The following is a 56,960-nucleotide window of genomic DNA, read 5'->3' as shown; positions in this document are numbered from 1 at the left end:
GCGCAGCAGCCCCAAAACATAGTCCCGGAGCTGCCTGGCATACTGCGACGCTCCTATTGGGGCTGCTGCGCAGCCCAACGCGGGGCAAGCCCGCTCGCCACAGTTACAGTGTTCCTCCTTAACTGACTGGCATTACCCCTGGAGGCGCCTTTTTTGCAAACCGGTGCGGCTTAAAGCGGCTTGTCGTTCTGTGCCTTGAGCAGATCGCGGATCTCGCCCAGCAGCACTTCTTCCTTGGTCGGCGTCGGCGGCAGGCTCGGTGCCTTGGCCTCTTCGCGCTTGAGACGGTTGATCACCTTCACGCCCATGAAGATTGCAAATGCCACGATCAGGAAGTCGACGACGCTCTGGATGAACTTGCCATACGCCAGCACCACGGCCGGTGCATCGCCCTGGGCGGCCTTGAGCGTGATCGCCAGATCACCGAAGTCCACACCGCCGATCAACAGACCGAGCGGCGGCATCACCACGTCGCCTACAAATGAGGAAACAATTTTGCCGAAGGCGGCGCCGATGATGATACCGACGGCCATGTCGACCACATTACCTTTGACCGCGAAGGCCTTGAACTCACTGATCACGCCCATAGGTTATTCCTTGTTACAGATGAGAAGGGTGGTGCCAAGTGTAAGTCAGTCGATGCGGGCTTGCGCGACACAACTGTTAACACTGTTGGTTTTTATCGACACATTAAAACGCAAATAGTTTGCAAAGTGCCACCAATCGCGCGCGAAATACCCGGAAATTCAGTGGGTTACCACACTCATTTATTAATCGGCCTGGTATGAGTTTTCTATTTATCTTCTGACTCTCGGGTCACTAGCCTCTGGCAAGCACAACTGAATGTGCATCAAAAAAACCAGAGGAAACCTTGATGAAAAATCCAACCCGCCGCGGGCCGGTGCTGGCGCGACACGCGCTGCTCCTGGCCACCGCCAGCCTGCTTTCCCTGTCTGTACACGCCGCCAACCTCACCCGCGACAACGGTGCCACGGTTGGCGATAACCAGAACTCGCAAACCGCCGGTGCCACCGGCCCGGTGCTGCTGCAAGACGTACAGCTGATTCAGAAACTGCAACGCTTCGACCGCGAGCGTATCCCGGAGCGTGTGGTGCACGCGCGCGGCACCGGCGCCCACGGCACCTTCACCGTGACCGATGGCCTCAGCGACCTCACCAAGGCCAAAGTATTCGCCGCCGGCGAGACCACTCCGGTGTTCGTGCGCTTCTCCGCCGTGGTGCATGGCAACCATTCCCCGGAAACCCTGCGTGACCCACGCGGCTTCGCCACCAAGTTCTATACCGCTGACGGTAACTGGGACTTGGTGGGCAATAACTTCCCGACGTTCTTTATTCGCGACGCCATCAAGTTCCCTGACATGGTGCACGCGTTCAAACCTGATCCGCGAACTAACCTGGACGACGATTCGCGCCGGTTCGACTTCTTCTCCCATGTTCCCGAGTCGACCCGCACGCTCACCGAGTTGTATTCCGACGCCGGCACACCCGCCAGTTACCGGGAAATGGATGGCAATGGCGTACACGCCTACAAGTTGATTAACGCCAAGGGCGAAGTGCATTACGTCAAGTTCCACTGGAAGAGCCTGCAAGGCATCAAGAATTTGGACCCCAAACAAGTGGTGCAAGTACAGGGGCGCGATTACAGCCACATGACTAACGACTTGGTCACCCATATCAACAAGGGCGACTTCCCGAAATGGGACTTGTATGTGCAAGTGCTCAAGCCTGAAGACTTGGCCAAGTTCGACTTCGATCCACTGGACGCCACCAAGATCTGGCCGAATGTGCCCGAGCGCAAAGTGGGGCAGATGGTCCTCAACCGTAATCCGGCCAACGTTTTCCAAGAGACCGAACAAGTCGCCATGGCGCCGGCCAACCTGGTGCCGGGCATCGAGCCGTCTGAAGACCGCCTGCTGCAAGGCCGTGTGTTCTCCTACGCCGACACCCAGATGTACCGCCTGGGCGCCAATGCCCTGCAGCTGCCGATCAACGCCCCGCGCGTGACCGTCAACAACGGCAATCAGGACGGCGCGATGAACAGCGGCAAGACCAGCAGCGGTGTGAACTATCAGCCAAGCCGCCTGGAACCGCGTGAAGAGCCACAAGCCGCGCGCTACAGCCAGTTGCCGCTGTCCGGCAGCACCCAGCAGGCGAAAATCCAGCGCGAGCAGAACTTCAAGCAGGCCGGTGATCTGTACCGTTCGTACAGTCAGAAAGAGCGTCAGGACCTGATTGAAAACTTCGGCGGCTCCCTGGCCACCACCGATGACGAGAGCAAGCACATCATTCTCTCGTTCCTCTATAAGGCCGATCCGGAATACGGCACCGGCGTGGCCAAGGTCGCCAAGGGCGATCTGGCCCGCGTGAAGGCGCTGGCCGACAAACTGACCGACTGACCCGTTGGTTCCGATCGGCGTCCACGCGGGCGCCGATCCCTTGGCAGGAGAACTCCCATGCGTATTTCCATTGGCTTGCTGATCGCCATGCTGGCCTTCACGGCTCGGGCCGAATCCGCCGACCCGGTCGCGCTCAAGGCGCAACTGCAGGACTATTACTTCGACGCCGCCCGCCGTGGCGACCTCGACATGCTCAATACATTCATTGAGTCCGGCTACAGCCTGAACACCCAGGACGACAAGGGCTACACCGCCCTGATCCTCGCCGCCTACCATGGCCAGGCGCCCTTTGTGGAGCGCTTGCTGGACGCCGGTGCCGACGCCTGCGTGCAGGATAAACGCGGTAACACCGCCCTGATGGGCGCGATCTTCAAGGGTGAGCTGAAAATTGCCCAGCGCCTGCTGGCCACCGACTGCAACCCCGACCAGCGCAACGGTGCCGGGCAGACCGCCGCCATGTACGCCGGGCTGTTCAAGCGCATCGAACTGCTGGATGAGCTGAAGGCCAAGGGCGCCGACCTCAACGCCGAAGACCCGGTGGGTAACAGTGCCTCGCGATTGGCCAGCGGTGAAATCCGGACCCCGGCGTCGCGCTGAGCTATCATCGCGGTTTTTCAGTTGGAGGTTCTCGAATGGCAAAGGCCAAGCGCATGTACGGCTGCACGGAGTGCGGCGCGACCTTTCCCAAGTGGGCCGGCCAGTGCGGCGAATGCGGCGCGTGGAACACCCTGACGGAAACCATGATCGAGAGCGGCGGTGCGGCTGCGCCCACCGGCCGCGCCGGCTGGACCGGGCAACAGGCGCAGATCAAAACCCTGGCTGAAGTCAGCGTCGAAGAGATTCCGCGATTTTCCACGGCCTCCGGTGAACTGGACCGGGTGCTGGGCGGCGGCCTGGTGGATGGCTCGGTGGTGCTGATCGGCGGCGACCCGGGCATCGGCAAGTCGACCATTCTGTTGCAGACCTTGTGCAGCATTGCCAGCCGCATGCCGGCGCTGTACGTCACCGGTGAAGAATCCCAGCAACAAGTGGCCATGCGCGCCCGTCGCCTGGGCCTGCCCCAGGACCAGTTGCGGGTGATGACCGAAACCTGCATCGAAAGCATCATTGCCACGGCTCGTGTGGAAAAGCCCAAAGTCATGGTGATCGACTCGATCCAGACGATTTTTACCGAGCAATTGCAATCGGCGCCGGGCGGCGTGTCCCAGGTACGCGAGAGCGCGGCGCTGCTGGTGCGTTATGCCAAGCAGAGCGGCACGGCGATTTTCCTGGTCGGCCACGTCACCAAAGAGGGTGCGTTGGCGGGGCCTCGCGTGCTGGAGCATATGGTCGACACTGTGCTGTATTTCGAGGGCGAGTCCGACGGACGCCTGCGTTTGCTGCGGGCGGTAAAGAACCGTTTCGGTGCGGTCAACGAACTGGGTGTCTTCGCCATGACCGACCGAGGGTTGAAGGAAGTTTCCAACCCTTCGGCGATTTTCCTGACCCGCGCCCAGGAGGAAGTCCCCGGCAGCGTGGTCATGGCCACGTGGGAAGGTACCCGGCCGATGCTGGTGGAGGTCCAGGCGCTGGTGGATGACAGCCATCTGGCCAATCCGCGTCGGGTGACGCTGGGGCTGGATCAGAACCGCCTGGCCATGCTGCTCGCGGTGCTGCATCGCCATGGCGGCATTCCGACCCACGACCAGGACGTATTTCTCAATGTGGTCGGCGGGGTCAAGGTGCTGGAAACTGCGTCCGACCTGGCCTTGATGGCGGCGGTGATGTCCAGCCTGCGCAACCGGCCATTACCTCATGACCTGTTGGTGTTCGGTGAAGTCGGCCTGTCCGGCGAAGTGCGCCCGGTGCCGAGCGGTCAGGAACGACTCAAGGAAGCCGCCAAGCACGGCTTCAAGCGCGCGATCGTGCCTAAGGGCAACGCGCCGAAGGAAGCGCCGGCGGGGCTGCAGGTCATTGCGGTGACGCGGCTGGAGCAGGCGCTCGATGCACTTTTCGAATAACAAGGGAACCACCCGATGCAACGATCGAACGACTGGGCGGTAGTCGCCCTGCTTGTCGCCCTGACGGGCGCGCCCGCCATGGCCGCGGCTGCCGAGCTGCCGGCCGGTTACCGCCTGGCGCAGACGCTGGCAACCGAAGAGGGCAACCAGCTGCAGATCCTGGAAGACCAGCGCATCAGCGCGCAGATGCATAAGGACAATTGGGGCAGTGGGCTGGATGAGGACTCGTTCGACGAGCCCGGCGATCTGGTCGACAACCCGCTGCTTGAGGCTCAAGTACGCCTGGTGTCGGCCGCCGATAAAGTGGTTGCGCAGCAGGACCTTGGCTACCCGCTGGCCGAGGTCGGTAAAGCCCCGCTCAAGGGTTTACCCGAGCCGGTGTATTTCCTGAGCATCGATGAGACCGCGCCGATGGGCTCCTACAGCGGCCCTGCCACTCAATTGCTGCTGCCGGCCAAACAGCAACTCACACCGCTGAGCTACACCGGCGCGGACGGCAAGCCTCAGCCGCTGACCCTGGCCCACACGGGGAAGGCCGACTGGCAGGTGGCGACGCCGGCCAGTGGCGGGCCGGATGAACTGTTGCAGGTATCGTCCTTTATGGACGGCGACGGCGAGGACGATTTCACCACGCGCTACCAGACGTATCGCTATGTCGACGGGCGATGGCAAGTCACGTCGAGTCAGAAAAAGGGCTACTGGGACATGGAAAACGAATTTCCCGGCCGCGAGGCGTTTCCCTGAGCCTATAGCGCCAGCAAGGCGCCCAACTCTCGCTCAAGTTCATCTTGATCGCCGAGGTTCAATTCGATCAGCCGTCGCAGGTGGCTGATCGAATCCAGGTCGATTTCTTTGCACACAAAGCCCAGTTGGCCGTGATCGTCATGGGTCAGCCTGACCTGCATCTTGATATGCGCTTTGGGATCCAGGCGGATATCCACCTCGAACGGCAGGTCTTTATTGCCCTTCCAATGTTCGGGCCGCTTTACTGCCAGGCCCTTGAGCGACAGATCCACTAAGGTTACTGGCCATTGCTGCTCGTTTTGGCGAAGTTCGGTTTTCGCATCCAGGGCGATCCGGCGGAAACAGCGGCGGTCGGACGGGTGATCGGTCATGGTGAAACCCTCTGAGGATGGATGGAGTGTAGCCCTGCGCCATCATTGGGCGATTTTTTCTGCTTTTTTCAGCGCTGCAGGGCTCTAGACCAATGGAGGGGGGTGGTCTTTGAGGCCAACAGCGCTAAACTCAGAGTGGCTGTCCTTTCTGTCCACCCTGGCTGGAATATAAAAATGAAAAATAATAATAGCCTGCTACGCCACTTACCCTGGCTGGTGCTGGCAATCGTAGGAGCGTGCGCCCTGGGCGTAGTGGCCTTGCGCCGCGGCGAGGCGATCAACGCCTTGTGGATTGTGGTGGCCGCAGTAGCCATTTACCTGGTTGCTTACCGTTACTACAGTCTGTTCATCGCTAACAACGTGATGCAGCTCGACCCACGGCGGGCCACCCCCGCAGTGCTCAACAATGACGGTCTGGACTATGTGCCGACCAATAAACACATCCTGTTCGGTCACCACTTTGCCGCAATTGCCGGCGCAGGCCCGCTGGTCGGCCCGGTGCTGGCAGCGCAGATGGGCTATCTGCCCGGCACACTCTGGCTGATCGCCGGCGTGGTGCTGGCCGGTGCGGTGCAGGACTTTATGGTGCTGTTCCTGTCCACCCGTCGCAACGGCCGTTCCCTGGGGGATATGGTGCGCGAAGAGATGGGGCGCATTCCGGGGACCATCGCGCTGTTCGGCTGCTTCCTGATCATGATCATCATCCTCGCGGTGCTGGCGCTGATCGTGGTCAAGGCCCTGGCCGAGAGCCCATGGGGCATCTTCACGGTGATGGCGACCATCCCGATCGCGATGTTCATGGGCATTTACATGCGCTACATCCGCCCGGGCCGCATCGGCGAGATTTCCATCATCGGCGTACTGTTGCTGCTCGGCTCGATCTGGCTGGGCGGGCAGATTGCCGCCGATCCGGTGTGGGCCAAGGCGTTCAGCTTCACCGGCGTGCAAATCACCTGGATGCTGATCGGCTACGGTTTCGTGGCGGCGGTATTGCCGGTGTGGCTGATCCTGGCGCCGCGCGACTACCTGTCCACCTTCCTCAAGATCGGCACCATCATCGCCCTGGCGATCGGTATCCTGGTCACCATGCCCGAGCTGAAAATGCCGGCGCTGACCCAGTTCATCGATGGCACCGGCCCGGTGTGGAAAGGCGGGCTGTTCCCGTTCCTGTTCATCACCATCGCCTGTGGCGCGGTCTCGGGGTTCCACGCGCTGATTTCGTCGGGCACCACGCCCAAGCTGCTGGATAACGAAACCAACGCCCGCTACATCGGTTACGGCGGCATGTTGATGGAGTCCTTCGTGGCCATCATGGCGATGGTCGCGGCCTCGGTGATCGAGCCCGGTGTGTACTTCGCCATGAACAGCCCGGCCGCCGTGGTTGGCGGTGACGTAATGGCCGTGGCACAGACCGTCAGCAGCTGGGGTTTTGCAATCACCCCGGAAGCGCTGCAGGCGGTGGCCCATGACATCGGCGAAACCACCATCCTGGCGCGTGCCGGCGGTGCGCCGACATTGGCAGTCGGTATCGCGCAGATCCTGCACAGTGTGCTGCCGGGTGAAAACACCATGGCGTTCTGGTACCACTTTGCGATCCTGTTTGAAGCCTTGTTCATCTTGACCGCTGTCGACGCCGGTACCCGTGCCGGTCGCTTCATGCTGCAGGACCTGCTGGGCTCGTTCGTGCCGGCGCTCAAGCGTACCGAGTCGTGGACCGCCAACCTGATCGCGACCGCCGGTTGTGTAGCGATGTGGGGTTACCTGCTGTATCAAGGCGTGATCGACCCACTGGGCGGTATCAACACGTTGTGGCCGCTGTTCGGCATCTCCAACCAGATGCTGGCCGGTATCGCGCTGATGCTCGCCACCGTTGTGCTGATAAAGATGAAGCGCCAGCGCTACATCTGGGTAACGATGCTGCCGGCCGTATGGCTGCTGATCTGCACCACCACCGCAGGCTTCATCAAGCTGTTCGACGCCAACCCGGCAATCGGCTTCCTGTCGCTGGCCAAGAAGTACAGCGATGCCCTGGCCGGTGGCCAGATCCTCGCGCCGGCCAAGAGCATCGACCAGATGCAGCACGTGATCTGGAACGCCTACACCAACGCGACACTGACGGCGTTGTTCCTGTTCGTGGTATTCAGCATCCTGTTCTATGCGCTCAAGGTCGGCGTCGCCGCCTGGGGCAACAAAGAACGTACGGATAAAGAAGCCCCGTTCCAGGCCATTCCGGACGCATGATCGAGGATTGCAGCCATGTTCAATGACATCAGTCGCCTGGGTAAATACCTCGGTCAGGCCGCACGCCTGATGGTCGGCATGCCCGACTACGACACCTACGTCGAGCATATGCAAACCAAGCACCCGGACAAGCCGGTGATGGACTACAAGGCGTTCTTTCGCGAACGCCAGGAAGCCCGATACGGCGGCAAGGGTGGGCCCAAGTGCTGCTGACCCGTTAGTTCGGGCTGGCGATGACCCACTGTGGGAGGGGGGTTGCCCCCGATAGCGGTGTCTCAGTGACACATAAGTGCCTGACACACTGCTATCGGGGGCAAGCCCTCTCCCACATTTGTTTTGTGTTTCTTCAGTTAATAAGGAGAACTGTTTGTCCTCTCCCATTCCAGTGACCGTCCTCAGTGGCTTTCTCGGCGCCGGCAAGACCACCTTGCTGCGCCACCTGCTCAAAGCCGAGCACGGCCTTAAAATCGCCGTGATCGAAAACGAATTCAGTGACGCCGGTATCGATACTCAGCTGTTGGGCGCCGAGCCGGTGCAGGTCATGACCCTGTCCAACGGCTGCGTGTGCTGCACTATCCACACCGACCTGACCAAGGCCCTTTACCTGCTGCTGGAACGCCTGGACAGCGGTGAGATTGCTTTCGACCGCCTGGTGATCGAGTGCACCGGCCTGGCCGACCCGGCGCCGGTGGCCCAGACATTTTTCATCGACGAGGAATTGCGCGAGCGCTACATCCTCGACGGCATCATCACCCTGGTGGACGCAGCCCACGCCGAGCACCACCTGACCCAGACCATCGCCCAGGCGCAGATTGGCTTTGCCGACCGCTTGTTGGTGAGCAAGCGTGATCTGGTGGACGCCACCACATTCGACGCTCTCAGCGAACGCCTGACGCGTATCAACCGTCGCGCGCCGATCCACGTCGTCGAGCACGGCAAGATAGATTTGGCTCAGTTGCTCGATGTCCGTGGTTTCAACCTCAATGCCGGCATGAGCCTGCGTCCGGTGAGCCAGGCGCCGTCCATCGACCGTATCTCCAGCCTGGTGCTGCGCACCGACCAGCCGCTGGACATCGACCGCCTCAGTGAATTTATGAACGAACTGCTGGAAGACCACGGCAAGCAATTGCTGCGCTACAAAGGCGTGCTGAATATTGCCGGGGAGGAGCGGCGCATGGTGTTCCAGGGTGTGCTGAAGCTCTATGGTTTCGACTGGGACACGCAGTGGGGCGAGGGTGAGGCTCGGGAGAGTGTGATCGTGTTTATTGCCGATGAATTGCCGGAAGACAAGATCCGCGAAGGCTTTGCCAAGGTCTACCAACCCTGAAGACCATGTGGCAGGGGGCTTGAGCGCATTTCACATTGAAATCTGGCATAAAAAAGCCCGGCTCTAGAGCCGGGCTTCTTATTCAAGCAACTGCAATCAAGCGCCGTATACCGGCAGCTTCTTGCAGATGGCCTTGACCTTCTCACGTACCGCGTCGATCACGGCTTCGTTGTTCAGGTCAGCCAGGATGTCGCAGATCCAGCCGGCGAGTTCCTTGCACTCTGCTTCCTTGAAGCCGCGAGTGGTCACAGCCGGGGTGCCGAAACGCAGGCCGGAAGTGACGAACGGCGAGCGTGGGTCGTTCGGTACCGAGTTTTTGTTCACGGTGATGAAGGCTTTGCCCAGGGCAGCGTCCGCATCTTTACCGGAGATGTCCTGCTTGATCAGCGACAGCAGGAACAGGTGGTTTTCAGTACCGCCGGACACCACGTCAAAGCCACGCTCGATGAACACACCGGCCATGGCCTTGGCGTTCTTCACCACTTGTTGCTGGTAGGTCTTGAACTCAGGCTGCAGGGCTTCCTTGAAGCAGATCGCTTTAGCGGCGATCACGTGCTCCAGCGGGCCACCCTGGGCACCAGGGAAGACGGCGGAGTTCAGCTTCTTCTCGATCTCGGCGTTGGCGCGCGCCAGGATCAGGCCGCCACGTGGACCGCGCAGGGTTTTGTGGGTGGTGGTGGTGACCACGTCAGCGAATGGCACCGGGTTCGGGTAGACGCCGGCGGCGACCAGACCGGCCACGTGGGCCATGTCGACGAACAGGTAGGCACCGACTTTGTCGGCGATGGCGCGAAAACGCGGGAAGTCCAGGATCTGCGAGTAGGCAGAGAAACCGGCCACGATCATTTTCGGCTTGTGCTCAACGGCCAGGCGCTCGACTTCGTCGTAGTCGATCAGGCCATTGGCATCGATACCGTATTGAACGGCGTTGTACAGCTTGCCGGAGGAGGACACGCTGGCGCCGTGGGTCAGGTGACCGCCGTGGGCCAGGCTCATGCCCAGAATGGTGTCGCCGCCTTGCAGCAGGGCCAGGTACACGGCGCTGTTGGCCTGGGAACCGGCGTGCGGCTGGACGTTGGCGTAATCGGCGCCGAACAGTTCCTTGGCACGGTCGATGGCCAGTTGTTCAACCACGTCGACGTACTCGCAACCACCGTAGTAGCGCTTGCCCGGGTAGCCTTCGGCGTACTTGTTGGTGAGTACAGAGCCTTGAGCCTCCATCACCGCAGGGCTGGTGTAGTTTTCCGAAGCGATCAGCTCAATGTGCTCTTCCTGGCGCACGGCTTCTTGCTCCATGGCGGCGAAGAGATCGGCGTCGTACTTGGCAATAGTCAAATCACGGCTGAACATGGCGGTCCTCAAGGATCGGGGGCAGAAAAGGAGGGCATTCTAACCCAGGCGCTTGTCAGAAGGGATATGAAACATAGTCATGGCGATGAAGCGCCAGCTTCAAGTTGCAAGCCACAAGCTAGGAGTAAAAGCAGTTCGTTTCTTCTTGCCGCTTATAGCTTGAAGCTTGCCGCTGCCCTCTTCATGTTCGATTGATTGGAGCTGTTGGTCCCAATCAATCGAACATGAAGAGGGCATCATTGCTGAACTGCGCCTCGAAACGATTCGCCGGCATCGGCCGCCCGAACAGGTAGCCCTGGACCTCGTCGCAACCATGTTCGCGCAGGAAGTCCAGTTGCTCATGGGTTTCCACGCCCTCGGCGATCACCGCCAGGTTCAGGCTGTGGGCCATGGCGATAATCGCGCGGGCGATCTGCGCGTCCTGTTCGCCGGAGGGCAGGCCGTCGACGAAGGTGCGGTCGATCTTCAGCACATCGATGGGGAATTGCTTGAGGTAGTTGAGCGACGAGTAACCGGTGCCGAAGTCGTCCACCGCAATGCTCAAGCCCAGGTTTTTCAGGCTGTCGAGGATGTGCATGGCTTCGTTGACTTCACGCATCAGGATACTTTCCGTCAGCTCCAGTTCCAGACACGCCGGCGGCAGGCCGGTGTCCTTCAGAATGTTGGCGATGCGCGTGCCCAACTGGCCGTCGGAAAACTGCCGCGCGGAGATGTTCACCGAGACTTTCGGCACGCGCACTTTGTTCTGATGCCAGGTCTTGAGCTGGCGGCAGGCCTCGCTGATGACCCAATCGCCTACGTCCACCACCAGGCCCAGCTCTTCCAGTACCGGGATGAAATCGCCTGGGGGCACCAGCCCGCGCCGTGGGTGGCGCCAGCGCAGCAGGGCTTCGGCGCCGGTCAGGCGTTTGCCGTCGCCGCTGAACTGCGGTTGGTAATAGAGCACGAATTCGTTCTGGTCGAGGGCGTGGCGCAGGTCGCTTTCCAGTTCCAGGCGTTCCAGGGCGCTGGCGTTCATGTCGGCCTGGTAGAACTGGAAGTTGTTCTTGCCGCGCTCCTTGGCGTGATACATCGCCGTGTCGGCGTTTTTCATCAGTTGGCTCAGCTCATTGCCATCCTGCGGGCTCAGGGCGATACCGATACTGGCGGTCACAAAGAACTCGCGGCCTTCCAGCACGAACGGCTTCACCAGGCTCGCAAGGATTTGCTCGGCCACATGAATGGCGCGGTTGAGCGCCAGTTCACGATTGACCCGCGGTTGCAGCAACAAGGTGAATTCGTCGCCGCCCATGCGCGCTACGGTGTCGTCTTCGGCCACGCAGCCGAGCAGGCGGGTTGCCATTTCCTTGAGCATGCGGTCGCCGGCGGCGTGGCCCAGGGAGTCGTTGATCGGTTTGAAGCGGTCGAGGTCGAGGAACATCAGCACCACCCACGACTTCTGCCGTTCGGCCGCCTGCAACGCGGTGTGCAGGCGGTCCTGGAACAATGTGCGGTTGGGCAGGTGAGTCAGGGCGTCGTAATAGGCCAGGCGGTGGATGCGCTGCTCGCTGGCCTTGCGCTCGCTGATGTCGCTGAAGAAACACACATAGCTGGCCAGGTCGCCTTCGTCGTCGAACACTGCGGTAATGCCGACCCAGGCCGGGTAATGCTCGCCGTTGCGGCGCTTGAGCCACACCTCGCCTTCCCAGGTGCTGTGCTGGTGCAATTGCTTGAGAACGTAGCGCAGGTGGGCTTCCTGCTGCTCGTCGACGGTCAGCATGTTCGGCAACTGGTCCAGTACATCCGCCACTTCATAGCCACTGACGCGGCTGAACGCCTCGTTGGCCTGCACGATATAGCCGGCCGGGTCGGTGATCAGGATCGCCGATGTGGAGTGCTCGAATACCGTGGCCGCCATGCGCAGGTCTTTTTCCGCGCGGCGTTGCTGGCTGATGTCGCGGCCCACGCCGAGGATGCCCTCGAAGGTGCCGTGCTCGTCCCATACCAGCACCACGCGCAGTTCGATCGGCACTTTGCGGCCATCGGCGCGCAGGCAGTCGAACAGAAACAGCTGGGTCTGCACCTGATCGCGCAGTTTGCTCAGGGCCGCCTGGTCGCCCAGCGCGCGACTGACCTGTTCCACCAGGCTGTAGATGCCGGCCAATTGCTGCGGGTTGGCGATGATCGATTGCCAACCGTTCTTGAACACCCAGTCCACGTCATAGCCCAGCACCGCATTGACCGATGGGCTGATGTAGTTGAGCGCCAGCTGGCTGTCGGTGGAGCAGATCACGTCGCTGATGCTTTCGGCGAGCATGCGGTAGCGCTGCTCGCTGTCGCGCAGCGATTCGCTGGCTTCGATCTGGTCGGTAATGTCCTTGGCCACGCCGATGATGCGCGTGACTTGCGAGCTCTTGTCCCGGGCCAGGGCCTGTTCACGGATATCGAAGCGTCGCCACTGGTTGTTGCGATGGCGAAAGCGCAACTGACAGTGCAGCTGGGTCGCGTAGCCCGCCTGGCGTTGCTGCTGGCGCAGCTCGTGGTAGTGCTCGGCATCTTCGGGGTGGAGCAGGATCTCCCAGAAGTACTCGCCCATTTGCTGCAGTTCGGCGCGGTTATAGCCGAGCGTGTGGCCCAGGTGATGGTTGCTGAAAATCATGCGTTGGCTGATCACGTCCTGCACATACAGGTGGTCGGGCACCGTACGGACCACGTCCGACCAGAAGCTTTCGCGCTCCACCAGCGACAGCTCGATCAGCTTGCGGCTGGTGATATCGCTGATGCTGAGGATCACCGCCTTGAAATCGTCCTGCTGCTCCGGCAAGCGCATGACCAGCCACAGGTACTGTTCGTTGCCGGCCACGTCCTTGAGCTGGATTTCCAGCTCCAACTGGTCCTGCTGAGTCAGGACCGCCTCAAGCACCTGATAGCCGATAGAGGTAGCGTTGTCCGGGCAATCGCTGATCAGGCGCTGCCAGGCCTCTTCGCACGAGCCTACGTTCAGCAGGCGCACCGCCACCTGGTTGATTTCAGTGATGCGCAGTTCGCTGAGCACTAGCCGGCACTGCGCCGGGTCGGCCAGTCGCCAGGCCTGCAGTTGCTCGCGGGTCTGCAGGCGAGCCTTATCGAAAAAGGCATTGAGCCCCGACAGGTCCAGCACGCACAGGGCCACGCCGGTGCCTTCGAAAATATCCTGATAACGGCGCCGGCCCTCATGCACTTGGCGCTGACGGCGGCGCATGTTCAGCAGGACAATCACCGGGATCAGCGAGAACGCCAGCCCCAACAGGCATTTACCGATAAACGCCGGCAGCAGTTCTTCGAGCACGGCGGTGCGGTCGAACAGGCCGCGCAGTTGCCAGTCGCTTTTGCTCAGGGGAGTGATCAGTACGGTTTTGTTCAATTCGTCCGGGGTCAGGGCACCGGCCCATTGGGCCGGCATGCCGGTGTCGCGGCTGATCACGCGGTGGTTGAGGCGATTCTCGATGGCCCACGTCGGGCGCTGGCCCTGATTGTCCTGGGGAGTCAGGTTGGCCAGGTACTCGGGCGCCAGGCGTAGCGCCCAGTAGACCCGCGAGCCGCCGCTGGGCTGGTGGAGCAGCAAATAGATGAGGGAACCGTCGTCGTTGTTGCTCAGGTAATACGCCTGGCCGTGGCTGCGCTCTACCAGCTCGTCGAGCCAGGCGCTGTCCTGGCTGTCCGTGGCACTGTCGCTGATCATCGCGCCGCTGGGAGCCAGCAGGGCGACGCTGCGCAATTCCGGCAGGGAACGCTGCAGTGTGCGCATCAAGGCCTGTTGCTGTTCGCTGTCGCGGGGCGCCTCGACCATCGGCAGCAGGTTGAGCGCGATCTTGGCGCTCAGGGCCATGTTCAGGCTGATTTGTTCGGCCAGGTCGGCGCTGTAGTCGATGGTGTATTGCTGTTGGTTTTTCTGGTTTTGCTGCAGTTGATCCAGCAGTTGCCAGAACAATAAAGCGAGCAGCAGCAGGACGAGCGTCGCCAATGCGCCTTTGAGAGGACCGTGCAGGGGCGCTCCTGGCGCTAGATGAGCGGCGCGCAAAGGAGTTGGCGGCGTGACTTTGGACAAGCTGTAATCCTGCGGTTTGGCTGGACTGGCGCGCGACGTGCACTATAAGCCGGACGCCCGGAGGGCGGCTAGCATGCCTTGACTTGTGGCAAAGTGCCAGTCCCGCCCGACTGAACGTGGCCGCGAGCGGCCGCGTCAGTCGTCCGTTTCAATCGACTTGTTGTCCTGCCTGAGCATGTTCGATCAAGTAGGGGTTACGTAGCTTTGTGAGCGGCAAATGCCGTTCACAGGGATACGTCATGAATAGTTTTCTGCACACTTCAAGCCAAGATGAAAATGATCATGCACGGTTCGAAATAATTAGAAGAAGCGAGCAGGGTGCACCAGAAACAGTAGCTTATATCCGCGACATTTATCAGCGCCGTTACGGGGCCGATATGACGCCCGCTTCCGACTGGCTGGTGGCACGTCGCAACCTGGCCAGTGGTGCGTTGTCGAGCGGCGCCCTGATCATGCTCGCCGCCCTGGGCTGGGTAGCCGGCGCGACGGTGTGCGGCAAGCGTCTGGCGCGGGTGGATTCCGAGAAGACTGACTGGGGTAGGCATGCATTACGATGGAACACACTATTCAGCGCTGGTCATTGAAAGGCAGTTGAGCAGGATTGACGACGAGGGCGAGCCCCACAGGCACCCCGTCGGTCAATTCGTGTTGGTAAAAAAGGCATGCTCCACGGCCACACGGAGGACCAGCGCTGGTTGCTCAAGCCTGGCATGGCCGTATGGATTGCGCCGCAGACCCTGCACGCCGGCATGGTGCACAGCCAGGTCGACCTTATCGTGCTGTACCTGGGCTTCGATTAATCCAAGGATTTCCCACCACCCTTAAACTGATTGAAGCCTGCGCGCTGATCGTTTCGCTGTGCGACCGACTGGCCGAGGAGGCCGTTCGGCCCACCGGCAGCGCGGCAGATCCATCGCGGGGTACTGGGCCAGGCGCTGTGCACCTCGGCGATCCTGCTGGTGATGCTTTTGCACAGTACGCTGGACCTGAACGTGCTGGCCATCAGGTTGTTCTGATGCCGGCTGTGTGACACCGGTCGGCGTTCTGCATCTGTGCACAGGTTCATCTTGACGTAGAATACCGGCCTTTGTTTACACAGTTCATCAGAGGGCTCCATTTTGGCTCAATACGTCTTCACCATGCATCGGCTGGGCAAAGTCGTCCCACCGAAGCGGGAAATCCTGAAAAACATTTCGTTGTCCTTCTTCCCCGGCGCCAAGATCGGCGTGCTCGGCCTCAACGGTTCGGGTAAATCCACCCTGCTGAAAATCATGGCCGGCGTCGACACCGAATTCGAAGGCGAAGCGCGCCCGATGCCGGAGCTGAACATCGGTTACCTGCCGCAGGAGCCGATTCTGGATCCGACCAAGACCGTGCGCGAAGTGGTCGAAGAGGCCGTCAGCGTGATCAAAGACGCCCAGGCGCGCCTGGACGAGGTGTACGCCGCCTACGCCGAACCGGATGCCGACTTCGACAAGCTCGCCGCCGAACAGGCCAAGCTTGAGGCCATCCTGCAGGCCGGCGACGGTCACAACCTGGAGCGCCAGCTGGAAGTTGCCGCCGATGCGCTGCGCCTGCCGGCGTGGGACGCCAAGGTCGAGCACCTCTCCGGTGGTGAAAAGCGTCGTGTGGCCCTGTGCCGCCTGCTGCTGTCGGCCCCCGACATGTTGTTGCTCGACGAACCGACCAACCACTTGGACGCCGATTCCGTCGCCTGGCTGGAACATTTCCTTCACGATTTCCCGGGCACCGTGGTTGCGATCACGCACGACCGTTACTTCCTCGACAACGTGGCCGGCTGGATCCTCGAACTCGACCGTGGCGCCGGTATCCCTTACGAGGGTAACTACTCCGGTTGGCTGGAAGCCAAGTCCGACCGTCTGGCGGCCGAGTCCAAGCAGCAATCGGCTCACGAAAAAGCCATGAAGGAAGAACTGGAATGGGTGCGCAAAGGCGCCAAGGCCCGTCAGTCCAAATCCAAGGCGCGTCTGCAACGCTTTGAAGAAATGCAGTCGCAGGAATTCCAGAAGCGCAGCGAAACCAACGAGATCTACATCCCGGCCGGTCCGCGCCTGGGTGACAAGGTCATCGAATTCAAGAACGTAACTAAGGGCTACGGCGACCGCGTGTTGATCGACAACCTGTCGTTCTCCATGCCAAAAGGCGCGATCGTCGGCGTAATTGGTGGTAACGGTGCGGGTAAATCCACGCTGTTCCGCATGCTGATGGGCAAGGAAACTCCGGATTCGGGCAGCATTGAAATCGGTGAAACCGTGCAGCTGGCCTGTGTTGACCAGAGCCGTGAGGACCTGGACGGCAGCAAGACCGTGTTCCAGCAGATTTCCGACGGTTCCGACCAGATCCGCATCGGTAACTATGAAATCCCGTCGCGCACCTATGTCGGCCGTTTCAACTTCAAGGGCGGCGACCAGCAGAAGTTCGTCAAGGACCTGTCCGGTGGTGAGCGCGGCCGCTTGCACCTGGCCCTGACCCTGAAAGAGGGCGGCAACGTGCTGCTGCTCGACGAACCGTCCAACGACCTCGACGTCGAAACCCTGCGTTCCCTGGAAGAAGCCCTGCTGGACTTCCCTGGCGCCGCCATTGTGATCTCTCACGACCGGTGGTTCCTTGACCGCGTCGCGACGCACATCCTGGCATACGAAGATGACTCCCAAGCGGTGTTCTTCGAAGGCAACTACACCGAGTACGAAGCCGATCGCAAGAAGCGCCTGGGCGATGCTGCTGCCCAGCCGCACCGCGTACGCCACAAAAAACTGGCCTGATTCGGGCCGGGTTGAAAAAAGCGGTGCCCTCGGGCACCGTTTTTTTTGCACATTTTCCCTGCCCCACATCATTCAACTGTGGGAGGGGGCTCGCCCCCGATAGCGCTTCCTCTGACAGTGCACACCCCAGCTTGGCAATCCCTCTTTAAGTGCATAAAACGCCCATTTCCCTGATTTATTTATATCCATTGCACCATTTAAATTCACAAAGGCGACATTTTGCCCTGTCGCGGTGCGACATGAATTGTTAAAGTCCGGCCCAATCTCATTTTAAAAACAATCAATTTGCCGAGACTCTTCATGATCGAATCCGTCGAATCCTTCCTCGCTCGCCTTAAGAAACGTGACCCCGACCAGCCGGAATTTCACCAGGCAGTAGAAGAAGTCCTGCGCAGCCTGTGGCCGTTTCTTGAAGCCAATCCGCACTATCTGACCTCTGGCATCCTGGAGCGCATGTGCGAGCCCGAGCGTGCGATTACGTTCAGGGTTTCGTGGGTGGATGACCAGGGCAAGGTCCAGGTCAATCGCGGATTCCGCATCCAGATGAACAGCGCGATCGGCCCGTACAAAGGCGGCCTGCGCTTCCATCCGTCGGTCAACCTGGGGGTTTTGAAATTCCTCGCCTTTGAACAGACCTTCAAGAATTCCCTGACCTCGCTGCCCATGGGCGGTGGCAAGGGTGGTTCGGACTTCGATCCCAAGGGCAAGAGCGACGCAGAAGTGATGCGGTTCTGCCAGGCGTTCATGAGCGAGCTGTACCGGCATATCGGTGCGGATGTCGACGTGCCGGCCGGTGATATCGGCGTGGGTGCCCGTGAGATCGGCTTCCTGTTCGGCCAGTACAAACGGCTGAGCAATCAGTTCACCTCGGTGTTCACCGGCAAGGGTATGGCCTACGGCGGTAGCCTGATCCGCCCGGAAGCCACCGGTTTTGGCTGTGTGTACTTTGCCGAAGAGATGCTCAAGCGCGACGGCCTGCGCGTGGAAGGCAAGCGCGTCGCGGTATCCGGGTCCGGCAATGTGGCGCAATACGCGGCGCGTAAGGTCATGGACCTGGGCGGCAAGGTGATTTCCTTGTCTGACTCCGAAGGCACCCTGTACGCCGAGAGTGGCCTGACCGAAGAACAATGGTCGGCGCTGCTGGAACTGAAAAACGTGCAACGCGGCCGTATCAGCGAACTGGCCGAGCGCTTTGGCCTGGAGTTCCGCAAAGGGCAAACGCCGTGGGCGCTGGCCTGCGACATCGCCTTGCCCTGCGCCACCCAGAACGAGCTGGACGCCGACGCCGCCCGCACGTTGTTGGGCAATGGCTGCATCTGCGTGGCTGAAGGCGCCAATATGCCGACCACGCTGGAGGCTGTGGATATCTTTATCGAGGCAGGGGTTCTGTTCGCACCGGGCAAAGCATCCAATGCCGGCGGTGTGGCGGTGAGCGGCCTGGAAATGTCGCAGAACGCCATGCGCCTGCTATGGACCGCCGGGGAAGTGGACAGCAAGCTGCACGGCATCATGCAGTCGATCCACCACGCGTGCGTGCACTATGGCGAAGAACACGGCCGGGTTAACTACGTCAAAGGCGCGAACATCGCCGGCTTCGTGAAAGTCGCCGACGCGATGCTGGCCCAAGGCATCGTCTAAACCTCGGCGTCGATGTGCAGCACTTCGATCAACTGATCGCCGACGGGGCGCTTCCACAACACCTCGTCACCGACCCGCGCACCGAGTAATGCGCGGCCGAGGGGTGAACCCCAGTTGATCAAACCGGCGTTGGCGTCGGCCTGGTCTTCACCCACCAGTTGGATGCGCTGCTGTTCGTCTTGCTCGTTGGCGAAGGTGACCCAACTGCCGATCTGTACCTGGTCGGTGGACGTGGCAGGCGCCACTACCTGGGCGCTTTGCACCCGCTGGTTGAAATAGCGCAAATCCCGCTCAAGGTCCGCCTGGCGCTGTTTATCGGCCTGCTCGCCCTTGGCGGATTCAGCGCCATGTTCCTGCTGCAACTGCGCGACTTTGGCGTGCAACTGCGCCAGACCTTGCGCGGTCAGGCGGTTGGGTTGCTCACTGACTTGACGCTCCACCGGCTGATCGGCCTGGGCGGCGGCGTTATCTTCATTAACAAAAGCACGGCTCATCATGATCTCCTCTATGGAGCTTGGGCCATGTTCGCCGCGCTTTAGTTTCGCTGGATGTCTGAAAGCGACCTATTGGGCGCGATAGGCCCGAGCCGCATCGCGATCCTTCTCCTGCTGCCACTCACGTTCGCGCTCATCCCAATGGCGCTCTTTGTAATCGCGCAGTTCTTCGTTCTCCCGCATCGCCTTGCACTGGCGAAAACCGTCCTCCCAGCCTTCGGCATATTCGCGCTGCTTCAGATAGCGCGGCACGTTCTTGCGAAACTCCCCGCTGATCACCCCAGCCGCCTGGCGACCGCTGCTGCAGCCATCGTCAAAGCCATCGGCGAACGCCGGCGGATAACCCTTGGCCAATAATTCCTGATGGGTGGTCTGACAACCCGCCAAGCCCAGCACCGCATACAACATGACCGCATAGCGCCACATGGCGTACTCCCTGGCCGTTTTACGGCTGATAGGGAAAGTCTAGAAGGGGATTCGTCGGACGGATGTGAAGCGGGTGTGAGAAATGTGTTGGGCTTTACGGTTGACGCCAAACCTGTGCTCAGCTGACTTCAGGGGGGCAGGCCGCCCGTTGAGTGGTCAGCGCCGCATGGTCAGCCAGTTCCTGTTGGATAAACGCTGCAATCATGGCGCGGTACACCTGCTCGGTGACTTGCGGATTGGCTCCCGCCGCCTGCGCCAGATTGCGCACTTTAGCGATCACTTGTTCGACCCGTTGCGGTGCCTTGACGCCATCGGCATCTTTCTTGAAGTGGGCAGCCTGGGAGACGTAGCGGCCGCGTTCGGCCAGCAGGGTGACGATTTGCTGGTCGAGGCGGTCGATGTTGGTTCGCACTTCTTCAAGGGTGGTGCAGATGACGGCCATGTCGAGTGAACTCCTGATTGTGCAGGCAATGCTAGCAAATGTGGGAGGGGACTTGCCCCCTGATGGCATAGGTATCTACACAGCTTTGGCTTAACGCTAAACGCCCGGCGGAAGAGCTGTTGTGGCGAGCGGGCTTGTCCCGCGTTGGGCTGCGTAGCAGTCCCAAAACCAGCCCCTACAGAGTGTCTGATACACCGCGTTCTTCTTTACCGGGGCTGCTACGCAGCCCAACGCGGGACAAGCCCGCTCGCCACAGGGAGTTTTTTCAGGATCGGAAAAGTTGTGTAGAGACCCATGCCCCGATAGAGGTGTGTCAGCCACTCGATACTGGACTGAACCGCCGCCATCGGGGGCATACCCCCTACCACATGTTCGTTTTCCGGCAGGCGTTGGTCAGTAGTGATACCACTTCACTTCCAGCATCACTTCATTGACCGGCGAAGATAAATGGCTGTATTCGCGCTGGGCGCTCAGGCGCAGGCCCAGGTTGCGCGACAGTTCCCATTGCTGGTTGAGGCTGAGGCTGCGCCGTACTTCGCCATTGGTGAAGAAGTCACCCTTGGCTTCCAGGCTCAGGTTGCCCAGCGGGTTTTTCCACAGCACGCCGGTGTTGAAGCCCGCAGCGGGGGAGATGGCTTCGCTGAAGTCGTTGTTATGCTCCACCCGCACGGTGCCAAGGGCAAAGCCGAGCATGTCGTCGCGCAGTTGCCAGGTGCTGCCGGCGCCACCATTGACGTGGGCGACCAGGGTTTCGTCGTCGTGTTTGCCCGGTACGCGCTCCAGGCCACCGGTGACTTGCCACGACCAGGGTTGCAGTAACGCGTTGCGTGGAGTCAGGGAGCGGATGGTGGCCAGGTCCAGTTGCTGCAGTTGCCAGTGATTGCCTTCGTACTGGCGCAGTTTCATTTGCAGGATTTCGATCTGCGCGCCGAGGGGGAAGCCTTCGGCGTTGTCGTTGAGGTCGTGGTAAGCCATGCGCAGGCCGTATTCGCCGAAGGCCTTGTCGCCACGGGTGCCGATGCCGGCTTGCCAGGTACGTGATTCATGGCCGTCTTCCGGCAGGCCGGGCGGCTGGATCTTGAGGTCGGGCGCGGGGTTCTGGTTGATCGCGCGCAGCAGTTCGAAGCTGCGCTGGGAGCGGGCGGTGTCGCGCTCCAGGCCGTTGGCGCGGTAGCGGCCCAGGCGGTAGGCAGCGTCGATAATCAGGGCCTGGCGCTCGCGGGGCAGGGCTTTGAAGGCCGCTTGCTGCAATTGTTTCTGGTCGTCGCTGATCTTGAGCACCCATTGCTGCTCGTCGCCGTCCAGGGGTTTGGCGCGTTCAAGCAATTCGCGCTCGCGGGACGGGCGATAGTCGATTTTTTCCACCAGACCGGCCTCCTTCACCGCTTTGACGGTGTCGGTGGGGATGGCGGTCAGCGGGAATTGTTCGGTCAGGCGCAGGCCGGGGCGCGCCACTTGCAGCAGTTCCAGCAGGCGATAGGAGCAGTTTTCGTCGAAGAAGAAGTAATCGAACTGGATCTGCTTGAGTTCCCACACATGCTCGACCATGCGCTCGGTCTCGACCTGGGTAAGGTTGAGGCGGTATTCCCACAAGTCACGGTTCTCCAGGCTACGGTACTCGGAGAGTTTTTCCTGGTAGGGCACCAGCGCGAACAGGCCGGGGTAGCCGCCCATCAGGCCTTTCCAGGCGTAGAGGATGCTGTTGTCCGAGCCCTCGATATACGCGCCGAAGTTGATCGCGTAGCTGAGCAGCGCGGTGTTGTTGCTCTGCACGTCGGCCTGGTCGATGCGCAGCAAGGTGTGGCCGAACATCGACGATGGGCTGTTGAGGTAGGCCGCCGGGAAGATCATCACCGCGCTGTGGGGAGCGACGTCTTTGAACCATTGCTTGAATTCGGCGCAGTCCACGGCGGGCAGGTCGGTCAGGTGCAACTGATCCTTGAGCCAGCGGGTACGTGCGGGGTAAACGCATTGGGCGTGTTTTTCACCCAGGTTGGCGGGCGCATAGAGTGCGTCGACGGTGGCCTTGAGTTCCGCGTCCGGATGGTGAGCGCCATCGGCCGCGAGGAAGAATTTCTTATCGCTGACATAACTGCGCCAGCCTCTGAGCTTGCCGGCTTCGTAATGGCCCAGGGAAAGCCAGAACGGATCGTTGGCCAATTGCTGCAAACGCTGATCATCAAGGTGCGGGGCCGCATACAGCGGGGCGCAGGCGAAGAGTGCCAGACAGGCAATTCGTTTGAGCATAGAGGCAACTTAAGTCGGAAATAGAAAGACCCAAAGGGGAGGCGGGCCCAAAAATAAAACCCGCGCCTGGAGAGGCGCGGGCCGGTCGAGCTTAAGCCTGGGTCGCGTATTTCGCCAGACGGGCATCGCTTTTCAGTACAGCGAGGGTGTTGTTGTGCACGTCGTCAGCGGTCACGTCAGCCTTGCTGAAGATCTGCTGGAAGTGCTCGTGGGTCACGGCAGCGAAGTGCTCGCGATCTTCAGGGGCAACGCCCAGTACCACGGCGTAGGTGGTCAGTGCTTCGCCATTACCCTTGGCCATGTCTTCGGACAGCTCGTTCATCATGCCATTCATGGCAATCCAGGACTTGCCGCCGTAGGTCAGCGCGCTGTTGGTGCTGCAACCGTTGGTACCCGAGGTCATGCCGAAGGTGGCGTTACCGGAGGTGCCGTTGGTGGTGGAAGCCAGGAAGTGAGCCGGAGTACCGCGCTGGCCTTCGAACAACATGTTGCCCCAACCGCAGTTCGGGCCACCTGGCGCTTCTGCCATTGCATTGAGGGAGACGACGGTGAAGAGAGTACCGAGAAGGATCCGTTTCATAGCTTTGTTCTCTTTGTGTGCAACCAATGGACAAGGGTTCAGGCACTTCATAGCGCCCCAGGGATCGGTTATTAGTCCAACCCGCGCAGTTTGGAGTTTAGGCACGTTCGAAGGGTTCCGTGTGTTTTTATAAAACCGTTGGCGATTTGATGAAATATTTGCCGGTCGCGTCCCGCGTCTAAGCTTTCCCAGAGACCTGCCTTGCCAGAGCGCGCAAGGGGGAGCCAGAATGCCGTTATCTGCCCCGCCTGATGTAAGGAAGCCCGATGCCTGATCCTGTTGCTGCCAGCCTGCGTCTAGCGCCTGATGCGCTGACTCGTCCTTTCTCCGCTGAACAGTTCAGCTTCTCGACCACCAATGATTTGGAGCCCTTTCGCGGTGTGCTTGGCCAGGAACGCGCGGTTGAAGCCTTGCAGTTCGGTGTGGCCATGCCACGCCCCGGTTACAACGTATTTGTCATGGGCGAGCCGGGTACCGGTCGCTTTTCGTTCGTCAAACGCTACCTGAAGGCCGAGGGCAAGCGCCTGCAGACCCCGTCGGACTGGGTCTACGTCAATAATTTCGATGAGCCGCGCGAGCCGCGCGCCCTTGAGTTGCCCGCCGGTGGCGCCGCAGCGTTCATCACCGATATCAATGCGCTGATCGACAACCTGGTGGCCACATTCCCCGCAGTGTTCGAACACCCCACCTACCAGCAGCGCAAGAGCGCCATCGACCGCGCCTTCAACCAGCGCTACGACAAGGCGCTGGATGTCATCGAACGCCTGGCGCTGGAAAAGGACGTGGCGCTGTACCGCGACAGCTCCAACATCGCCTTCACTCCCATGCTCGATGGCAAGGCGCTGGACGAGGCCGAGTTCTCGCAGCTGCCCGAGGCCGAGCGCGAGCGCTTTCATACCGATATTTCCGAGCTGGAAGAGCGCCTCAACGAAGAACTGGCCAGCCTGCCGCAATGGAAGCGCGAGTCGAATAACCAGCTGCGCCAATTCAACGAAGAAACCATCACCCTGGCCCTGCAGCCCTTGCTGGCGCCGTTGTCGGAAAAATACGCGGAAAACGCGGCCGTCTGCGGTTACCTGCAAGCCATGCAGGTGTACCTGCTCAAGACCGTGGTCGAGCAACTGGTGGATGATGCCAAGACCGACGCCCAGGCCCGCAAGCTGCTGGAAGAGCAATATTGCCCGAGCCTGGTGGTGGGCCATCCGGTCAACGGCGGCGCGCCGGTGGTGTTCGAGCCACACCCGACCTACGACAACCTGTTCGGCCGTATCGAATACAGCACCGACCAGGGCGCGCTCTACACCACCTATCGGCAACTGCGCGCCGGGGCGTTGCACCGTGCCAATGGCGGATTCCTGATCCTTGAGGCGGAAAAAATGCTCAGCGAGCCGTTCGTATGGGACGCGCTCAAGCGTTCCCTGCAGTCGCGCAAGCTGAAAATGGAATCGCCTCTGGGCGAACTGGGTCGCCTGGCAACTGTGACCCTCAACCCGCAGATGATCCCGCTGCAGGTCAAGGTCATCATCATCGGTTCGCGTCAGTTGTACTACGCCTTGCAGGACGCCGATCCGGACTTCCAGGAAATGTTCCGGGTGCTGGTGGACTTCGACGAAGACATCCCGATGGTGGACGAAAGCCTGGAGCAGTTCGCGCAGTTGCTCAAAACCCGCACCTCGGAAGAAGGCATGGCGCCGCTGACGTCGGACGCCGTGGCGCGCCTGGCTACTTACAGCGCGCGGCTGGCGGAGCATCAGGGGCGCTTGTCGGCGCGCATTGGTGATCTCTTCCAACTGGTCAGCGAGGCGGATTTCATTCGCCATCTGGCGGGCGACGAGATGACTGACGCCGGCCATATCGAACGCGCGCTCAAGGCCAAGGCCACGCGCACCGGGCGGGTATCGGCGCGGATTCTCGACGATATGCTCGCCGGGGTAATCCTGATCGACACGGCCGGTGCGGCGGTCGGCAAGTGCAACGGGCTGACGGTGCTGGAAGTGGGCGACTCGGCGTTCGGCGTGCCGGCGCGGATTTCCGCCACGGTGTACCCGGGCGGCAGCGGGATTGTCGACATCGAGCGCGAGGTCAACCTCGGCCAGCCGATCCACTCCAAGGGCGTGATGATCCTCACGGGTTACCTGGGCAGCCGCTATGCCCAGGAATTTCCGCTGGCGATTTCGGCCAGCATCGCTTTGGAACAGTCCTACGGCTACGTGGACGGTGACAGTGCGTCCCTGGGTGAAGCGTGTACGTTGATTTCGGCCCTGTCGAAAACCCCACTCAAGCAGTGTTTTGCCATCACCGGTTCCATCAACCAGTTTGGTGAAGTGCAGGCGGTCGGCGGGGTCAACGAGAAGATCGAAGGGTTTTTCCGTCTCTGCGAGGCCCGCGGGCTGACCGGCGAGCAGGGGGCAATCATCCCCCAGGCCAACGTCGCCACGCTGATGCTCGATGAGAAAGTGCTGCAGGCCGTACGCGCCGGGCAGTTCCACATCTACGCAGTGCGCCAGGCCGACGAAGCCTTGAGCCTGCTGGTGGGCGAGGATGCCGGTGAGCCGGATGCCGAAGGGCAATTCCCGGAAGGCACCGTCAACGCCCGTGTGGTCGAGCGGTTGCGCGCGATCGCCGAGATGATCAGCGAGGACGATCTCAAAGAAGCCGAGAAGGAATTGGCACAGCAGGCACTGGCCGAAGCCAAGCCCGCTTCATAACCGGCCCATAGGCGGTGAGCGAACTGGCCTCGCGCGGGCCTGTTCGGCCAACGCAAGGTTGGCAGAAATGACAATAATTTGACTGGTGCCCGGAGGCGCTTGCACCGTTGGTCTCTACGGCCTTGGTTTGTCGTGGTTTTCTTCTATTCTGAAGATTAGGGATATCTGCAGGAGTCGCTGGATAGAGACAGCCTCGCCCACGCGCCGGGGTTGAACACCGATCTACCGAGGGTCGCCGCCATGCCGCGCAACCTCTGTCTTACCCGCCAGTACTTCGGCCTGGCTACCCGTATCGAATGCGTCATTCGCCCTCTCGCGGGGGATGACGGCCTGTGGACGGTCTTATTCGCCGCCGGAATGAGCGGTGAGCAACCTTCAGCCGTCAAATCCCAGGGACCTTTTCGCGGTCCCGTGGAAGCCGCCAAACTGCTCGACTCGATCGTCGAAAATCTGACAGGGCAAGGCTACAAGCATGCCGAGGACCCGCCGATCTGGTGCCTGCACCTGCAGGCTCATCTGCGATCGCTTAACCGCAGCCACGAACAGCTCGCGCTGTAGCCAGGCTTATTTGTTTTCGGGCTTGTCCAGTTTGACCTCGAACCCGTATTGCACGGTGCTCAGGTCGGTGCGCTGATAGCTTTCCAGAACGGTCGGCCGGCCGTAAAAATAATGCACATCAAACAGCGCTGTGCCGTATTCCGCGGCGCGGTGGCTGACGCCCAGGATTTCCTTGAGGTAATTGCCGCTGGCGTCCTTGGCGTAGAAGCGCCAACTGTCGGCCGGAAAGGCTTTCTGATCGACGATCAGCGCGTTGTCCTTGAGCGACAGGCCCTTGGGCAGGGTCGTTGCGTCAATCTGGTTCTTTTCGATGGTCGCCAGGAACAGCGGAATCGAGCCCACCACAAAGGCCGGGGTTTCCGGAAACAGTGTGAGATCGTAGGTGAGGGTGCCGCGCGCCGGGTTCAGCTCATACGCCTCGGTCGGCAACTCGATGGGCTCGCCGCGCTCGCCCTTGTCATCGGCGGTAAAGAAGGTCACCGGCGACTCCCCGCTGTTGCGCTCGGCGCCCACCAGATCATCGTTGAAGGTGAAGGGATGGTCGAACACGATGGTCGCGGCGCTGGCGTCTTCGACGGACTGGCTGATAGTGACGCTGTTTTTGAGTTGCTCTTCGGTCAGCGTGGCGTCTTTGAGCCAGGCCGCGGCGCCGTCCTCATACACCGTGACCGGCATGGGCAGGGCCTGCACGGTTTTTTCCAGGCTGTTTCTGTCGAAGCGCTGCACGGGCAGGTCCAGGTCCTTGCGTGTGATCGACGCCTGGGAAAAGTCCAGCACGTTGACCTGCAGGGTGTCGACCAGGCCATTGAAATAAACCTTGGCGTAATGGGTGCTCTGCTGGTGCTCGAAGGCTTTTCGCTCGTCGTTGAGCTGTTGCTCGAATGCATCGGACCAGGCGTTCTGCTTCTGCATCTCGGCCAGTTGTTTCTGATAGAACGCCACCTGGGCTGCACTCTCATTGATGGCGCCCGCACGGGTGAGAAACTGCCCGGTGCTGTCGCGCGCCTGCACAAGCAGCGGGTTGGGGGATTCATCGCCCACTTGGGGGGCGAGGGGCGCACGGTTGGTCAGTTCGATTTCGGCGTAGTTCTTCTCCAGGCGCAGCAGGTTAACGCTGATCGCGCCCTCGGTGCGCGGGTGGCCCACGTCCTTTTTCGCCAGGTCGAACGTCAGCACATTGCCCGGCGCGATGACTTCCACTGTGCCCTTGAGGCTGACCGGCTGCGGCTGGCTTTTGTTTTCGGTCTCGATGCCGTCGATGAACGGGTAGGTCACCGTCAGATCATCGGGGTTGGTCAGGTTGGAACTGCTGGGACTCAGCTGGATGCCCGGGTCGGTTTCCGACCACTCCGGTTGGAACGGGATGACCTTATGGTTGCTGAGCGTCACGGACTGCCATTCCAGGCTGTGGGGAAACGGGAATTGATCGGGCTGGTTGAAGTTGAACGGAAAGACCGGCTGCAGATCCGTCAGGTAATCGGAGTGAGAGGTCTTGCGCAGCACGAACAGGCCATTGATGTAAGTGTCCACCAGTGCCTGGGGCGTGGGGTAATGCTTGAGCAGAGCCAGGTTGTCTTCGCCGTACTCGGGCTCGATGGGCTTGCTGGCGAGCTTGATCTGCGCGCGTTCGAGCAACAGCAGGGAACCGCCGAGGTCGGCGATGGCGTCGCGCAGCTTGGGGTCCTGGATGCGGTCGAGGGATTGTTCGAACTGCGCGGTCTTCTCTTCGAGCGTGGCTTGTTTTTTTTCGTCACCAGGCGAGCAACCGCCCGCCAGCAGCAGCGCCGCACATAAGCCGATACCGGCCAAAGGGGTTCGCACATCCATCATCTGAGAGTCTTCCTGTCCGACGTCATCGAGCCGAGTTGATGGGCTCGACACTAGCAGAAAAATTCTCTTACAGAAGCCGCTCAGGTCAGTTTTCTCGCGGTTACAGCGCTTTGGTGGCGGCTGGTATACTCGCCGCCATTTCTAACCACGCTGTGTGAGATCCAATGGAACGCTTTATCGAAAATGCGATGTACGCCTCGCGCTGGTTGCTGGCGCCGATCTACCTGGGATTGTCCCTGGGGTTATTGATCCTGGCGTTGAAATTCTTCCAGGAAATCATCCACGTCATTCCCAACATCTTCAGCATGTTGGAAGCCGAAGTGATCCTGCTGCTGCTGTCATTGATCGACATGGCCCTGGTCGGCGGCCTGCTGGTGATGGTGATGATCTCCGGCTACGAGAACTTCGTCTCGCAGCTGGATATCGATGACAACAAGGAAAAGCTTAACTGGCTGGGCACCATGGACTCTTCGTCGCTGAAGATGAAAGTGGCGGCGTCCATCGTGGCGATTTCCTCCATCCACTTGCTGCGCATCTTCATGGACGCCAAGAACGTCGATCCCCAGCACCTGATGTGGTACGTGATCATCCACATGACCTTCGTGGTCTCGGCTTTTGCCATGGGTTATCTGGACAAACTCACCAAGCATTGATACCGCGCGCCGGCCTTACTGTTCGATGAAGTAGTAGGGCTGGCGGTTGACGGCCATCTCCTTGATCACCTTGACCTGTGTGCTCAGCCGGTCAGTATGGTCCAGCAGCGCAACGTTGCCGGGCCTGGCGGCGAGGTAGCTGTGCAGTTGCGCTTCGGTTTGCAGGATCTTCAAATAGCCCTGCATGTAGAACACGCCGGCTCCGGCGATGCGTTCGTTGGGTTGAAACAACACCACATCCCTGCCTTCGGCCTGCAGCGCCTGGATCTGACTGATCAAGGGCACGAACGAATGGCGCACGTCGGCCTTGGGCGCAAACCAGAACGCTGCCGTCAGATAGCAGGCCACCGCCACGGCGAACACGCTGCCGATCACGCGCTTATGGTGCTTGTACAACGCCGGCCTGTGCGCCTGGAGCCACGCCAGCAGCTCCCGCGCATACTCGGCGGCCAGGACCGCGGCGGCGGGCGTCAGGGCCATCAGGTACACCGTGCGTTTGCTTGAGGCCAATGTCAGCAAGGTGAACTGTGCCACCAGCCAGACACTGAAAAACAAGTGGTAGCGATTACGCGCCAGGCTTTTGCGCAAATGCCATAGCCCCAGGTACACGAGGATGTTCCACGGTAAAAATGCTTCGGGCAGTTTCAGCAGGTAGTAATAGAACGGCTCGTAATGCCCGGCCTCGACGAATTCGCCGCTGAAGCGCCCCACGCTGTTGGTCCACAGAACCTCGCCCACCGCCTGCAGGCCGCCGCGCTGGAACAGGAACATCAGCCAGATCAGCAGAGGAATCAGGGCCAACAGGGTAAACGCCGCCGGTTTAAGCCAATCCCCAAGGCGCAGGCGTTTGTCCAGCAGGGTGCTGCTGGCCAGGTAGACGAAAATCACCACGCCGGGCATCGCCAGGCCCAGCACGCCTTTGCTCAAGGTGGCGATCACCATCCCGGCAGTGAACAGCGCCCAGGCGCCGGTTGCCGAACCCTGACGGTCGGGTCGCACCGCCTGGTAGAACGCCAGCAGGGCAGTGGTCACACCGAGGGTGAGCAGTGAGTCCTCGCCCACGCCGCGCACGTTGCTCCAATAACTGGCCATGGTCGCCAGGATCAACGCCGCGCTGAAGGCCAAGGTCTGCGGGCGCCCGAATCTGCGCAGCATCGCGTACAGCAGCATCACGCTGAACAATCCGGCAAACGCCGAGGCCAGGCGTACCGCCCAGGGGCTGGCGCCGAACAGTCGAATCGCCCCGGCGTCCAACCAAAGGCTCAGGGGCGGCTTTTCCAGGAAGGGCTCGCGAAACAGCTGCGGCACCACCCAATCATTGTCCAAGTGCATGGCCATGGCGATCCCGGCGACGCGGGCTTCGGTTGAGCCTTGCAGTTCGTGGTTACCCAGGGCAAAGAAAAACAACAGACCAGCGAGCAGGAGCAGCAGAGGGGCGGGACGCGTCATGGGGTGTGGGTACCGGGCAGTGGGCCGTTCGGGGGAACGGCCTTGGCATCCGGCTAGTATCGGTCGGGGTTTCTGAACATTTCGTGAACGACCGTCGGATTTCTCTATCGGTGTTCAGGGTGCCTGCAAGCTGGGCAGTGCGGCTTTGCCTTGAGGCGTCAGGACCGGTGCCAATTGCTCCCAGGTAAACGACAGCTCGTTGTCGCAGCCGTCGCCGTTGGCCGGTGTCGAAAGTTGCAGGCCCTGGGTGTTGAAGCTCAGGTCAAACCGGGAATAGTCGGTGATCGCCGGGCAGCCCTCGTCGGTACTGGTTTGCTTGACCAGCCAATGGCTGAACGTGGCGGGCAGCGTCACCTCGCCGGAATAGGCGCCATGCCATTGCTGGCGCGCTCCCAGCCATGTCCACGGGTCGACGCCTTCGCCGGTCTGCAGATTAAACGAATGCAACCCCCAACTGATGCCCCTGGCGCCTGTACCGGCAGCCCAGCGATAGAACCTGACCGTTATCCACCGCGACGACCAATAGGTCGGCTCAACCACGATTTCACTGGTATAGGCCGAACCGTTTCGCCCCAGATACTCACGCCGCTCGCGCAGGAAGTCAGCCTGGTCATCGTCGTTAACGGCCAGCGCGGCGAGTTGCCGATTGATCTTCTGCACCGCCGGGCCTTCGCCTTCGAGTTGCAGCGTGACGCGCGCGCCTTGCGTCTTGAGCTGATAACGGTGCTCGCCGAAGGCTTTCTTCTCCACCTTGACCGGCAGCGGCGCCGCTTCCAATGCAGCGTTATACGCATCGCTGCCACAACCGTCGCCTGGCGTGCCCACGCGTTGCAGGGTAATCGGCAGCGGTGTGCCGCCCTTCGTTTTGCTCCACGTGCCTGCCAGCGTATTGCCCTGCAAGCCGCCCAGCGTCCACAACCCGGTATTGCCTTCTTCCACCCACGGCGCATTGGCACTTGCCTGGGTCAGTTGGATGGGCTTGAGGATGCGCTGGTAGTAATAACTGCCATGCTCCCCGCCGGCGCCGTTGAAGCAGGCCGTGATGGCGGACTTGCCCAGCGTCCCCTTCCAGACGCCCGCCAGGTCGGCAGCGCAGGTGAGCAATGGCGTACAGGCGAGGGCGAACACAGCGAGAGGCTTGAGCACGGGTATCTGACTTCCGGATGTCTGATAAAGGCCGACAGGTTAATCGGGACCGTACCCGGATACCAGCCGGGCAAGCCTTGCGGCCCGCCCGTTGCGCTCACTACGGCAGCGCTTGCGCATGAGGGAATGACAGGGTGTCCAGCAAGCGATCGTTTTACGATGCGCTTTGATTTGGCCGCTGGCCATTTTCAAATTTGTTGCCCGAGAGCCCAGGAACGCCCGTGACTCTTAAGCATGGTCCGACTGTGTGGAGTCGTGCTCGGTTCAAGGGCTATGCCCTCTTTCGGAAATGCTATAGGTGTGGAATGATGGCGTAATGCTACAGATTTCGGGCCACCGCACAATTAAAAGGGATTTTATGTCTTACACGTATAGCGCCCAGCTAGCTGAGCTGTCTGCGAACGGATATCAATGTCCGCCAGCAGGGACATCTCCGATCCAGCGAGATGCATGGAGATGGGTTGCAAATCCGGTAAGCGTGCAATGTTTTGCTCCGGTGGCCGTTCGAAACCCTCCTCGCTTACTTCGCTCCTCCGCCCCAGACGAGAAGTGCTCATGCTGGGGGTTGTCTATGCATCTGTCGTATGCACAAAGCGTGAGCGCTTTCCAAAGCGTTCAAAAAAGCTTTCGCATGGCTCGTAAGGTGTTTGGTGGGCATGTAGCCAATGTTTTAATCACGCCAAATGATGGTGCCTGCACCGCGGCGGATCGTTATGGCCATTTTGACTTTCATCCATACGCGACGGGTAGCGTTCACAATAATGTATCTGCGGTGAGAGCAATTCCATGAGCTTTCCCCGTATTGAAGGTCAAAAAATAGATGCTCGGACTCTCTCTAAGCATCAGTGGAATGCAGACCTCATTGAGTTTGAGGGGCCTTTGTTGAGTCTTTATAAAGGTGAGGCTGGTAATGACTTGTTGTACGCTTGGCTCGATTGTACTGCGAGTCGTAACCGTTGGTGCATTATACCAGTGGACCGAAAGTCTCTCCGAGATTATCTAGAACAACAGAAAACACTAAGAGATCTATACGTCGAATCTGAATGGATTGTTATATTTCATACAGGAGCATCTGCAAAGCGTAGTGCTTTTCTTCGTACAAGTTGGGATAAGCTGCCTGAAATTTATTTGCCCGACATTGATTCCTACCTTACTCCTGAGATAGCGACCCTTGCGGCGGAAAAATTGGCTGAGGAGATTACGGAAGCTTATTTCCTTGGTTTGGATGGCGAGCTGTATATAGACGATTTTTCACTCGTCCCTAAGATATATCAACAGCTATATTCATTTCACTACGGACTGGAACATCTTGATCGTGCAGCGGTCCATGGCGCCTTGAGTAAACTTGCAGGCAGTTGGACGGGTGGGTTCAGCGCCGTCCACCTGTTCACGGGGTTAAACTCCGTTACGCCCTCTATTCACAGGGCAAAAGTATCAGAGATACACTTTGCCTCTCCAGGGCATATCAAGCTTGACCTGCTGCCTGATCTTGCTCGTAGGATTGAAGTATCAGCTCACCAAGTTTCTGATGAAGCTTCTTTTGTAGCGCTAGAGCAATATTATTCAACAGTGTATCGTTATTTCAAAGATAATAAAATATCCGGGTTTGATGACGAAAGGGCGGTATTAGCCACTCTTGCTCCTGAAGTTCTAACTCGCTTGGAGGAGTTTGTTGACTTTTTCTTCAATTTGATGAGATGGGATGACTATCGAAGTGGCTTTGATTTCTTAAATATCGATGCTCTACATCAGCTGCGAGTTTTACTTGCTTATTATCGTAGGCTTAGAAAACTTAGACCATATCTGATAGGCGGCAATCTGTTTTTAGGTCAGTCCCGAATTCTCGGAGCCTCCGGCTCGAGTGCGGTAGAGTAAACGAAAGGTAGAAAGCTATGCTGCCGCGTAGGCGTCAGGCGTCTACGTGGCGGTTTAACGCCCTGATTAGCGCTGGCTCCAGTGGAGTTTACGAGCGCGATCCCAGACTCCAGCTCCACGGCCATCTGAGTTTGGTTTTTTCCTTCCGCGCTTTACAGCGGCTCGGTGCCGGTGGCTTCGGGACGCCCGAGGCTTGTCGCCTTCACCTATAGCTCGATCTAGCCCCGTTGAGTTCGTTCAAATAGTAGGTCTCATCCGAATCCGGTTTTGCTTCACGATCGCTGCACGGTCAGCCAGTACCGCCCTCAGTACGTTAAGACCTTGACGCACGGTGGGAGCGCGGTGATGGGCCCTCATAAGCTGTCAGATGTCATCTCTTCGGTGTCGCCAAGCTGGCCCGGCATCCTCCGGTTGAAGCATACTTGCGGCCTGTTTTATAGGAGCACTGGATGCCACTTCTTTCTTGGTACAACCGCGACGAAGATTTGACCCGCGCCGCGCTCGCTCCATACCGCCTCCTAGAGCCGGTCGCAGAGCACTCTTACGGAGAGCCGGATTCTTCAAACCTACTCGTAAAAGGCGACAATCTTGAGGCCCTTAAGGCCTTGTTGCCTTACTACGGTGGTCAGGTGAAGTGCGTTTACGCCGATCCTCCGTTCAACACGGGGCAGGCCTTTGATGACTATGACGACAATCTGGAGCACTCCATTTGGTTGTCAATGATGTACCCAGCAATGGAGTTGACCAGAGACCTGCTGGCGGAGGACGGGACACTTTTTGTTCATATCGATGATAACGAGCTTGCTTATCTGACCGTGGTGCTTGATGAGATCATGGGCAGGAAGAATAGGGTGGCTCTCATCACCTTCAAGCAGGGTGCACCTACTGGCCACAAGGCGATCAATCCAGGAACCGTCAACACCACGAATTACATCCTCATCTATGCCAAAAACAAGGCAAAGTGGCGGCCAAAGCGAGTCTTCACTGGGCGTGAACGCGATAAGCGTTACGGCAGATTTTTGGTCAACCCAGAGTCGCCTCATGCAAGCTGGAAGTTTGTGACCTTGGCAGCTGCTGTAGCGGCGAAGGCAGGAAAAAAAATGGCCGAGCTGAAGAAGGAGCTTGGCGACGCATTGGAAGGCTATCTGAATGATTTTGTGATTACGCACGCTAATCAAGTATGTCGTTCCGCGCGACCAGATTATGAAGCTGTTGGTCAGGACGTTCGGCAGGCAATTGATGCGTCTCATGCCAACCCCGCTGAGGTCATTCTTCTTGAGCGAACGAAGCATTCCGAGATGTATTTTCTCGGAGGTGAAAGGATTCTTTTCTATTCCTCGAAGCTGAAAGAGGTGGATGGAGAATTGGTTGCGGGCGAACCGCTGACCACGCTGTGGGATGACCTGCTTTCAAACAACCTTCATAAAGAAGGAGGGGTGGAGTTCCCAAAAAGCAAGAAGCCCGAAGCATTGATCAAACGGTGTCTGGACTTGGTAACCGAGAAAGGTGATCTCGTGTTGGATTCCTACTTAGGTTCAGGAACTACCGCCGCAGTGGCCCACAAAATGGGCCGCCGATGGATTGGTGTTGAACAAGGAGATCACGCGGAGAAAAAATGCCTGCCGCGTTTAAAAGCAGTTGTGGACGGTGAGCAGTCCGGAATATCCAAGTCAGTGGGTTGGAATGGTGGCAACGGTTTCCGTTTTTACAAGCTGGGCGTTCCCATCTTCGACGAAGATGGCCACATCCATAAAGGCATCCGCTTCGAACACTTAGCTGCGCATGTCTGGTTTGCTGAAACAGGCACCGCCCGTTCTGTTCATGCCTCTAAAGAGGCTTTTCTGGGCGGGTACAACGGGGTTGGGTATTACCTACTATTCAATGGCATCTTAGGAGATCTGAGTAGTGAAGGAGGAAACGTACTCACCCGTGCTTTGCTACGCAAGTTGCCTCAGTCCGATGGGCCGAAGGTAATTTACGGGGAGTCGTGTTTGCTCTCCGATGAGCAACTACGCGAGCTGGAAATCACCTTCAAGCAAACTCCTTACGATATCAAGGCTCGTTGAATATGGCTCTCTCTCTCAAAATCTATCAAAAGCGCGCACTGGCGAGCTTGGAAAGCTATTTAGATGATGCGCGGCTTAAGGGGCCAGCGCAGGCCTTCGAAGAGAACGTCGACAAGGGCTTGCTCAGTCAGTACAAACCCATGCCAGGCCAGCCGGACGTCCCTTACGTTTGTTTACGCATCCCTACTGGCGGCGGCAAGACCGTGATGGGGGCGCACATCATCAAGTCCGCTGGACAGACGATCTTGGAGCGCGAATACCCACTGGTCCTTTGGATGGTTCCGACTACCCAGATCAAGTCCCAGACGCTTGATGCTTTCCAAAACCCACGACACCCTTACCGTCAGGAACTGGACGAGACCTTTGGGGGGCAGGTGGCTGTATTCGACGTGGCCGATTTCGCCCAAATCCGTCCTGCTGACTTGGGCACTAAAGTGTGCGTGATCATCGGCACTGTGGCGGCGCTGCGTGTGACCGATAAGGAAGGCCGTAAGGTATATGAGCACCATGAGGACCTAGAGCCTCACTTTGCGGGTTCGACTGCCGATCTGGATTACTTAGATAAAGGGCAAAACAGTAAGGCTTTGGCATCGTTTGCCAATCTGCTCAAGCTCCATGGTCCATTGGTCATTATGGACGAGGCACACAACGCCACTACGAAATTGTCCTATGAGGTGTATGAACGGCTCGCGCCCAAGGCCGTAGTAGAGCTCACCGCTACGCCGGATGCCAATAGCTCCAACGTTTTAGTCAGTGTGTCGGCGTTCGAGCTCAAAGACGAGAATATGATCAAATTTCCAGTGGTGCTGAAGGAGCACGCTGGACAGTGGGAAGTAGCGGTCAACAGCGCAGTGGCTCGGCGTAACGCTCTAGCCAAGGTCGCGCTGGGCGAGCCTGACTATATCCGGCCCATTCTGCTCGTTCAGGCTGAGAGTGCCAGAGGCACCGCCACTGTGGAGCAGGTGAAGAGGCACTTGGTCGAGGTGGAGAAGCTTCCTGAGGCAGCCATCGCCATTGCCACCGGCGACCAACGTGAGATCGATGGGGTCGATTTGTTCGCCAAAGGCTGCCCAATCGAAGTCATCATTACCAAGCAGGCGTTGAAGGAAGGATGGGATTGCTCATTCGCCTATGTCTTCTGCTCAGTGGCGCAGGTCAAGAGCGACAAGGACATCCAGCAGCTTTTAGGTCGAGTGTTGCGGATGCCGTATGCCACGAGGCGCAAACAGGAGGCGATGAATAAAGCTTATGCCCACGTGACGACCGAACGTTTTGGGGCAGTGGCTGGGGAGTTGACCGACGCTCTGGTCAAGATTGGTTTCAACCCAATGGAAGCCGCTAGCGGTATTCGAACCGATCTCAAACCTAGTGACGATCTGGATCTTCAGGGCGGTTCCAGCAATTTGATATCCATCCCGGTGGTCCGAGTGTCGGTGGTCAAGGAGCCAGATTTAAGTAATGCCCCGGCCGGTGACTACCAGCGAGTACTCTTCGTACCCAACCAGGAGGGCCAGGGAGGGGTGGTGGAAGTCACCGGTGAGGTGGACGCCGCCACCACCGATGCCATAGTTGACGCAGTGCACGCCAAGCAGCGCGAAGAGACGGAAGAGAAGTTGCGGCGTCATCAGATGATGGCCTTGGCGGCCAAGGCGCCCAGCGAGAACGGGATTGTCTTCAGCGTGCCACGCCTGTGCATGGTGGAGCAGGGTGAACTGGAGTTCATTGAGCGAGGCATGGTAGCCGCTGACTTTAAGTGGGACCTGCTGGCCAGCCCGCCCGATTTGTCCAGCTTCAGATTCAATGATGAGAGCAAGACGTTCGAGGTGGACCTGGATGGTAAAGGTGTGAGCTATCACCTTATCAAAGACGACGTGGCTACATATCTGCCGGGTTTCTCCCACGATAGAACTGCTACCGATCTTATTGGGTGGTTGGATCAGGAGACCCGCGACCACACTATCAAGCAGCCAGTGCTGCGCGAGTGGTTGCGTAGAACCATCGACGGGCTTCTGGGGCGCGGTTTCTCGTTGGAACAACTGCTGAAAGGCCAATTCGTCCTTCGCCGGAAGCTCTCCGAGCAACTGGCGTCAGCTAAGGTGGCTGCTTACAAGAAGGGTTTTCAGCAAGCGCTATTTGAGGGTGGGCTGGAGGTGGTAACCAGTGATGGTCCTGACCACGCGTACACTTACCCGGCGGATATGACCGCATATCCTGCCCATTACTACTACCAAGGACCATACCGGTTCAAGAAGCATTACTACCCTGTACCCGGTGATTTGAACTGGAAAACGGGGAAGGGCAAGGTGACCGAGGAGTTTGACTGTGCTCAGGCCATTGAAATGCTTGACGAGGTGGAATTCTGGGTGCGCAACCTGGTCCATCCGTCTCAGTTTTGGATGCCTACCTCCAAGCAACGCACCTACCCGGACTTCGTCGCCCGTCTGACCGATGGGCGTCTTCTCGTAGTCGAATATAAGGGCGGGGATCGCATCACAGCAGATCAAGAGAAGGAGAAGAAGCTAGTTGGTGAGTTATGGGCTGCTCGTAGCAATGGTAAAGGTGTGTACCTCATGGCTCAACAGAAAGATGATCGGGGCAACGGCATTAGCGAGCAGTTGAAGTCCGCCATCGGCGCATAGCGGACTTTGTAGTAAGGCAGGACGTCATCCTTGAGACTGGATGTCTCAGGGGTGGCGGTTTGTAGTCGATTCATCTTGGCTGAGTTCGTGTTTCTGCCTGTGCCTATACCAACTTGATAGCCGCTTAGCCCCGTGTTCGCGCACTAGGCAATATTCGAACTCATATGGTCCGGGCGTGTTTCTTCCGATGGGCCGCTATGCTTCTAGTCAGTGTGTCTCCGAATCTATCCACAAAATCCCTTTGGTAATTCACGAGGCGCATCACGGCGGCCGGTAACAATACGGAAATAGAAGGTTCCGTGGCGGTTGAGGGTCCGATAAGAAGGGTTGCGCTGCATGGTAGGCACCGGAAATGCCTCAACTGAATGTCACACCTCAGTGGCGCACTAGCCGAAAACGCTAGCTCCAGACAGCACAACGCCCCACGAATGGGGCGCTGTGTAAGGATAGTGGTGGAGCCGGGGGGATTTGAACCCCCGTCCGCCAGTACTCCGCTGTCGGTACTACATGCGTAGCCGTGTCTATTAAGTTAACCCTTGGCGACCCGACGGGCAGGGTGCTTTGGGCGAGTTGTGTAAGTTTTAGCCGCTTCGTCCACAACGTACTGCACGGCGATTCTGTTCTATATGACAATCATTTTGGGTTTACAGACATCCCCTGATGATTGCTGGGCCCGAAGGCACCAGGAGTGCATGTCAGCTGCAATTAAGCAGCGAGAGCAGCACCGTATTGGTCGTCATTGGCAACTATAAGAAGTTGCAACAGTGGATTTACGAGTTCTGTTACCAACTCGGCATGCACCTAAAGTTTCGCAACCGGCGTCGAATCCTAAACGGCCCCGTGCTTGTAACTCGTTGTTTCATAGTGAGTGACAAGCCTGTGCAGTGTACGCCAAACGGTCACGGAAGGCCAACCCGAAGGTTGGCACATTCGTTCACTGACCGCCTTTCTCGCTATTTTGCAGGTCCTGAAGCGCCTTGGAGGTGATCTCGATGCACTTCTTGTCATCACCCGCCGCATGGGCTGCTTTGGCTTGAGCCACCGCCGTGTCGATTTCACCGCTTTTGCCGCTGGTGTCGGTGGCGAGCAGTGCTTTGCCGTTGTTGATTTTATCCAGGTTGATCTGGCACAGGTCTTTGTCACCGGCAGCGAAAGCGGAAGGGGCCAGCATCGCAGCGGTAATGAACAAGCCAGCAAGAGCGGAACGCTTCATTGGGTATCTCCTTGCGAAAAAAAGCTGGACGCTGCTGGCGTTCGACGGCTGCCAGCGACATCAGTGAAGGCCTCGTTTGTCCAGGCCTGTTCAGATGACTACGCCGGCGCGCAGGGGTTCTGTTTTTTTGCAGGGTTTAATGGACGCGGGCCTGGGTTACCCGGTCCACCAGGTAGACCAGCCCGTGGTAATCAATGCCGCCGTGCTGGCTCAGGCCGATCTCGCAGGTGCGGCTGGTGGAAATGCCTTCGCTGCAAAATTGCACCGCATCCTTGAGCGACCGCAGCGAATGGGCATTGAGTTCCGGCGTGGTGAAGCCCTTGTCACCGGCAAAGCCGCAGCAGTGAATGCCCTCCGGGACGATCACGGTACGGGCGCAACGTCGGGCCAGTTCGATCAGCGCCTGGCTTTCGCCCAGATGCTGGGTGCTGCAGGTGACGTGCACCGCGATGGGCGCTTCCTGTGGTGTGAAATCGAGACGGTCGATGAGGTGCGTGCGGATAAACCGCACCGGGTCATAGAGGTCCAGGCGGGTTTCGCCCAGATCCTGTACCAGGCGCAGGGTGCAGGGGCTGGTGTCGCAGTAGATGGGGTCCAGCCCGCCGCGACTGGCGTGGAGCAGGGCGCCGATCAGTTCCTGACGCTTGTGCTCGGCCTGTTCGGCATAACCTTTGGAAGCGAACGGTTGACCGCAGCACAGGTTGTCCTGATTTTCTGGGATAACCACTTGGTAACCGGCTTTTTCCAGCAGGCCACGGGTTTTGTCGTACAGCGACATCTGCTCCTTGTCACCGGCTGCCGGGCCCATTGTCCGTGACACGCAGGCTGCCAGGTAGACCACGCGAGGTCGTTCGTCAGTGACCGGTGGGCTGAAACGAATGGCTTTTTCCGGCTGCGGCATGGCCGGGGTCCACTGAGGGATTTGCCCTTTGGACAGACGTGTTGCTGCGCCGGACAGTTTGGCCAGGCGCGGTGCCCCCAGCAGCATGCGGGCGCCATTGGCGACATGCAGGGTAAAGCGCGCGCCTTGCAACGCAGTGGCGAAATGGGTGGCGAGCCATTCGGCGGTTTTCGTACGGTCGGCGTCCCTTGCGCGCAGTTTTTTCACCAGATCGCCGGTATTGATTCCCACAGGACAGCGTTGAGCGCAGAGGCCGGTGGCGGCGCAGGTCTCGATGCCCTGGTAGTGGTAGGCCGCCTCCAGTTCGGTGGTATCGACCCCGGCGCGTTTTTTTGCCTGGATGTCGCGCCAGATCACAATGCGCTGGCGCGGGCTCAGGGTCAGCCCTTTGGATGGGCACACCGGCTCGCAGAACCCGCACTCGATGCATTTATCCACCAGCTCATCGGCGGCGGGCAGCGGCTTGAGGTGCTTGAGATGGATCTGTGGGTCGTCGCTGAGCACCACATCCGGATTGAGAATGCCGCTGGGATCAAGCAGGCGCTTGAGTTGCCACATCAATTGGTAGGCGTCGCGGCCCCATTCCAACTCGACGAACGGCGCCATGTTGCGCCCGGTACCGTGTTCGGCCTTGAGCGAACCGCCGAATTCTACCGCAACCAGCTGGGCGACGTCATCCATGAAGGCTTGATAGCGGGTGACTTCCTCACTGCTGTTGAAGCCTTGGGTGAACACGAAGTGCAGATTGCCTTCCAGCGCGTGTCCGAAAAGGATCGCTTCGTCGTAATGATGTTTGTCAAACAGCGCGATCAGGCGGTTTACGCCTACGGCCAGTTGCTCGACCGGGAACGTCACGTCTTCGATGATCACGGTGGTACCGGTCTTGCGCACAGCACCGACGGCGGGGAAGGTGTCTTTACGAATCGCCCACAAACGTGCGTTTTCCACGGGGTCTTCGGTGAAGTCGACCTGTTTTTCCACCGGGAAGCGGGCCAGGGAGGCCATGATCAGGACGAGCTGTTCCTGCAGCAATGAGGACGTTGCCGCGCGGGATTCGATCAACAGTGCGCAGGCATTTTCTGAAAGGTGCTGTACGAATGCAGGCATGCCGGGTTTGTTCTGCACCGAGCGCATGCTGCGTCGATCCAGCAGTTCTACGGCCGATACCGGCTGGGTTTTCAGCACGGTGACGGCGTTGCAGCAAGTTTCCACATCCGGAAAAACAATCAGTGCCGACGCCTTGTTCGGATGATCGACCACAGTGTCGTAGGTGACCGCGCTGATAAACCCCAGGGTGCCCTCGGAGCCCACCAGCAAGTGGCTGAGAATCTCCAGCGGGTCGTCAAAGTCCACCAAGGCGTTAAGTGACAGGCCTGTGGTGTTTTTCAGACGGTATTTGTGGCGAATTTTGGCGGCCAACTCGGTATTTGCCCGCGTCTCGCGTCCCAGTGTCGCCAGGCGGTCCAGCAGTGCGCCATGCTGCGTGCGAAAGGCGCTGACGCTGGCAGGGTCTTCCGTGTCGAGGCGGCTGCCGTCGGCCAGTACAAGACGGATGCCGGCCAGGGTGTGGTAGGTGTTTTGCGCCGTGCCGCAGCACATGCCGCTGGCGTTGTTGGCGACAATGCCGCCGATCTTGCAGGCGTTGATGGAGGCCGGGTCCGGACCGATCTTGCGCCCGAACGGCGCCAGCCAGGCGTTGGCCTGGGCGCCGATCACGCCGGGTTGCAGGCGGATCTGCGTGCCTTGGCCACGAATTTCGCGACCGTTCCAGTTATCGCCCAGCACGATCAGTACCGAGTCGCTGATCGCTTGCCCGGACAAACTGGTGCCGGCGGCACGAAAGGTGACGGGTACTTGGTCGCGTTGGGCCCATTGCAGCAACGCCACGACTTCGTCTTCAGACTCTACGCGGATCACCAGTTGTGGGATCAATCGATAAAAACTGGCGTCTGTGCCGAATGCGAGGGTAGAAAGCGGGTCGTCGAAGCGTCGACTCTTCGGAATCAGCCGTGCGACGTCAGTCAGGAAAGCGGTAGGCAGACTCATCAGTCCTCCAGAAGTAGCTGACGCCGGCGTGATTGTCCGGCGTCGATTCTTACCCTGTTATGTGTAGTCTTCAGTGCACCAGCATACCGGTGAACCAATAAGCCTGAGCCAAGGTGATCAGACCGACGATGGTGGCAAAGAACAGGCTGTGCTTGAGGGTAAAGCGGAACAGGTCGGATTCCTTGCCGACCAGGCCGGTGGCGGCGCAGGCCACGGCGATCGACTGCGGCGAGATCATCTTGCCGGTGACGCCACCGCTGGTGTTGGCCGCAACCAACAGCGTGTCGTTAACACCGATCTGGTGCGCGGTGGTTGCCTGCAGCGAGCTGAACAGTGCGTTGGACGAAGTATCGGAGCCTGTCAGAAAAACCCCCAGCCAGCCGAGGAAAGGCGAGAAGAACGGGAAGGCCGCCCCGGTGCCGGCCAATACCAGCGCCATGGTCGACGACATGCCGGAATAGTTGGTGACGAAGGCAAACGCCAGCACCATGCCAATCGACAGGATCGGCCAGCGCAGTTCGTAGAACGTGTCTTTCAAAGTGGTAAGACCAGTTTTTACGTTGATCTTCAATACCAGCATCGAAATCAGTGCCGAGAAGAAAATCGCGGTGCCGGTGGCTGAAATCGGATCCAGTTTGAACACCGCCGGGATCGCCGTGGGGTTGGTCACAATGGGAGCGACCTTGATCACCAGTTGATCCAGGTGTGGGATCGCGAAGTTGAACACCCAGCTGTACATCGAGCCGCCTGCGGCGAACATGGCCTTGAATGGTTTAAGGGTCCAGATCGTTACCAGCACAGTGAGGATCAGGAAGGGCGACCACGCTTTGAAAATCTGCCCGAGGGTGTAGGGCGATGCGACGGTGCTGCGTGGCTGGCCGAACCCGCCGACGCTGGCGGTTACCGCCGCGCTCGACGTGGCGCCGGCAATTTGCGCGCCTGCGGTGCGCTTGGGCTGCCAGACTTTCAGGAACAGGGTCAGGGCGATCAGGCTGGCGAGCGCCGAGGTGATGTCCGGCAGTTCCGGGCCAATGAAGTTCGAGGTGAAGTATTGGGTGACCGCAAAGCTCAAACCGGCTACCAGGGCTGCCGGCCAGGTTTCGCGCACGCCGCGCAGGCCGTCCATCATAAACACCAGCCAGAACGGCACGAACAGCGACAGCAAAGGCAGTTGACGGCCGGTCATGGCGCCGATCTTGAAAGCGTCGATGCCGGTCACTTGGCCTGCCACGATGATCGGGATGCCCAGCGCGCCGAATGCGACGGGTGCGGTGTTGGCAATCAGGCACAAGCCGGCAGCGTACAGCGGGTTGAAACCCAGGCCGACCAGCAGTGCAGCGGTAATGGCCACCGGGGCGCCGAAACCGGCCGCGCCTTCCAGGAAGGCGCCAAAGCAGAAGCCGATCAGCAGCACCTGCAGGCGTTGGTCGTCGGTAATCGACAGAACGGAGCTGCGAATGATCTCGAACTGGCCGCTCTTGACCGTAAGCTTGTAGAGGAACACGGCCGCGACAATGATCCACGCGATGGGCCATAGGCCGTAGGCAAACCCGTAACCGGCAGCGGCCAGTGCCATATCGACGGGCATCTGGAAGGCAAAGATTGCCACCAGGATCGACAGTGCCAGGGTAATGCTACCGGCCACGTGCCCTTTGAGGCGGAACACTGCCAGAGCCAGGAAGAAGAATACGATCGGGATGACGGCGGCCAGGGCGGACAGGCCGAGGCTGCCGAGTGGGCTGTAAAGCTGTTGCCAGGTTTGCATATGGGGTGGCCCCTAATTGTTGTTGGTCAGGCACTTTTTAGTCGACTTGGATAATTGGTAATACCAATTTACAATCGCTGTGGGCTAGGTTAAAAGCCTTCAGGGGATGTGTCAATTTGCCGCTTGCGAAACTTTGGTCGTAGGCGAGCGCGGGCGCGCTTCTGATCGGCAGAAACCAAGGCCTTCTGATAGGTGCCGCAAAGGCGGCGATAGGCCAGAATAGAGGGCCCGGCGAAGGGCCGGGATGGTGGAGAGTGAGTTATGGCGTTTGATCAGGTGCGTCAGCGCCGTTTGTCTGACGATATTGTCGAGCAGCTTGAAGGCATGATCCTTGAAGGCACGCTGAAATCGGGTGAGCGCTTGCCGGCTGAGCGCGCGTTGGCCGAGCAGTTCGGCGTGTCGCGCCCGTCGTTACGCGAGGCTATCCAGAAGCTGGTGGCCAAAGGGTTGCTGGTAAGTCGTCAGGGCGGCGGTAATTATGTCGCGGAGTCTCTGGGCTCGACCTTCAGCGATCCGCTTTTGCACTTGCTGGAAAACAATCCTGAGGCGCAGCGTGATTTGCTGGAGTTTCGTCAGACCCTGGAGGCTTCCTGTGCTTACTACGCGGCATTGCGCGCCACTGAGGTCGACCGTGAGCGTCTCACCGCTGCATTTGAAACGCTGCAGGATTGCTACACCCGCGTCGATGAGGTGAGTCGGGCGGAGGAGGGGGCGGCGGATGCGCGGTTTCATCTGGCGATCGCCGAAGCCAGTCATAATGCGGTGTTGCTGCATACGATTCGTGGTTTGTTCGATCTGCTCAAGCGCAACGTGGTGACCAACATCGGCGGCATGTATCAACAGCGTACCGAAACCCGTGACATGCTGATCAATCAGCATCGGGATTTGTACTTGGCGATTATCGAGGGGCGGGCCGAGCAGGCGCGGGAGGTTTCTACACGTCACCTGCTGTATGTGCAGGAAGTGTTGGAGGAAGTGCGTCAGGAGGTTCAGCGCGTGGCGCGTGCGGAGCGACGCAAGGGGATGTAGCCGCGGCGATTGCCGAGGCCACATCGACACAAGGTTATTCTTCCTTGCCCTTGTTGCGAACCGCGCGGTGCAGCTCGCGGTTGGAATCGCGTTCGCGCTCGGTATCGCGCTTGTCGTATTCCTTTTTGCCCTTGCCCAGTGCGATCTCGCACTTGACCAGGTGTTTGCTCCAATACCAGGACAGGCAGACGCAGGCGTAGCCTTTCTGCTGAACGGCTGCGGCAAGCTTGTCCAGCTCGCGAGCGTTAAGCAGCAGCTTGCGGGTGCGCACCGGGTCGGCGATCACATGGGTGCTCGCGGTGGTCAGCGGGGTAATATGGCTGCCTAACAGCCAAGCCTCGCCATCCTTGAGCAGCACATAACTGTCGACCAGCTGCAATTTGCTGGCACGCAGACTTTTTACTTCCCAGCCGGCCAGGACCAGACCAGCCTCGAAACGATGTTCGATGAAGTAATCGTGTCGCGCTTTTTTATTTTGCGCGATGGTCCCTGTGGGGTGTTTCTTTTGTTTAGCCATAGGGGCGGCATTATAGGCAGTTGCGAGCGTGTCGGCTACGGTCAACCTGCGTGCTTGAGCGTGTTGGATGAATCCCGGACAATGCGGGCAGTTCTTTGGTTTTTTTCTCTCGCGAATCGGGCTGTTCTTTCGCGATGTTTGCCGCTCAGCTGTGGAAATAACGCACACATGACGACGCATATTCAACGTTCGGCGCTGCTGCCCTATCCGGCACAGGCGCTCTATGATCTGGTCAACGACGTGGCGCGTTATCCGGAATTCCTGCCGTGGTGCTCAACTGCCGAAGTGCTGGAGAGCAGTGCCGAGCACATGGTTGCCAGTGTTGGTGTCGCCAAGGGCGGCCTGAGTCAGCATTTTGTCACGCGCAATGTATTGGTGCCGGGCAAGTCCATTGAGATGAATCTGCAGGAAGGGCCCTTTACGCAGTTGCATGGTGTGTGGGTGTTCAAGGCGCTAACGGACAAGGCCTGCAAAATCAGTCTTGACCTGTCTTTCGAATACGCAGGGCCTATCGTGCGTGCGACGCTGGGGCCCTTGTTCAATCAGGCGGCCAATACGTTAGTGGATGCTTTCTGTCAGCGGGCCAAGCAGCTGCATGGTTGAAATCGAAGTGGTGCATGCTGCTGAGGATCGCCAGGTCTTGCTCGCGGTGACGGTGCCGGTGGGCACCAGCGTGCGCGAAGCGGTTCGGCTTTCCAGGATCCTGGAGCAGTTCCCTGATGTTGACGCTGAAACATGCGTGCTGGGGATATTCGGCAAGGTGGTTGCTAACGCCGATTCTCGCGCTGTGCACGCAGGTGATCGCATTGAGGTCTACCGCCCGTTGCTGGCTGACCCTAAGGAGATTCGTAGGTTGCGCGCAGCCAAGGCAGCGCTTGCCAGGCAGCGAAACCCTTAGGATTTCCGCCCGACAGGTACAAAAAAGCCCGGCACGCCGGGCTTTTTAATGGCCGCACAGTTACTGCGGGCTGGTGTCCAGAGGCTGAGGCGTCGGGACTGGCACGGTTTCCACGCCGTCGACGTCTTTTTGGATCTTGTCCAGCAAGGAGCCAGGTTTGGCTGGAACCTCGGACTTCGGCTTTTCGCCTTCCTGAGCGGGAGCCGTCACGTTCGTGGCGTTGTCTTTACCCAGCAAGGCTTCATCGCGGCTTACGCCGGGCATGAAGTCACCGGACAGGCTGACAAGCTGGTCATTGCCATTGAAAATGACGCTGACGCGCTCCTGCTGGCGCTCACCGCCACCAGGCTGAATGCTGTAGAGATAATCCCAGCGATCGGCATGGAAAGTGTCGGTCAGCAGGGGGTTACCCATGATAAACCTTACCTGCCGTCGGGTCATTCCGGGGCGTAACTGGTCTATCATGTCCTGCGTGACGACATTGCCCTGCTGGATGTCGATTTTGTAAACCCCGGGGAATGAACAACCGGCGAGTGCGAGCAGTCCCACAAAGGTGAAACTGGTTAGCAAGAGCTTGGTGTTTTGCATCGGTGGGCGACTTCCACTATCTTGGCTGGGACAACGTAAACGCCGATCATACCCGTATTAAGAGAAGCTGCGAAGCAGCATCCGCGAGAAAGCTAACCATGGTTGAAAATAGCGAACTACGCAAAGCCGGTCTCAAAGTGACTCTGCCACGCGTCAAGATTCTACAAATGCTCGATTCTGCTGAGCAGCGCCACATGAGTGCCGAGGATGTTTACAAGGCGCTGATGGAGTCCAATGAGGACGTTGGCCTGGCCACGGTTTATCGTGTGCTCACCCAGTTTGAAGCCGCGGGGCTGGTGGTTCGTCATAATTTCGACGGCGGTCACGCAGTATTTGAACTGGCTGACGGCGGTCATCACGACCACATGGTTGACCTGGATACCAACGAGGTTATCGAGTTCACCAGCACGGAAATCGAAGAGCTTCAGCACAAAATCGCTGAGGAGCATGGCTTCGATTTGGTGGATCACAATCTCGTGTTGTACATCCGTAAGAAAAAGTAAAAAGCTACGCAGACGCGCTCTGCGAAACGATCGAAGGCGACCTCAGGGTCGCCTTCGTGCTTTCTATATAGGGATAAGATCAGGCCTTGGTGGCAACCACCATCTTCTTCGCATGTGCCAGCGATTCTTTCGTCAGGTCGATGCCGCCCAGCATGCGCGCAACCTCTTCTACGCGTTCCGATTTGTTCAGTTTGGACACTGCTGTGCGTGTTGCGTCGCTGCCTCGCACCTTGTGTACAAACAAATGCTGGTGTCCTTGGGCGGCCACCTGTGGCAAGTGGGTGACGGTAAGGACCTGGCCTCGATCCCCTAGGCGACGCAACAGTTGTCCGACAATTTCTGCCGTCGGCCCACCAATACCCACGTCCACCTCATCGAATACCAGCGTCGGTACGCGGGAGGTCTGTGCGGTAATCACCTGAATGGCCAGGCTGATGCGTGACAGTTCACCGCCTGAGGCAACTTTTGCCAGCGCCTTGAGCGGTTGCCCAGGGTTGGCACTGACCAACAGTTCTACCTGTTCAAGGCCGTGGGGTTGCAGCTCATTGCTGGCGTTGGTGCGCAGTTCGATCGTGAAACGCCCGCCCGGCATGCCGAGGCGCTGAATCTCCTGCTCGACCGCGCCGGCAAGGCTGGTCGCGGCTTTATGGCGCAGCTCGCTCAGTTCTTGAGCCTTCTCCTGATAGTGGCGAGCATAAGAGGCAAGTTCGTCACCCAGGCGCTCAATGGATTCATCGTTCGCGTTCAGCGTTTCGATTTCATCCAGCAGTTTTTGCTGCATTGCTGCCACTTCGGTGGGCTGGATTCGATGCTTGCGCGCCAGTGTGTAGATAGTGTCCAGGCGTTCCTCTATCTCTTGCAGGCGCGCCGGGTCGGCATCGAAGTGATCCAGGAAACGGTTCAGCTCGCCCACCGCTTCTTCCACCTGGATTTGTGCACTGGTAAGTAACGTGGTGGCTTCGCTCAGGGAGCTGGAAGCGCTGTTCACACTGGACAGGCGATTGAGGCTGGCGGTGAGTGCGTTGAGCACATTGCCGGAATCGCTCTCGCTGCATTGCTCCACTACCTGGCGGCAGATACCCAAAAGGGTTTCGGCATTGGTGAGGTTCTTGTGTTCCTGTTCCAGTTGCTCCAGCTCCGTTTCACCAAGGCCCAAGCTCTCCAATTCTTCAAGCTGGTAGCTGAGCAACTGATGGCGCGCACGTTGTTCGTCACCGGAGTTGGAGAGCTGCTCGAGTTCCTGGCGCGTCTGGCGCCAGCGTTGTGCGGCGAGTTGCACTTGCCTGGCAAGGTCGGTGGCGCCGGCGTATTCGTCGAGCAGGCGACGATGTGTATCGGTTTTCAGGAGTGACTGGTGCTCGTGCTGGCTGTGGATATCGATCAAAAGCTCGCCCAGGGCTTTCAGGTCGCCAAGCGGGCAGGGGGTACCGTTGATATAGCCGCGCGAACGCCCTTCGGCGGTGATGACCCTGCGCAGTATGCACGGCCCTTCATGGTTGAGGTCGCGCTCAGCCAGCCAGGCTTCAGCTTCGGGAATGTCGGCCAGGTCGAACGTGGCGAGAATATCGGCCTTGTCCGCGCCGGGGCGTACTACGCCGCTGTCGGCGCGATCGCCCAGGGTCAGCCCCAGCGCGTCGAGCATGATCGACTTGCCGGCGCCGGTTTCGCCTGTGATTACGCTCATCCCGCGATCCAGTTCGAGATCCAGGTGTTCAACGATGGCGTAGTTATGTACGGACAGGTGCACGAGCATGATGACCGCTCCCAGACTTTAGGTCTGGTTATTTATACAGTGTTTTGTTCAGCCCTGACAATCCTGATGCTTAGCTCGATTTGCTTGAATTTCGACATTTTTTAGCGCAAACGGGAATGTGTGGGCAGGAATCATCCGTGTCCGGGTGAGAGATTTTTGGTATCGCCTGAGCCCTTGAACCTGAAAATTGTGGCCCCATATACCGGAACAGAAGCGCGAGTTGTGTTCGCGCATGATTTTGAAAGGAGAGAATCTATGGCTGACGAACAGACGCAGGATACGCAAACTCCAGACGCCAATTCGGCTGTCGGTGATGAACTGGCAACTCGTGTGCAAGTGCTCGAAGAGCAATTGGCTGCTGCGCAGGATCAGTCTTTGCGTGTTGCCGCCGATCTGCAGAACGTCCGCCGCCGTGCCGAGCAGGATGTAGAAAAAGCGCATAAATTCGCACTGGAAAAATTTGCCAGTGACCTGCTGCCGATTATGGACAGCCTGGAGCGCGGCCTCGAGCTGTCCAATCCGGATGATGAAAACATTCGTGCGATGCGTGAAGGCATTGAGCTGACCCTGAAAATGTTCCAGGACACGCTCAAGCGTTATCAGCTCGAAGCCATCGATCCGCAGGGCGGCGAGCCCTTCAATGCTGAGCACCACCAGGCAATGGCCATGCAGGAAAGCCATGACCTGGAACCTAACAGTGTGCTGAAGGTGTTCCAGAAGGGTTATCTGCTCAACGGTCGTTTGCTGCGCCCGGCAATGGTGGTGGTTAGCAAGGCGCCAGCACCCGCTGCACCTTCTATTGATGAGCAGGCTTGAAATCCGCCGCAAGGCCCCCATTTATAAGTCAAGCGATTAAGTGCTACCGCAGTTAGCCACAACTGCTGCGGCAACCAAATTCAAGTTTCGGGAGAGTAAATCATGGGCAAAATTATCGGTATCGACCTGGGGACCACCAACTCGTGCGTCTCGGTCATGGAAAACGGCAAAGCCAAAGTCATTGAGAACGCAGAAGGCGCACGTACTACGCCTTCGATCATCGCTTACGCCAACGACGGCGAGATCCTTGTGGGTCAGTCGGCCAAGCGTCAGGCAGTGACTAACCCCCATAACACGCTGTACGCAGTAAAGCGTCTGATCGGTCGTAAATTCGACGAAGAAGTCGTACAGAAAGACATCAAAATGGTGCCTTACAAAATCGCCAAGGCTGATAACGGTGACGCCTGGGTTGAAGTGAACGGCAACAAAATGTCCGCGCCGCAGATCTCGGCTGAAGTCTTGAAAAAGATGAAGAAGACTGCCGAAGACTACCTGGGTGAAGCGGTCACCGAAGCGGTGATCACCGTTCCGGCTTACTTCAACGACAGCCAGCGCCAGGCAACCAAAGACGCCGGCCGCATCGCGGGCCTGGATGTAAAACGTATCATCAACGAACCGACTGCTGCGGCCCTGGCCTACGGTATGGACAAGGCCAAGGGCGATCACACTGTGATCGTTTATGACTTGGGCGGTGGTACTTTCGACGTTTCGGTGATCGAGATTGCTGAAGTCGACGGCGAACACCAGTTCGAAGTATTGGCTACCAACGGCGACACCTTCCTGGGTGGCGAGGACTTTGATATTCGTCTGATTGACTATCTCGTTGACGAATTCAAGAAAGAAACCAGCATGAACCTCAAGGGTGACCCGCTGGCCATGCAGCGTCTGAAGGAAGCGGCCGAGAAAGCCAAGATCGAGCTTTCGTCGAGCATGTCGACTGACGTCAACCTGCCGTACATCACTGCAGATGCCACCGGTCCTAAGCACTTGAACGTGAAGATTTCTCGCGCCAAGTTGGAAGCACTGGTTGAAGACCTGGTTCAGCGCACCATCGAGCCTTGCCGCATTGCACTGAAAGACGCCGGTATCGACGTTGGTTCCATCAACGACGTGATCCTGGTGGGCGGCCAGACCCGTATGCCGCTGGTTCAGCAGAAAGTTACTGAATTCTTCGGTAAAGAAGCGCGTAAAGATGTGAACCCGGACGAAGCAGTTGCCATGGGTGCTGCCATCCAGGGCGCGGTATTGGCCGGCGATGTAAAAGATGTGCTGCTGCTGGACGTCAGCCCGCTGACCCTGGGTATCGAAACCATGGGTGGCGTGATGACCGCGCTGATCGAGAAAAACACCACGATTCCTACCAAGAAATCCCAGGTGTTCTCGACTGCCGATGACAACCAGGGCGCTGTGACTATTCACGTGCTGCAAGGTGAGCGTAAGCAGGCTTCCCAGAACAAATCCCTGGGCAAGTTCGACCTGGCCGATATTCCACCAGCGCCACGTGGTGTGCCACAAATCGAAGTGACTTTCGACATCGACGCCAACGGCATCCTGCACGTAGGTGCGAAGGACAAAGCGACCGGCAAAGAGCAGAAGATCACCATTAAGGCCAACTCCGGTCTGTCTGATGAAGAAATTCAACAGATGATTCGTGATGCTGAAGCCAACGCTGATGCGGATGCCAAGTTCGCTGAACTGGCTGGCGCTCGTAACCAGGGCGATGCTTTGGTTCACTCGACCCGCAAAATGGTCGTGGACGCTGGTGAGAAGGTTACGGCTGAAGAGAAAGCTGCAATCGAGGCTGCCGTGGTTGCCCTGGAAGCCGCCGTCAAAGGCGACGACAAGGCCGCCATTGAAGCCAAGATTGAAGAGTTGTCGAAAGTCTCTGCGCCAGTGGCTCAGAAGATGTACGCAGAGCAGGCTCAGCCGGCGGACGGTGCTGCACAACAGGCAGAACCGGAAGCCAAGCATGACGACGTTGTCGATGCTGAGTTCGAAGAAGTCAAAGAAGACCAGAAGAAGTAACTTGGTCGCCCGGTTGACCGCTTTCAAGCGGTGACTGGTAGGATGTCGCCGCGCGGGAGCTTGCTCCCGCGTTGGCGTGTCTGGGGTATGCGAATTTTTACAGCATGCGACATCAGTCGGATGCTGGCGGTGTGATCGGGGATGCTCCTGCTTTCCGAGTATTGAACACCGGGTTTTTGGCCGGGTCCCTGGCTAAAAGCAGTAATGACCAGGATCGTTGAATTGACGTGAGTTGGGTCCGGGCCTGTATTGGGGCTCAACGAGTTTGGCAAGGCTCAGGAGGGTCTGGCTGGACGTCCTTAAGAGTGCAAAGACTTATGGCAAAGCGTGACTATTACGAAGTTTTGGGTGTGGAGCGTGGGGCCAGCGAGGCTGAGCTGAAAAAGGCTTACCGCCGCCTGGCGATGAAGCACCACCCGGACCGTAATCCGGATAACAAAGAATCCGAAGACATGTTCAAAGAGGCCAATGAGGCCTACGAATGCTTGTGTGATCCCAATAAGCGCGCGGCCTACGACCAGTACGGTCATGCCGGCGTCGACCCGAGCATGGGTGGCGGTGGTGCCGGTTTTGGTGGTCAGAATTTCTCTGATATTTTCGGTGACGTGTTCAGCGACTTCTTTGGTGGTGGTCGTGGTGGTCAGCGTGGCGGTGCCCAGCGTGGCAGTGATCTGCGTTACACGCTTGAGTTGAATCTGGAAGAGGCCGTGCGCGGCACCAGCGTCAACATTCGCGTGCCTACGCTGGTCAACTGCAAGCCGTGCGACGGCTCCGGTGCCAAGAAGGGGTCTTCGCCCATCACCTGCCCTACGTGTGGCGGTATTGGCCAGGTTCGGATGCAGCAAGGGTTCTTCTCGGTGCAGCAGACGTGCCCGCGTTGCCATGGACAGGGCAAGATCATTTCCGATCCGTGCGACGCCTGCCACGGCGAAGGCCGCGTCGAAGAGTACAAGACCTTGTCGGTCAAAGTGCCGGCCGGTGTGGATACCGGTGATCGCATTCGTCTGTCGGGCGAAGGTGAGGCAGGCGCGCAGGGTGGGCCTACTGGCGACTTGTACGTGGTGATCAGTGTGCGCGAGCACGCGATCTTCCAGCGTGACGGCAAGCATCTGTTCTGTGAGGTTCCAATCAGCTTTGTGGATGCGGCATTGGGTGGCGAGCTTGAGATTCCGACCCTTGATGGTCGCGTCAAGCTGAAGATTCCTGAAGGCACGCAGACCGGCAAGCAGTTCCGCATTCGTGGCAAGGGCGTGGCGCCGGTGCGCGGTGGTGGGGCGGGTGACTTGATGTGTCGCGTGGCGGTAGAAACACCGGTCAACCTGGGCCGCCGCCAGCGCGAGTTGCTCGAGGAATTCCGCAGCTCCCTGGAGGGCGATGACACCCATTCGCCGAAAACCACCGGTTTCTTCGAAGGCGTGAAGCGCTTCTTCGGCGACCTGTAAGGAAGTGAATATGCGACGTATAGCCGTAATGGGCGCTGCCGGGCGCATGGGAAAGACTCTGGTCGAGGCGGTGCAATTGCGTTCGCCGGCCTCCGGGCTGACGGCGGCGATCGTTCGCCCTGGCAGCACGTTGATCGGTGCGGATGCGGGAGAGCTGGCCTCCTTGGGGCGTATCGGCGTTTCGCTGTCGGGCAGCCTGGAGCAAGTGGCTGATGAGTTCGATGTGTTGATCGACTTCACGTTGCCAGAAGTGATGCTCAAGAACCTGGCGTTCTGCCGCAAGTCGGGCAAGGCCATGGTGATTGGTACCACGGGGCTGACTGCCGAGCAGAAGCAGTTGCTGGTGGAGGCGGGCAAGGATATTCCCGTGGTGTTTGCCGCCAACTTCAGCGTTGGCGTGAACCTGTCGCTCAAACTGTTGGACATGGCCGCGCGAGTGCTGGGCGATGAAGCGGATATCGAGATTATCGAGACCCACCATCGCCACAAGATCGATGCGCCTTCCGGTACGGCGCTGCGCATGGGGGAAGCCATTGCCGATGCGTTGGGTCGTGACCTGTCGAAGGTCGCGGTTTACGGTCGTGAGGGCCATACCGGTGCTCGGGCGCGCGACACCATTGGCTTTGCGACCGTGCGTGGTGGTGATGTGGTGGGTGACCATACGGTGTTATTCGCCACTGAGGGCGAGCGCCTTGAGATCACGCACAAGGCTTCCAGTCGCATGACATTCGCCAAGGGCGCCGTACGCGCTGCGCTTTGGCTGGAGGGGCGCGAGCCTGGCTTGTACGACATGCGTGACGTGCTGGACCTGCACTAATCAGTAGCTAAAACGGGTGCGCAGGATTATCCTGAGCCCCCGTTTTTAACCGCTAGGCGACGTCCTATCGCATTCCCCTGCCTTTAAGGCTCTTTAGCGGTGGACCCAAAAAGCCTTTTTCTGTAAGCTACAGCTTTAGTGTGTCCACTAAAAGCGCGCAGAATAATTCAGTGAACAAGCGGGGTGACGTGTCCATACGTCACTCCGCTTTTTTACAACCTGCGATCGCCCCTTCAGGCTTTATTTACGGGAGGTCTTCTTGACTAAGCCAGCCATACTCGCCCTTGCTGATGGCAGCATTTTTCGCGGCGAAGCCATTGGAGCCGACGGTCAAACCGTTGGAGAGGTAGTGTTTAACACTGCCATGACCGGCTATCAGGAAATCCTTACCGATCCTTCCTACGCCCAACAGATCGTTACCCTGACTTATCCACACATCGGCAATACCGGTACTACCCCGGAAGATGTCGAGTCTGATCGTGTCTGGTCCGCGGGCCTGGTGATTCGTGATCTGCCGCTGGTCGCGAGCAACTGGCGTAACACGATGTCGCTGTCCGATTACTTGAAAGCCAACAATGTGGTGGCTATCGCCGGTATCGACACGCGTCGCCTGACACGCATCCTGCGTGAAAAAGGCTCGCAGAACGGCTGCATCATGGCCGGCGAGAATATTTCTGAAGAGGCGGCGATTGCGGCCGCGCAAGGCTTTCCCGGCCTCAAAGGCATGGACCTGGCGAAGGTCGTCAGCACCAAGGACAAGTACGAGTGGCGCTCCACCGTCTGGGACCTGAAGACCGACAGCCACGAGACCATCGACGCCGCCGAGCTGCCTTACCACGTAGTGGCCTACGACTATGGCATCAAGTACAACATCCTGCGCATGCTGGTCGAGCGCGGCTGCCGGGTGACGGTTGTACCTGCACAAACGCCTGCCATCGATGTGCTGGCTCTGCAGCCGGACGGTGTGTTCCTGTCCAACGGCCCAGGTGATCCTGAGCCTTGCGACTACGCCATCCAGGCGATCAAGGACGTGCTGGAAACCGAGATCCCGGTATTCGGTATCTGCCTGGGCCACCAGCTGCTGGCTCTGGCCTCCGGTGCCAAAACCCTGAAAATGGGCCACGGCCACCACGGCGCCAACCACCCCGTGCAGGACCTGGACACCGGCGTGGTAATGATCACCAGCCAGAACCACGGTTTTGCGGTGGATGAAGCGACCTTGCCGGGCAACGTCCGTGCGATTCACAAGTCGCTGTTTGACGGTTCCCTGCAAGGCATCGAGCGCACCGACAAGAGCGCGTTCAGCTTCCAGGGCCACCCTGAAGCCAGCCCGGGCCCGAACGACGTAGCGCCGCTGTTCGACCGTTTCATCAATGAGATGGCCAAGCGACGCTGACTGAGCGGCTTGCGGGTGGCCCCGAAAACCGGTGGCCCCCGCAGGCTCTCTAAAGATTGTTCAAGACGGCTTGCCGACTGACCTGCGGATTTGAGTGACAAACCCATGCCAAAACGTACAGACATAAAAAGCATCCTGATTCTCGGCGCTGGCCCGATCGTGATCGGCCAGGCCTGCGAATTCGACTACTCCGGCGCCCAGGCGTGTAAAGCCCTGCGTGAGGAGGGTTACCGCGTCATCCTGGTGAACTCCAACCCGGCCACCATCATGACCGATCCGGCGATGGCCGACGCGACCTACATCGAGCCGATCAAATGGCAGACCGTTGCCAAGATCATCGAGAAAGAGCGTCCGGACGCGCTGCTGCCAACCATGGGCGGCCAGACCGCGCTGAACTGTGCTCTGGACCTGGAGCGCGAAGGCGTTCTGGAGAAGTTCGGCGTAGAAATGATCGGCGCCAATGCCGACACCATCGACAAGGCCGAAGACCGTTCGCGCTTCGACAAGGCCATGAAGTCCATCGGCCTGGCATGCCCGCGCTCCGGTATTGCCCACAGCATGGAAGAAGCCAACGCGGTCCTCGAGACCCTGGGCTTCCCCTGCATCATCCGTCCGTCCTTCACCATGGGCGGCACCGGTGGTGGTATTGCCTACAACCGTGAAGAGTTCGAAGAGATCTGCGCCCGTGGGCTCGACCTGTCGCCGACCAAAGAGCTGCTGATCGACGAGTCCCTGATTGGCTGGAAAGAATACGAGATGGAGGTTGTCCGCGATAAAAAGGACAACTGCATCACCGTCTGCTCCATCGAAAACTTCGATCCGATGGGCGTGCACACCGGCGATTCGATCACCGTTGCTCCGGCGCAGACCCTGACCGACAAGGAATACCAGATCCTGCGTAACGCCTCCCTGGCGGTATTGCGTGAGATCGGTGTGGAAACCGGCGGTTCCAACGTTCAGTTCGGTATCTGCCCGAACACCGGCCGTATGGTCGTGATCGAAATGAACCCGCGTGTATCCCGTTCCTCGGCACTGGCGTCGAAGGCCACCGGCTTCCCTATCGCCAAGGTCGCGGCCAAGCTGGCGGTGGGCTACACCCTGGATGAACTGTCGAACGACATCACCGGCGGCAAAACCCCGGCGTCCTTCGAGCCGTCCATCGACTACGTCGTGACCAAGCTGCCGCGCTTTGCCTTTGAGAA

General features: G+C 59.1%; 45 protein-coding genes and 1 other RNA gene (1 of these 46 only partly in view). 27 read left to right on the top strand and 19 right to left on the bottom strand.

What is annotated here, in order from left to right:
- Positions 1–170: 170 nt before the first annotated feature.
- The gene (gene mscL, locus G7025_RS15660) at positions 171–587 is read right to left on the bottom strand and encodes a large-conductance mechanosensitive channel protein MscL (RefSeq protein WP_181080059.1); all 417 of its coding nucleotides are present in this window, start codon (positions 585–587) and stop codon (positions 171–173) included.
- Positions 588–874: 287 nt separating this feature from the next.
- On the opposite strand from mscL, the gene katB reads away from it, so the two are divergent.
- The 4 genes from katB to G7025_RS15640 are packed head-to-tail and all read left to right on the top strand — an operon-like array spanning position 875 to position 5,160.
- A complete protein-coding gene (katB, locus tag G7025_RS15655; RefSeq protein WP_181080058.1) occupies positions 875–2,416 on the top strand; it encodes a catalase KatB in 1,542 nt (513 codons plus the stop codon).
- 57 nt (positions 2,417–2,473) lie between these two features.
- Complete coding sequence (locus G7025_RS15650; protein WP_181080057.1) at positions 2,474–3,013, top strand: ankyrin repeat domain-containing protein; 540 nt, start codon at positions 2,474–2,476, stop codon at positions 3,011–3,013.
- Positions 3,014–3,048: 35 nt separating this feature from the next.
- Positions 3,049–4,416 (top strand): DNA repair protein RadA, encoded by a 1,368-nt coding sequence (gene radA, locus G7025_RS15645; protein ID WP_181080056.1) that lies wholly within the window; start codon positions 3,049–3,051, stop codon positions 4,414–4,416.
- 15 nt (positions 4,417–4,431) lie between these two features.
- Positions 4,432–5,160, top strand: a complete 729-nt coding sequence (locus G7025_RS15640; protein WP_181080055.1) for a hypothetical protein — start codon at positions 4,432–4,434, stop codon at positions 5,158–5,160.
- Between the two features lie 2 nt (positions 5,161–5,162).
- Here G7025_RS15640 and G7025_RS15635 read toward each other — a convergent pair whose 3' ends face one another.
- A complete protein-coding gene (locus tag G7025_RS15635) occupies positions 5,163–5,531 on the bottom strand; it encodes a PilZ domain-containing protein (RefSeq protein WP_181080054.1) in 369 nt (122 codons plus the stop codon).
- 174 nt (positions 5,532–5,705) lie between these two features.
- Between G7025_RS15635 and G7025_RS15630 the strand changes: the two genes are divergently transcribed.
- From G7025_RS15630 to yjiA, 3 genes are all read left to right on the top strand, one after another.
- Positions 5,706–7,772 (top strand): carbon starvation CstA family protein, encoded by a 2,067-nt coding sequence (locus G7025_RS15630; protein ID WP_034100834.1) that lies wholly within the window; start codon positions 5,706–5,708, stop codon positions 7,770–7,772.
- Positions 7,773–7,787: 15 nt separating this feature from the next.
- Entirely contained in the window at positions 7,788–7,985 is a 198-nt protein-coding gene (locus G7025_RS15625; protein WP_003194308.1) for a YbdD/YjiX family protein, read from the top strand.
- Positions 7,986–8,139: 154 nt separating this feature from the next.
- A complete protein-coding gene (gene yjiA / locus G7025_RS15620) occupies positions 8,140–9,099 on the top strand; it encodes a GTPase (RefSeq protein WP_181080053.1) in 960 nt (319 codons plus the stop codon).
- Positions 9,100–9,195: 96 nt separating this feature from the next.
- Here the strand turns inward: yjiA and glyA are convergent, their stop codons facing one another.
- Together glyA and G7025_RS15610 are read right to left on the bottom strand one after the other, a co-directional pair.
- The gene (gene glyA / locus G7025_RS15615; RefSeq protein ID WP_017528864.1) at positions 9,196–10,449 is read right to left on the bottom strand and encodes a serine hydroxymethyltransferase; all 1,254 of its coding nucleotides are present in this window, start codon (positions 10,447–10,449) and stop codon (positions 9,196–9,198) included.
- Between the two features lie 214 nt (positions 10,450–10,663).
- Positions 10,664–14,515, bottom strand: coding sequence for a sensor domain-containing protein (locus tag G7025_RS15610; RefSeq protein ID WP_181080052.1), 3,852 nt, complete (start codon positions 14,513–14,515; stop codon positions 10,664–10,666).
- A 239-nt stretch (positions 14,516–14,754) separates the two neighbouring features.
- Here G7025_RS15610 and G7025_RS15605 point away from each other — a divergent pair, with 239 nt between their 5' ends.
- The 4 genes from G7025_RS15605 (at position 14,755) to gdhA (ending at position 18,936) form a co-directional block, all read left to right on the top strand.
- Positions 14,755–15,099: a hypothetical protein gene (locus tag G7025_RS15605; RefSeq protein WP_181080064.1), complete on the top strand. Its 345-nt coding sequence runs from the start codon at positions 14,755–14,757 to the stop codon at positions 15,097–15,099.
- A 78-nt stretch (positions 15,100–15,177) separates the two neighbouring features.
- On the top strand, positions 15,178–15,315 hold the full coding sequence (locus G7025_RS15600) for a hypothetical protein (protein ID WP_181080051.1): 138 nt from the start codon (positions 15,178–15,180) through the stop codon (positions 15,313–15,315).
- A gap of 318 nt (positions 15,316–15,633) precedes the next feature.
- On the top strand, positions 15,634–17,298 hold the full coding sequence (gene ettA / locus G7025_RS15595) for an energy-dependent translational throttle protein EttA (RefSeq protein WP_181080050.1): 1,665 nt from the start codon (positions 15,634–15,636) through the stop codon (positions 17,296–17,298).
- A gap of 300 nt (positions 17,299–17,598) precedes the next feature.
- Positions 17,599–18,936, top strand: coding sequence for an NADP-specific glutamate dehydrogenase (gdhA, locus tag G7025_RS15590; RefSeq protein ID WP_181080049.1), 1,338 nt, complete (start codon positions 17,599–17,601; stop codon positions 18,934–18,936).
- Here the strand turns inward: gdhA and G7025_RS15585 are convergent.
- The 5 genes from G7025_RS15585 to G7025_RS15565 form a co-directional block, all read right to left on the bottom strand.
- Positions 18,933–19,430 carry a GreA/GreB family elongation factor gene (locus G7025_RS15585; RefSeq protein ID WP_181080048.1) on the bottom strand — a complete coding sequence of 166 codons (498 nt, stop codon included), beginning with the start codon at positions 19,428–19,430 and terminating at the stop codon, positions 18,933–18,935. The two genes, gdhA and G7025_RS15585, sit on opposite strands and share 4 nt — an antisense overlap.
- A gap of 69 nt (positions 19,431–19,499) precedes the next feature.
- Positions 19,500–19,856: a hypothetical protein gene (locus tag G7025_RS15580; protein ID WP_181080047.1), complete on the bottom strand. Its 357-nt coding sequence runs from the start codon at positions 19,854–19,856 to the stop codon at positions 19,500–19,502.
- A gap of 118 nt (positions 19,857–19,974) precedes the next feature.
- Positions 19,975–20,298 carry a chorismate mutase gene (locus G7025_RS15575; RefSeq protein WP_181080046.1) on the bottom strand — a complete coding sequence of 108 codons (324 nt, stop codon included), beginning with the start codon at positions 20,296–20,298 and terminating at the stop codon, positions 19,975–19,977.
- Between the two features lie 393 nt (positions 20,299–20,691).
- Positions 20,692–22,545 (bottom strand): Lnb N-terminal periplasmic domain-containing protein, encoded by a 1,854-nt coding sequence (locus tag G7025_RS15570; protein ID WP_181080045.1) that lies wholly within the window; start codon positions 22,543–22,545, stop codon positions 20,692–20,694.
- Positions 22,546–22,636: 91 nt separating this feature from the next.
- On the bottom strand, positions 22,637–23,125 hold the full coding sequence (locus G7025_RS15565; protein ID WP_016973832.1) for a DUF3015 domain-containing protein: 489 nt from the start codon (positions 23,123–23,125) through the stop codon (positions 22,637–22,639).
- A 266-nt stretch (positions 23,126–23,391) separates the two neighbouring features.
- On the opposite strand from G7025_RS15565, the gene G7025_RS15560 reads away from it, so the two are divergent.
- Both G7025_RS15560 and G7025_RS15555 read left to right on the top strand, forming a co-directional pair.
- Complete coding sequence (locus G7025_RS15560) at positions 23,392–25,833, top strand: Lon protease family protein (protein ID WP_181080044.1); 2,442 nt, start codon at positions 23,392–23,394, stop codon at positions 25,831–25,833.
- A 240-nt stretch (positions 25,834–26,073) separates the two neighbouring features.
- Positions 26,074–26,391, top strand: a complete 318-nt coding sequence (locus tag G7025_RS15555) for a PA4575 family protein (RefSeq protein WP_181080063.1) — start codon at positions 26,074–26,076, stop codon at positions 26,389–26,391.
- A gap of 6 nt (positions 26,392–26,397) precedes the next feature.
- Here G7025_RS15555 and G7025_RS15550 read toward each other — a convergent pair whose 3' ends face one another.
- Positions 26,398–28,221 (bottom strand): hypothetical protein, encoded by a 1,824-nt coding sequence (locus G7025_RS15550; RefSeq protein WP_181080043.1) that lies wholly within the window; start codon positions 28,219–28,221, stop codon positions 26,398–26,400.
- A 164-nt stretch (positions 28,222–28,385) separates the two neighbouring features.
- On the opposite strand from G7025_RS15550, the gene G7025_RS15545 reads away from it, so the two are divergent.
- A complete protein-coding gene (locus G7025_RS15545) occupies positions 28,386–28,874 on the top strand; it encodes a TIGR00645 family protein (protein ID WP_181080042.1) in 489 nt (162 codons plus the stop codon).
- Between the two features lie 15 nt (positions 28,875–28,889).
- Here the strand turns inward: G7025_RS15545 and G7025_RS15540 are convergent, their stop codons facing one another.
- Complete coding sequence (locus G7025_RS15540) at positions 28,890–30,323, bottom strand: ArnT family glycosyltransferase (RefSeq protein WP_181080041.1); 1,434 nt, start codon at positions 30,321–30,323, stop codon at positions 28,890–28,892.
- 114 nt (positions 30,324–30,437) lie between these two features.
- The gene (locus G7025_RS15535; RefSeq protein WP_181080040.1) at positions 30,438–31,469 is read right to left on the bottom strand and encodes a hypothetical protein; all 1,032 of its coding nucleotides are present in this window, start codon (positions 31,467–31,469) and stop codon (positions 30,438–30,440) included.
- 786 nt (positions 31,470–32,255) lie between these two features.
- Between G7025_RS15535 and G7025_RS15530 the strand changes: the two genes are divergently transcribed.
- The 3 genes from G7025_RS15530 to G7025_RS15520 all read left to right on the top strand — a co-directional run bounded on the left by G7025_RS15530 (position 32,256) and on the right by G7025_RS15520 (position 38,049).
- Positions 32,256–33,344 (top strand): hypothetical protein, encoded by a 1,089-nt coding sequence (locus tag G7025_RS15530; RefSeq protein ID WP_181080039.1) that lies wholly within the window; start codon positions 32,256–32,258, stop codon positions 33,342–33,344.
- Positions 33,345–33,793: 449 nt separating this feature from the next.
- Positions 33,794–35,410 carry a site-specific DNA-methyltransferase gene (locus G7025_RS15525; protein WP_181080038.1) on the top strand — a complete coding sequence of 539 codons (1,617 nt, stop codon included), beginning with the start codon at positions 33,794–33,796 and terminating at the stop codon, positions 35,408–35,410.
- 2 nt (positions 35,411–35,412) lie between these two features.
- The gene (locus G7025_RS15520) at positions 35,413–38,049 is read left to right on the top strand and encodes a DEAD/DEAH box helicase (RefSeq protein WP_181080037.1); all 2,637 of its coding nucleotides are present in this window, start codon (positions 35,413–35,415) and stop codon (positions 38,047–38,049) included.
- Between the two features lie 450 nt (positions 38,050–38,499).
- Here G7025_RS15520 and ssrA read toward each other — a convergent pair.
- From ssrA to G7025_RS15500, 4 genes are all read right to left on the bottom strand, one after another.
- Positions 38,500–38,889, bottom strand: a transfer-messenger RNA (tmRNA) gene (ssrA, locus tag G7025_RS15515).
- A gap of 94 nt (positions 38,890–38,983) precedes the next feature.
- Complete coding sequence (locus tag G7025_RS15510) at positions 38,984–39,262, bottom strand: hypothetical protein (RefSeq protein ID WP_181080036.1); 279 nt, start codon at positions 39,260–39,262, stop codon at positions 38,984–38,986.
- Positions 39,263–39,398: 136 nt separating this feature from the next.
- Positions 39,399–42,209 (bottom strand): FAD-binding and (Fe-S)-binding domain-containing protein, encoded by a 2,811-nt coding sequence (locus tag G7025_RS15505; RefSeq protein ID WP_181080035.1) that lies wholly within the window; start codon positions 42,207–42,209, stop codon positions 39,399–39,401.
- A gap of 70 nt (positions 42,210–42,279) precedes the next feature.
- The gene (locus G7025_RS15500) at positions 42,280–43,974 is read right to left on the bottom strand and encodes a lactate permease LctP family transporter (RefSeq protein WP_181080034.1); all 1,695 of its coding nucleotides are present in this window, start codon (positions 43,972–43,974) and stop codon (positions 42,280–42,282) included.
- Between the two features lie 261 nt (positions 43,975–44,235).
- On the opposite strand from G7025_RS15500, the gene G7025_RS15495 reads away from it, so the two are divergent.
- On the top strand, positions 44,236–45,003 hold the full coding sequence (locus tag G7025_RS15495; protein WP_181080033.1) for a GntR family transcriptional regulator: 768 nt from the start codon (positions 44,236–44,238) through the stop codon (positions 45,001–45,003).
- A 34-nt stretch (positions 45,004–45,037) separates the two neighbouring features.
- On the opposite strand, the gene smpB is transcribed toward G7025_RS15495, so the two are convergent.
- On the bottom strand, positions 45,038–45,520 hold the full coding sequence (gene smpB / locus G7025_RS15490; RefSeq protein ID WP_024077453.1) for an SsrA-binding protein SmpB: 483 nt from the start codon (positions 45,518–45,520) through the stop codon (positions 45,038–45,040).
- 168 nt (positions 45,521–45,688) lie between these two features.
- Between smpB and G7025_RS15485 the strand changes: the two genes are divergently transcribed.
- Entirely contained in the window at positions 45,689–46,123 is a 435-nt protein-coding gene (locus tag G7025_RS15485; protein WP_181080032.1) for a type II toxin-antitoxin system RatA family toxin, read from the top strand.
- Positions 46,116–46,418, top strand: a complete 303-nt coding sequence (locus G7025_RS15480; RefSeq protein ID WP_181080031.1) for an RnfH family protein — start codon at positions 46,116–46,118, stop codon at positions 46,416–46,418. The genes G7025_RS15485 and G7025_RS15480 overlap by 8 nt, the downstream gene beginning before the upstream one ends.
- 60 nt (positions 46,419–46,478) lie before the next feature.
- On the opposite strand, the gene G7025_RS15475 is transcribed toward G7025_RS15480, so the two are convergent.
- Complete coding sequence (locus G7025_RS15475; RefSeq protein WP_181080030.1) at positions 46,479–47,006, bottom strand: outer membrane protein assembly factor BamE; 528 nt, start codon at positions 47,004–47,006, stop codon at positions 46,479–46,481.
- A 98-nt stretch (positions 47,007–47,104) separates the two neighbouring features.
- Between G7025_RS15475 and fur the strand changes: the two genes are divergently transcribed.
- Entirely contained in the window at positions 47,105–47,509 is a 405-nt protein-coding gene (gene fur, locus G7025_RS15470) for a ferric iron uptake transcriptional regulator (RefSeq protein ID WP_181080062.1), read from the top strand.
- 79 nt (positions 47,510–47,588) lie between these two features.
- Here the strand turns inward: fur and recN are convergent, their stop codons facing one another.
- On the bottom strand, positions 47,589–49,262 hold the full coding sequence (gene recN / locus G7025_RS15465; protein ID WP_181080029.1) for a DNA repair protein RecN: 1,674 nt from the start codon (positions 49,260–49,262) through the stop codon (positions 47,589–47,591).
- Positions 49,263–49,484: 222 nt separating this feature from the next.
- Between recN and grpE the strand changes: the two genes are divergently transcribed.
- The 6 genes from grpE to carB form a co-directional block, all read left to right on the top strand.
- Positions 49,485–50,078, top strand: a complete 594-nt coding sequence (gene grpE, locus G7025_RS15460; RefSeq protein WP_266247519.1) for a nucleotide exchange factor GrpE — start codon at positions 49,485–49,487, stop codon at positions 50,076–50,078.
- 102 nt (positions 50,079–50,180) lie between these two features.
- Complete coding sequence (gene dnaK / locus G7025_RS15455) at positions 50,181–52,103, top strand: molecular chaperone DnaK (RefSeq protein ID WP_181080027.1); 1,923 nt, start codon at positions 50,181–50,183, stop codon at positions 52,101–52,103.
- A gap of 317 nt (positions 52,104–52,420) precedes the next feature.
- A complete protein-coding gene (gene dnaJ / locus G7025_RS15450; RefSeq protein WP_181080026.1) occupies positions 52,421–53,545 on the top strand; it encodes a molecular chaperone DnaJ in 1,125 nt (374 codons plus the stop codon).
- 10 nt (positions 53,546–53,555) lie between these two features.
- Complete coding sequence (dapB, locus tag G7025_RS15445) at positions 53,556–54,362, top strand: 4-hydroxy-tetrahydrodipicolinate reductase (RefSeq protein WP_181080025.1); 807 nt, start codon at positions 53,556–53,558, stop codon at positions 54,360–54,362.
- A gap of 259 nt (positions 54,363–54,621) precedes the next feature.
- Positions 54,622–55,758 (top strand): glutamine-hydrolyzing carbamoyl-phosphate synthase small subunit, encoded by a 1,137-nt coding sequence (gene carA, locus G7025_RS15440; protein WP_181080024.1) that lies wholly within the window; start codon positions 54,622–54,624, stop codon positions 55,756–55,758.
- A gap of 105 nt (positions 55,759–55,863) precedes the next feature.
- Positions 55,864–56,960, top strand: partial view of a carbamoyl-phosphate synthase large subunit gene (carB, locus tag G7025_RS15435; RefSeq protein ID WP_181080023.1) — the 5' end (the start) only. The gene runs 2,125 nt beyond the window's last position; the window shows 1,097 of its 3,222 coding nt (coding positions 1–1,097); it begins with the start codon at positions 55,864–55,866; the stop codon falls past the right edge of the window.

The sequence above is a fragment of the Pseudomonas lurida genome (assembly GCF_013522705.1).
Lineage (GTDB): Bacteria > Pseudomonadota > Gammaproteobacteria > Pseudomonadales > Pseudomonadaceae > Aquipseudomonas > Aquipseudomonas quebecensis.
Note: the sequence above shows the minus strand (reverse complement) of the source record. Positions and strands in the feature narration are given on the sequence as shown.

Excerpts from the sequence above, each read along its gene's own strand:
- mscL (WP_181080059.1), bottom strand. The coding sequence starts at position 587 with ATGGGCGTGATCAGTGAGTTCAAGGCCTTCGCGGTCAAAGGTAATGTG.
- katB (WP_181080058.1), top strand. The coding sequence starts at position 875 with ATGAAAAATCCAACCCGCCGCGGGCCGGTGCTGGCGCGACACGCGCTG.
- G7025_RS15650 (WP_181080057.1), top strand. The coding sequence starts at position 2,474 with ATGCGTATTTCCATTGGCTTGCTGATCGCCATGCTGGCCTTCACGGCT.
- radA (WP_181080056.1), top strand. The coding sequence starts at position 3,049 with ATGGCAAAGGCCAAGCGCATGTACGGCTGCACGGAGTGCGGCGCGACC.
- G7025_RS15640 (WP_181080055.1), top strand. The coding sequence starts at position 4,432 with ATGCAACGATCGAACGACTGGGCGGTAGTCGCCCTGCTTGTCGCCCTG.
- G7025_RS15635 (WP_181080054.1), bottom strand. The coding sequence starts at position 5,531 with ATGACCGATCACCCGTCCGACCGCCGCTGTTTCCGCCGGATCGCCCTG.
- G7025_RS15630 (WP_034100834.1), top strand. The coding sequence starts at position 5,706 with ATGAAAAATAATAATAGCCTGCTACGCCACTTACCCTGGCTGGTGCTG.
- G7025_RS15625 (WP_003194308.1), top strand. The coding sequence starts at position 7,788 with ATGTTCAATGACATCAGTCGCCTGGGTAAATACCTCGGTCAGGCCGCA.
- glyA (WP_017528864.1), bottom strand. The coding sequence starts at position 10,449 with ATGTTCAGCCGTGATTTGACTATTGCCAAGTACGACGCCGATCTCTTC.
- G7025_RS15605 (WP_181080064.1), top strand. The coding sequence starts at position 14,755 with ATGAATAGTTTTCTGCACACTTCAAGCCAAGATGAAAATGATCATGCA.
- G7025_RS15600 (WP_181080051.1), top strand. The coding sequence starts at position 15,178 with ATGCTCCACGGCCACACGGAGGACCAGCGCTGGTTGCTCAAGCCTGGC.
- gdhA (WP_181080049.1), top strand. The coding sequence starts at position 17,599 with ATGATCGAATCCGTCGAATCCTTCCTCGCTCGCCTTAAGAAACGTGAC.
- G7025_RS15585 (WP_181080048.1), bottom strand. The coding sequence starts at position 19,430 with ATGAGCCGTGCTTTTGTTAATGAAGATAACGCCGCCGCCCAGGCCGAT.
- G7025_RS15580 (WP_181080047.1), bottom strand. The coding sequence starts at position 19,856 with ATGTGGCGCTATGCGGTCATGTTGTATGCGGTGCTGGGCTTGGCGGGT.
- G7025_RS15575 (WP_181080046.1), bottom strand. The coding sequence starts at position 20,298 with ATGGCCGTCATCTGCACCACCCTTGAAGAAGTGCGAACCAACATCGAC.
- G7025_RS15570 (WP_181080045.1), bottom strand. The coding sequence starts at position 22,545 with ATGCTCAAACGAATTGCCTGTCTGGCACTCTTCGCCTGCGCCCCGCTG.
- G7025_RS15565 (WP_016973832.1), bottom strand. The coding sequence starts at position 23,125 with ATGAAACGGATCCTTCTCGGTACTCTCTTCACCGTCGTCTCCCTCAAT.
- G7025_RS15560 (WP_181080044.1), top strand. The coding sequence starts at position 23,392 with ATGCCTGATCCTGTTGCTGCCAGCCTGCGTCTAGCGCCTGATGCGCTG.
- G7025_RS15555 (WP_181080063.1), top strand. The coding sequence starts at position 26,074 with ATGCCGCGCAACCTCTGTCTTACCCGCCAGTACTTCGGCCTGGCTACC.
- G7025_RS15550 (WP_181080043.1), bottom strand. The coding sequence starts at position 28,221 with ATGATGGATGTGCGAACCCCTTTGGCCGGTATCGGCTTATGTGCGGCG.
- G7025_RS15545 (WP_181080042.1), top strand. The coding sequence starts at position 28,386 with ATGGAACGCTTTATCGAAAATGCGATGTACGCCTCGCGCTGGTTGCTG.
- G7025_RS15540 (WP_181080041.1), bottom strand. The coding sequence starts at position 30,323 with ATGACGCGTCCCGCCCCTCTGCTGCTCCTGCTCGCTGGTCTGTTGTTT.
- G7025_RS15530 (WP_181080039.1), top strand. The coding sequence starts at position 32,256 with ATGAGCTTTCCCCGTATTGAAGGTCAAAAAATAGATGCTCGGACTCTC.
- G7025_RS15525 (WP_181080038.1), top strand. The coding sequence starts at position 33,794 with ATGCCACTTCTTTCTTGGTACAACCGCGACGAAGATTTGACCCGCGCC.
- G7025_RS15520 (WP_181080037.1), top strand. The coding sequence starts at position 35,413 with ATGGCTCTCTCTCTCAAAATCTATCAAAAGCGCGCACTGGCGAGCTTG.
- G7025_RS15510 (WP_181080036.1), bottom strand. The coding sequence starts at position 39,262 with ATGAAGCGTTCCGCTCTTGCTGGCTTGTTCATTACCGCTGCGATGCTG.
- G7025_RS15505 (WP_181080035.1), bottom strand. The coding sequence starts at position 42,209 with ATGAGTCTGCCTACCGCTTTCCTGACTGACGTCGCACGGCTGATTCCG.
- G7025_RS15500 (WP_181080034.1), bottom strand. The coding sequence starts at position 43,974 with ATGCAAACCTGGCAACAGCTTTACAGCCCACTCGGCAGCCTCGGCCTG.
- G7025_RS15495 (WP_181080033.1), top strand. The coding sequence starts at position 44,236 with ATGGCGTTTGATCAGGTGCGTCAGCGCCGTTTGTCTGACGATATTGTC.
- smpB (WP_024077453.1), bottom strand. The coding sequence starts at position 45,520 with ATGGCTAAACAAAAGAAACACCCCACAGGGACCATCGCGCAAAATAAA.
- G7025_RS15485 (WP_181080032.1), top strand. The coding sequence starts at position 45,689 with ATGACGACGCATATTCAACGTTCGGCGCTGCTGCCCTATCCGGCACAG.
- G7025_RS15480 (WP_181080031.1), top strand. The coding sequence starts at position 46,116 with ATGGTTGAAATCGAAGTGGTGCATGCTGCTGAGGATCGCCAGGTCTTG.
- G7025_RS15475 (WP_181080030.1), bottom strand. The coding sequence starts at position 47,006 with ATGCAAAACACCAAGCTCTTGCTAACCAGTTTCACCTTTGTGGGACTG.
- fur (WP_181080062.1), top strand. The coding sequence starts at position 47,105 with ATGGTTGAAAATAGCGAACTACGCAAAGCCGGTCTCAAAGTGACTCTG.
- recN (WP_181080029.1), bottom strand. The coding sequence starts at position 49,262 with ATGCTCGTGCACCTGTCCGTACATAACTACGCCATCGTTGAACACCTG.
- dnaK (WP_181080027.1), top strand. The coding sequence starts at position 50,181 with ATGGGCAAAATTATCGGTATCGACCTGGGGACCACCAACTCGTGCGTC.
- dnaJ (WP_181080026.1), top strand. The coding sequence starts at position 52,421 with ATGGCAAAGCGTGACTATTACGAAGTTTTGGGTGTGGAGCGTGGGGCC.
- dapB (WP_181080025.1), top strand. The coding sequence starts at position 53,556 with ATGCGACGTATAGCCGTAATGGGCGCTGCCGGGCGCATGGGAAAGACT.